Here is a 57,671-nt window from a genome sequence, read left to right on the forward strand (position 1 = left end):
ATGATGAATTTTTGACAATCATCTTTTTCTACATAATCCAATAGAGCGGAAGTAGATCCGATAAAGTGAGCCAGTTTCAATACAGCTTCTTCACTTTCAGGGTGTGCAATTAATTTTGCATCAGGATTGTCTGCCAATTGTTTTGCAATTCTTTCCATTGAGAAAGCTTCGTGTACTACACAGCTTCCATCCCAAAGAATCATATCGCGTCCTGTTTTTTTAGATAAATATCTTCCCAGGTTTTTGTCCGGAGCAAAAATAATAGGTCTGTCTTTTGGAAGAGCTTCGATGACCGTTTCAGCGTTTGAGCTGGTTACGATAATATCACTTTCAGCTTTGGTTTCAGCGTTACAGTTGATGTAAGTTGCAATTAAAGCGTCAGGGTGTTGTTCACGCATTTTTCTTAGTCCTTCTCCAGAACATCCGTCTGCTAAAGAGCATCCTGCCATAGTATCAGGTAAAACTACTTTTTTAGTTGGGTTCAGAATTTTAGCGGCTTCCGCCATAAAGTGTACTCCGCAGAATACAATCATATCAGCATTGGTTTCTTTGGCCTGTCTTGCTAATTGGAGAGAATCCCCAAGAAAGTCGGCAATATCCTGGATTTCACCAGGTTGGTAATAATGGGCAAGAATTACAGCATTTTTTTCTTCTTTAAGTTTAAGAATGGCTTTTACCAATTCTTCTCCTTGAGGAATTGCTATATCTTTTATATCCAGAAATCCTTTTACAGGAATTGCAGATTTAGCTTTTTCTAATGTTTCGGTACTCATATCAACCTCAATTTTTTCTTTTATAGAAGTTAGAGATTAGAAACTAAAGGTTAGTATAAAATGAGGATAATTTTCCTGACACTAAAAAAACTAACTTCTAATTTCTGACTTCTAGTTTCTTTCTATAAAACTTTTTATTAAACTTTCTATTTCTTTTTTTGCTACATCAAGATCAGTATTGATAACGATCTTGTCAAATTCGGTTGCATAAGACATTTCATCTTCGGCTTTTGCTACCCGGGTTTTGATGGTTTCTGCATCATCTGTATTTCTTGAAATCAATCTTCGTTCCAATTCTTCGATGGAAGGTGGTTCGATGAAAATAGACAGGGCTTTTCCCCCGAAATATTTTTTTAAGGAAATACCTCCTTTTACATCTACATCAAAAATAACAACTTTTCCCTGATTCCAGATTTTTTCTACTTCAGATTTTAAAGTACCGTAATATTTATCAGTATATACTTCTTCATATTCTACAAAAGCATCTTCGGAAATTTTTTGTCTGAATTCGTCTGGCGTTAAAAAATGATAATCCACTGCATGTACTTCACTTCCTCTCGGCTGTCTTGTAGTGCAAGAGATTGAAAATGCAAGTTCGGGAAATGTTTCCAAAGAATGTTTTACTAATGTAGTTTTTCCGCTCCCTGATGGTGCTGAAAATATAATTACTTTATCCATTTAGATTAGAGATTTTCAAATAAGGTTGTCTTCTAAGTATCATTCTGAATACAGACTAAAGGGCCGCAAACGAAGTCCTAAAATGGAGTAAAGAACCTCAAACGATGGATCATCAATGAGGTTCTTTCTTCGTTAGAATGATAATAGCCAAATTATTTGACTTTTGAGACTGTCTCATCTTTTGTCTATAGGTCTATTTCTATAATACGTTTAACGTTTGTTCTTTAATTTTTTCCAAATCATCCTTCATCATAACAACCAGTTTCTGGATTTCGGCATGATTGGCTTTGGAACCTAATGTATTGATTTCTCTTCCGATTTCCTGGGAAATAAAGCCCAGTTTTTTTCCGTTGAAAGATTCATTATCCATTACTTCCTTGTAATATTTCAAATGTTGGGAAAGTCTTACCTTTTCTTCTGAAATATCAAGCTTTTCCGTGAAATATGCCATTTCCTGATAGAAACGTGTTTCATCAACATTTTCGAATTCTTTCAGAGATTTTTGGTAGCGTTCTTTTACACTTACGATTCTTTCTTCTTCAAAAGGAATAACTTCACTAAGATATTGAGAAATATTCTGAATGTTCCTGTTGAGTTCTTCATGTAAAATACTGCCTTCAGTTGTTCTGAATTCTTCAAATCTGTCTACAGCAGCATGGACAATTTTTGCCAAAGCTTCCCATTCACCTTCTGTTAATTCATCAGGTCTTGAGGTAATTGCTTCAGGAAGTCTTACTGCCATTTTCAGGTATTCAAAATCGGGACCGTCTGATGCAATATTTTTCAATTCATTGATATATGAATCAATTAAATTTTTATTAATTTTTACATCATTGGACTCTTCAAGATTCTCTAGGTTAACGTAGCAATCTACTTTTCCACGGATAATTCTATCGTTAAGAATTTTTCTGATCTCAAATTCTTTTTCTTTATAACGTAAAGGAATTTTAATATTTAAATCAAAGCTCTTACTGTTCAATGACTTAATATCTATTGTTATTTTTTTTCCTTCAAAAACACCTTCGGCTCTACCGAAGCCGGTCATTGATAAAATCATAGTTTTTTATTGTTCTACAAAGATAAACATTTAAGTCTATAATGTGATACCATGAAATTTTAACATAGATTATCTGATTATTCAATGTTAAATTTATATTGAGCCATTAAGATTTTAATGAAGAAGATAAGAATATTAAGATGAGCTTCGCTTTTGGCATAATGCTTAAGAAAAATCTATTGGATTTTTTTCTTAATTAAACTTAACAACTTAAATATTCTTAATGGTTCAAAACAATCCGTCACTTTTTTGTGTTTAAAAATAAAAATTAAAATGGGCTCATTTTTGTAAATTAGCGCTGTGAAAAAGAAAAATTTGATTTCTGTAGTAGGACCCACCGGAATTGGTAAAACAAGATTGGCAATTGATCTGGCTCAACATTTCAATACGGAGATTGTTTCCTGCGATTCCAGGCAGTTTTTTAAAGAAATGAAAATAGGAACTGCCGCTCCTTCTGAAGAAGAACTCGCTGAAGCAACTCATCATTTTATAGGAAATCTTTCGGTAGAAGAATATTATTCTATCGGACAATACGAGGAAGATGCCTTGAAAAAACTCGATGAACTTTTTACAACTCATGATACCGTTATTCTTGTTGGTGGAAGTATGATGTATGAAAAAGCTGTGATTGAAGGACTTAACGATTTGCCGGAAGCCAATACTGAAAATCAGGAAAAACTTCAGCAGATCATGGAGCAGGAAGGAGTTGAAAAACTTCAGAATATTTTAAAGGAACTCGATCCTGAATATTTTGCAGTGGTGGATATTCACAATCATCGTCGACTTCTTAGAGCGATTGATGTCATCTGGCAGACTGATAAAAAATATTCAGAACAGATTGCTGTTTCTCAGGATTCCAGAGACTTTAATGTGATCAGAATCGGAATTGAAGCGCCAAGAGAAGAATTGTATGACAGAATCAACCGAAGAGTAGATATAATGATGGAAAAAGGGCTTTTGGATGAGGTGAAAAGTCTTGAAAAATTCAAAGGTTTGACGGCTTTGAATACTGTTGGTTATTCCGAATTATTTAAATACTTTGATGGGGAATGGGACCTGGATTTTGCTGTTTCTGAAATTAAAAAGAACAGTAGAAGGTATGCTAAGCGTCAGCTGACCTGGTATCGAAAAGCAAATGATATTCATTATTTGCAGTTGGGGTATTCTCAACAGGATTATGAAGATTTGATTCTTTGGATTACTGAACAGTTTGAGAAGTAAATTAAGCTTCCGGTTTGTCATTCTGAATGGAACAAAGTGGAATGAAGAATCCTAAAATAATCAAAGAGATTCTTCCTTCGTCAGAATGACAAGCAGAGTGATTTAACGTTCATTCTTAAAATTTATAGCATAAAAAATGCGGCCTTATAAAGAACCGCACTCAAACAATATAATTTAATTTACTACTTCCAACCGCCACCTAGTGCTCTGTATAAATCTACAATGCTACTTAATCTCTGTCTTTTAATGGAAGCTAAATTTAGCTCTGCTTGAAGAGAGTTTCCCTGTGCGGTAATCACTTCCAGATAATTGGCTGAACCTCCTCTGTAAAGAAGTTGTGCACTTTTAATTCCATCCTTTAATGTGGTGGCCTGTTCAGTGGCTTTTCGTTCCTGAATTTTTAAATTTTCATTAGATACCAAAGCGTCGGAAATCTCACCAACAGCATTCAATACCGATTGACGGAAAGCAAGAACATTTTTCTCTCTTTGAATTTTGGCTACTTCCAGGTCTGTCTTTAATTGTCTTTTCTGGAAAATAGGTTGGGTAAGCCCTCCTAAAACAGACCCAAACAAGGAAGCCGGAATCTGAAACCAGTTATCGAACTTGAATGAGTTTACCCCTCCGTTAGCTGTAATTTTTAAGGTAGGATACATATTAGCCTGCGCAATTCCTACCATAGCATTGGATTCCAATAACACCAATTCCTGCTGACGGACATCCGGTCTTCGGCTCACCATCGCAGCAGGCAGTCCTGCTGTAATATTCTGAGGTAATGAAGTATCGGACATTTCAATTGTTCTGTTTATTTTATTGGGCATTTCTCCCACAAGAATACTCAAAGCATTTTCCTGGATAGCAATATTTTGTTCCAATTGCGAGATCAGAAGTTCTGTTGCCTGTTTCTGAGCCGTAGATTGTTGAACTCCTAAAGAGGTTGTATCACCACTTTCCCACATCTTTTGTGTGATTAATAAAGTATTGGAACTTAATTCCAGATTAGATTTTGCAATCGCCAATTGTTTATCCAGCATCAAAAGGTTGTAATACCCTTGAGCGATGGCTGCCACAACCTGCGTTTGAACGGCTTTGGAACCTTCATAAGTTTGAAGATACTGCATTCTTGAAACCTCTTGCTGGTTTTTAATCTTTCCCCAAATATCAGCTTCCCAGGAAAGATTGAATGCTGCATTATAATCCTCAACATGGCTTTGTCCTAAAAATAAATTTAAGCTTTGCCCATTCATGCTGTTTTTGGATGGCTTTGAAATCTGTCCGCTTACTCCAAATCCTACATCAGGATATTGCATATATTTGGCCTGTTTCAGCTTTTCTTGTGAGGCTGCCACTTGCTTTAATGCAATTTGAAGATCATAATTATTTTTTATTCCTTTTTCAATTAATCCCTGTAAAGTTGGATCATTGAAAAACTGTTTCCACTCCAGGTTGGCTATACTGGCTGTATCGGCAGTGGCTGTATACTGAAACTTTTCCGGTAGCTGTAGCTCCGGCTCCGTGTATGCCAGTTTTGACACACACGAAACAGAGCCTAAGGCAAGCACAAAAGTTAGAATGATATTTTTTAGTCTTTTCATAGTTGCTGTTTAATAAACTTTAATGAAGTACAAAACCTTGAGGAATATTTTTATTTCCCACAGATGACACAGATTTGCACGGATGTTTATGGATAAGAAAATCAGAGATTTTCAAAAACTTAAGTGCACTTTTTAGGTATCATACTTTTACTTTAAGATCGCTTAAGTGTTATCGTAAAATCTTTTGTGACTTTTGTGGTTTCCATATTCCTCAACAGTTTTCAAATACTTTTATTTTAATGAGGTGCTGATAAAAGTTCTGCCTCCAGTTTTTGTCTTTGAAGTCTTTTCTTTTTTCTGCTTGGCATTTTTTCATGCAGATACTGGAAGATTACAAACATAACCGGAATGATGAAGATTCCGAATATTACTCCTGTAAGCATTCCACCTACCGTACTATACCCGATAGAGTGATTCCCTTTTGCAGAAGCTCCTTGTGTCCAAACCAACGGAAGCATTCCCACGATAAACGCGAAAGATGTCATCAGGATGGGCCTTAAACGTAATCTTGAAGCCTGAAGAGCTGATTCAATCAATGATTTTCCTGCGTTTCTTCTCTGTACCGCGAATTCTACGATCAGAATGGCATTTTTCGCAAGCAATCCGACAAGCATGATTAATCCTACCTGTACGTAAATGTTGTTATCAATTCCTGCCAGTCCGGTGAAGGCAAATACTCCAAATACTCCAGTCGGGATGGTAAGAATAATGGCAAACGGAAGAATATAACTTTCATATTGAGCAGCCAGCAGGAAGTATACAAAGAGAATACTTAAAAGGAAGATAAATACAGTTTGTCCACCTGTTTTAATCTCTTCACGGGTAATTCCTGTCCATTCATAGCCATAACCTCTTGGTAATGATTGTTGAGCTACTTCTTCTACTGCCTTGATAGCATCTCCAGTACTATAGCCCGGTTTTGGAGTCCCGTTAATGGTTACTGCATTGAAAAGGTTGTTTCTGGTTACGGTTTCAGGGCCAAAAGTTCTTTTTAAGGTCACCAATGTTTTTGCAGGAACCATTTCACCCATTTTATTTTTTACATAAATACCTTCCAGTGAGTTGGCATCTGTACGGTACGGAATATCTGCCTGGGCCATTACACGATAGTATTTTCCGAATCTGTTAAAATCCGATACGAAGCTACTTCCGAAATAAATTTGCATTGTCTGCATCAATTCTGTTACAGAAACACCCAGCTGATTGGCTTTGTCCGTATCTACATCAATGGTATATTGAGGATTTCCTGCCGCATAAGTGGTAAAGGCAAAAGCAATTTCAGGACGCTTCATCAATTCGCCAATGAATTTTTGAGTGGTTGTTCCCAATTGCTCAAAAGAACCGTTTGTCTTATCCTGTAACATAAATTCAAAACCGGAAACGTTACCGAAACCTTGTACGGTAGGGAAGTTGAAGAAGAACGCATTCGCATCTTTCACCTGGCTTACCTTTCCTGTTAGTGCTGCTGCAATCTGGTCCGGGTCATTCATTTCACCACGCTTATCATAATCTTTAAGTTTAATAAAACCTGCAGAATATGGAGATGCATTGGCGTTACTGATAAAGTTCATACCATCTGCTACCCAAAGGTGATTGGTGGCTTTTTCTGCATTGATGATTTTATCAATCTGTGCAGTTGCTCTGTGGGTTCTTTCCAGTGAGCTTCCCGGAGGAGTATTCACTGCATATAATACAAATCCCTGATCTTCCGTTGGAATAAATCCTGACGGCGCTTTTTTAATAAGAAAAATACTTGTTGCTGTAATAAGGATTAATCCTCCAATGGCAACCCATTTATTTTTGATTAAAAATTTAAGACTATAAATATATTTTCTGGTCATGCTGTTAAAGCTAGCATTGAAAGCATTGAAAAATCTTGCTCCAAAACCTGTTTTATGACCATGTTCCCCGTGCTCTCCCTGAGGATCATTCAAGAACATCGCACATAATGCAGGACTTAAGGTCAATGCATTGACTGCAGAAATAAGAATGGCAATCGCTAAGGTGAAGGCAAATTGTCTATAGAAAACCCCTGCGGGTCCCTGCATAAAACCTACCGGAATAAATACTGCACACATTACCAACGTAATCGAAATAATGGCTCCTGAAATTTCGCTCATAGAGCTCATTGTAGCATGTTCTACAGGCATTCCTGTTTGCTCCATTTTTGAATGGACAGCCTCTACCACCACGATGGCATCATCTACTACAATACCAATAGCCAATACCAATGCGAACAATGTCAACATGTTGATACTGAAACCAAATAGCTGGAGGAAGAAGAATGTACCGATAATCGCAACCGGAACTGCAATCGCCGGAATTAAAGTAGATCTGAAATCCTGAAGGAAAATATAGACTACAATAAATACAAGGATAAATGCAATGACAAGAGTTTCAACTACCTGATGAATAGACGCATCCAAAAAGTCTTTGGAATTATACATGATGATGGGCTTCACTCCTTTAGGCAGGGTTGTTTCCATTACCTTAACCTGCTTTTCAATCTCAGTAAGGATTTCATTAGCGTTGGAACCTGCTGTCTGTAAGATCGCAAATCCGGCAACAGGTTTTCCATCTACTCTGTTGGTCGCTGTATAAGTATATGAACCGAATTCTACTCTTGCAACATCCTTTAATCTTAGGAAAGAACCATCACTGTTGGCTTTGATAGCTATGTTCTCATAATCTTCATTCTTATTAAGCTTTCCTTTATACTTAAGGATATATTCGTAAGTTTCTTTACTGCCTTGCCCTAAACGACCGGGAGCTGCTTCAAGATTATGATCTTTGATGGCCCCTAAAACTTCTTGTGGGGAAAGGTTATTAGCAGCCAATCGATCCGGTTTCAGCCAGATTCTCATGGAATAATCCCTTGTTCCGAATACCTGTGCTTGTGCTACTCCCGGAATACGTTGTATTTGCGGAATAACATTGATTTTCAGGTAGTTTTGTAAGAAAAGTTCGTCGTATTGTTTGGCATCTTCACTGGTGAGTCCCATGAACATGATCATACTGTTCTGAACCTTTTGTGTAGAAATTCCGGCTTGTACCACTTCCTGAGGAAGCTGGCTCATTGCTTTGGATACACGGTTCTGTACATTTACCGCCGCATTGTCGGGATCTGCTCCCTGTTTGAAGAAAACACTCAGGGTCATGGTACCGTCGTTACTTGAGTTTGAAGTCATGTAGGTCATGTTTTCAACTCCGTTTACGGCTTCTTCAATCGGGGTAGCTACGGAACGAGCTACTACCTCAGCATTTGCTCCCGGATAAAAAGCCGTTACCTGAACACTGGGTGGGGCGATATCCGGAAAGAGGGCAATAGGCAAATTAAAGAGAGACAATGCTCCCAATAATAAGAGTATGATGGAGATGACCGTTGAAAGTACCGGTCTTTCTATAAATTGTTTTAACATAAGAAGTTTATTTTTTTAAGTGTTTAAACTTTTTCTTAAAACACTTAAGTTGATCTAGTTTTAAAGCTTGGAAAATAGTAGTACACTTTAGATGAAAATCATTGATTTTCAAAATACTTAGGTATTCTTAATCAACAGAATGATGATGATGACTTTAAAAACTTAAGTGTTATAAAGATGAAATTTAAACTGCTCTCTTAATCTTAAATTGTCATATTGAGATCTATTACAAAGGTTTTGCTCTTAATAAACTATCAGAAGAAATGGCTTTAGGTCGGATAGAAACTCCATCTTTCAGGTTTCCGATTCCTGTGTATACGATTTTTTCTCCTGTAGAAAGTCCTTCAGAAATAAAGTAATAGCTGTCTGTTTTTCCTGAAATTTTCACTGGTTTCGCACTTACTTTCTTATCTTTATCCATTACATAAACATAGGTTTTATCCTGAATTTCAAATGTTGATTCCTGTGGAATAACCAATGCGTTTGAGAGCAGTTGAGGCATACGTACTCTTCCTGTATTTCCGGTTCTTAACGTTCCGTGAGCATTTGGGAAAACGGCACGTACGCTGATGGCTCCGGTTGTTTTATCAAACTGACCGTCTACAATGCTTAATCTCCCTTTTTCAGGATAAGTGCTGTTATCGGCAATAACGAGTTCTACCATCGGCATATTTTTCAGTTTTTCTTCTAAACTAGCGCCCGGATATTTATTTTGAAAAGCAATAAAATCAAGTTCACTTAAAGAGAAATAAGCATAAATTTCACTGATGTCTGATAGTAGTGTCAATGGATTTGGATCCGTTCTGGAAATTAAGCTTCCTTTTTTGTAAGGAATTCTTCCGATATAGCCACTTACAGGAGCTGTAATGGTTGTAAATCCTACATTGATCTTTGCGCTTCCTACCGATGCTCTTGCTTGTGAAGCTGCTGCTACGGCTGCTTCATAATTGGCTTTTGCCGTTTTAAGTTGTACATCGGAAACTACTTTGGCAGCAACCAATGGTTGAAGTCTGTCTACTTCTACTTTAGCTTTCTGTATATTGGCATTGGCTACCTGAAGGTTCGCCTGGGCCATATTCATCTGTTCTCCATAGCTTCGGGAGTCTATTTTAAATAAAGGTTGGCCGGCTCTTACATAAGCTCCTTCCTCTACATATATTCTATCAAGATATCCGTCAACCTGAGATCTGATTTCTACATTATTTTTTCCTTCTAAAGCGGTTGGAAATTCTTGATATGTGGTAGCAGGAGAGGAGATAACGGTGTAAACCGGAAGTTCAGGAGCTGGGGGAGCGGCATTGGATCCTTCTGCAGCTTTAGTGCAGCTCTGTAAAAGAATTATACTAGAAATAAGTACAATAAACCTTGTTTTTCCTGGTATTTTCATTTTGGTTTAATTTTTTTAGTGAAGTGTTAGATTTAAGTAATGTTTCTTTTAATAAATGCTGTTTTTTTTCCTAACAGTGTTAATGATTTGTTCAAAAAAAATTACCGAATTTTTAATGTCCGATCAAATCGATTGTTTCCATAATTGAAAATTGTTTTTTAATGTTAAGTATATGAAGATGTGTGGTGTAAATTGTGTTAATTTTGCTAACGGTGTTAATTTTAAAAGAAAAAACAAGTACCTTTAGCAATTGAATGATGTATAATTTTACATAAATAATTTCAATTTTTAATTAGGTTTAAACGAATTATTTAAATTAATTCAGTGTTAAATTTCCTAACGATGTTAATTTTTAGTTCAAAAAAATTTTACAAAGACTTAATAAAAGATGAAACTGTTTCATCCAAAGCCGATTTGTTCATTGTAGAAGGGATATCTGCTGTACGCATCATCATGATTGAAATCATTCCGTGTACCGCTGAAAACAGAGCATGAGACATATGACAAGCGTTATCCGTATTGGATCCGTTTTTCTCGATAATCTCATAGGTACACTCATAGATCAATTCCTGGAATGATGAGAATTCTTTCTTCATCTGTCCTTTTCCGCAACATTGCATTCCCAAACCAAACATAAGCTGATAATATTCTTTGTTATTAAAAGCAAAGTTCCAATACGCATCCACGATCGCAACAAGTTGCTCTTCAGGAGTATCATGTTTTTTCTGAGCTTTTAATAATTCTATATGTAATTTGTGAAAGCCATCTAAAGAAATTTCAAACAAAATAGCTTCCTTGTTTTCAAAATAATCATAGACTACCGGTGCACTGTACTCAATAGCATCTGCTATTTTACGCATGGATAGTGAAGCCCAACCTTCCGTTTGTGCCAAAGCAAAAGCAGCCTGCAAAATATTTGCACGGATGGATTCTTTTTCTCTTTGACGACGTTCATGTAGGCCCATTATATATTTTTACTAACAGTGTTAGCAAAACTACAAACTTTTGAAGATATCTTCCAAACGTTATTTTAAATTTCATGAAAAAAGAAGGTTGGAAAATTTTGCCGGAAGCTGGAAGAATGAGTGTTGGAAGCGGTTGAAGCGTATCATTAAAAAATTATTGTAAAAATTAATAAGATAAATAGCCTGAGTCAATAAATAGAATATGAGAATACATATTTTTATGACGTCAATAAACTTCCAGCCTCCATTTTCCTTACTAAATAACCAAAGAAATTTCTATCTTTGTGATCTAAAGAAAAGGATATGAATACTCCCTCAAATATGTTGGCATTAGGTACGAAAGCTCCGTTTTTTGAGCTGCCGAACCCGTCAAAAACGAATGAACTGCAGTCTTTGGAAGAACTGAAAGGAGAAAAAGGAACATTGGTGATCTTTATGTGTAACCATTGTCCGTTTGTTCTTCATGTAATCGACAAGATCAATGAGTTATATGAAGATTATAATGATAAAGGAATTGAATTTATCGCGATTAATGCTAATGATATTGAAAAATATCCGGCAGATTCTCCTGAAAAAATGATTGAATTCCAAATCGAAAGAAGATTTGATTTCCCTTATTTATTTGATGAAAGTCAGGCCGTAGCAAAAGCTTATGATGCAGCTTGCACTCCAGATTTTTATTTCTTTGATGATAAATTGGATCTTATCTACAGAGGTCAGATGGATGATTCAAGACCGGGAAATAATAAAGATGTAACCGGAGAAGATTTAATTATTGCTTTTGAAAATCTTTTGGCTGGGGAAGCTCAAGAGGAAATTCAAAGACCAAGTATGGGATGTAATATTAAATGGAAATAATTGCTGGTTGTTTAGTTACTGGTTTTACTCATTATAATACAAGGCTGCTCTTTTGGAGTGGCTTTTTTGTTGACGCCAAAATCTCCATCGTTCGCTTAGTGATCCACACAGTTTGTCACTCCGTAGGAGTCTCAGCATAGCTTTTCTATTAAAAACTCACTTTAGTTTTAGTCTCATTCTCAACCTTCAAATCTACATTACCATTACTATGAACATAATCCTTAATAAACTCTGAAGGTGTTTTCCCGGTATATTTTTTAAACATTCTGTTAAAATAGGTTACGTTATTGAATCCACAGCTATAACTGCATTCTGAAATAGTTTTATCCTGAGCCATCAGTAGACAGGCTTTATTAATCCGGTAGCGATTAACAAACTCTGTAAAAGTAATCTGGGTTGCTTTTTTAAAAAAATTACAAAAAGCCGGTAAAGTCAGATTGGCAAGTTTAGCGACGTCTTCAATATCAATTTCCTTGTCATAATGATGCTCTACATAGGTGAAGATATTTTCAAGACGGGTTTTATTTTTTGAAATAATAGTGTAGGGCATGATTTCTTTATTTAAAAGCTCATAATCCTCACATTTTGAGAGTTCAAAAAGAATTTCAAGGAGTAATAAATATCTTTTATAACCTTCCGATTCAAGCATAAGCCTGAGTTTGGGAAGCATAGCTTTTTTTACTTTATGATGAAAATGAATCCCATATTTTGAGAGTTCCAATAAATTTTTGATGGATCTTGCTTCTACTTCCTGTTGGGGAAATTGAAGAATCTCTTCTTTGAATTGAAGCACAATCTCTTCGTGAGGATCAATGGAGTTCAACCCAAATCCCGAATGAGGTATATTAGAACCAATCAGTACCAGATCTCCATTGGTGTAATTACTTTTATGATATCCTACGTGACGCGTTCCACTTCCTGAAATGACGCAAACAAGTTCAATTTCGGGATGATAATGATATTCCCATTTGAATTCAGAAATAGGGGAGTTGTTATGAATCGTCCGAAATGAGCTCTTTTCATTAGGAATGACCCTTTCAAAAGTAACTTTCATTTAATTAATCAAATTTTATTGTTAAAAATAACAATTATATTAATATAGTTCAAATATTGATTTACTGTGTTAAATTACTGTTAAGGCAAATGCTTCTATCTTAGCCAACAAGAAATGATCTGAATGAAAAATTTCAATATAAAGGCAGTTTTATTTTTAAATTATTTTGTATTCGCAATTCTCTTGAATTCTGTGGGAACAGTGATCCTGCAGATGCAACAGAATTTTGGAATTTCAAAATCATCTGCCAGTGTTTTGGAAGGATTTAAAGATCTTCCGATTGCAATTTGCTCATTCATTCTGGCTTCATTTCTTCCAAAGATCGGAATCAAAAATTCGATGCTGATTGCCTTATTTTTGGTAAGCTGTATGTGTTTTGTGATGCCGTTTGCCAATGGTTTCTGGGTCTTTAAACTATTATTTGCTATTGTAGGCGTTTCTTTTGCTTTGATCAAAATATCCGTTTTTACCTCTATTGGATTGGTGACGGAAACAGACAAAGAACATTCAAGTTTTATGGGATTTCTGGAAGGTTTTTTCATGGTTGGAGTATTGGCTGGGAACGTTTTATTCAGCTTATATATAGATGATCATAATCCAAAATCAACAGAATGGCTGAATGTGTATTGGGTTCTGGGAGCTCTTTCAACATTGTCATTTTTATTTTTATTCTTTTCCAAACTGAACGAAAAAGAAGCGAAAAGTGAGAAAACAGATTTATGGGGTGATTTAAAAAACAGTGCAAGCTTATTCAGCTATAAAAAAGTATTGTGTTTTTTATTGTGTGCTTTTCTTTTTGTACTGGTGGAACAAAGTTTCCAGACATGGACACCTACTTTTTATAAAGAAATTTTAAAGGTTCCGACTTCGATGAGTATTCAGGCAGGAGCTGTTTTGGCGGGAGCTTTTGCCTTGGGAAGATTTCTATCCGGCTTTTTCTCTAAAAAATTCAGCTGGATTTATGTCGTTTCATTTTGTGTAGTCGGTTTTGCGATAAGTTTACTTTTGGTATTGCCATTGACGCATAATATTCATATCGATACGAATACAAGTTGGTTGAATGCTCCTCTTGTGGCGTATTTATTTCCTTTGATGGGCGGTTTGCTGGCTCCTATCTATCCGAGTATTAATTCAGTGATTCTGGCTTCCATTCCTAAATATTTACATAGTGCCATGTCCGGACTGATTGTCGTTTTTTCTGCGATTGGAGGAACGATAGGTTCAATTATTACAGGCTTTGTATTTCAGGAATTCAGTGGGCAACAGGCTTTTTATCTGTCATTGATTCCGCTTTCATTGTTGATTACTTCAGCAATCTTTATGAACAAATTAAAAATTAATCCTAAAAAATAAAAATGAGTAACCAACTTTATATCAAAGAAATTCAGGCTCTTTTTGATGAGGTGCAAAAGTCAAAAATATTTGAAGATCAAAAGATGATGACTGATGCAGTTCCTTTATTTTCAATTGCAGAAATCAATACAAAATATGCAGAAGAGAAGAATACTGAAGGTTTCAGCCTGAAAGATTTTGTGATGAATCATTTTGATTTTTTAGGAGCGAGAGTTTCCATTCAGAGAGATGAGAACCTTCCTATTAAAGAACATATTGAAAAACTTTGGGATGATTTGACCCGCACGGCTTATGAAGCAAAAGGAACTCTTTTAAAATTACCTAAACCTTATATTGTTCCGGGAGGGCGCTTCAATGAGTTTTTCTATTGGGACAGTTATTTTATCATGCTGGGGCTGCAGGCTTCCGGAAGAGTGGAGATGATGGAGAACATTGTAGAAAATTGTTCTTACCTGATTCAACATATAGGATTTGTTCCGAATGCAAGCAGAACTCATTTTTTGAGCCGTTCACAACCACCCTATTTTTCTTTGATGCTGGACCTTCTTTTTGAAACAACTCATGATGCTGGAATCTATGTAAAATACCAGGACACCTTGGAAAAAGAATATGCATTCTGGATGAACGGTGAAGAAGATTTGGAAAGAAATTCGTGTGTGAATAGAGTGGTCAAAACAAAAGACGGAGATATCTTAAACCGTTACTATGATACGGAAAATGAGCCACGTCCTGAAAGTTATTTAATCGATATTGAAGATTATAAAACTGCTACAGGAGAAGAATTTTACAGAAATATAAGAAGTGCCTGCGAATCGGGCTGGGATTTTTCCAGCAGATGGTTTGCAGACGGCGAACATATACAAACTATAGAAACACTGAATCTTGCAGAAGTAGATTTAAATTGCCTTTTGTGGCATTTGGAGAATACTTTAGCAAAATCTTCAGCAGATAAGAACTTCAGTGAAAAGAATCAATATTTTTCTGAAAGAGCAGCAAGGCGAAGACAGATGATCAATAAATACTTCTGGGATGAAAAGACAGGGACATACAAAGATTATCAAACGAAAAAAGACACAAAAACACCGTCTGAACATATTGCTGCTCTTTACCCTTTATTTTTAGGTCTGGCAGATCAGGAACAGGCAAAATCTGTAGCAAAGATTATTTCTGAAAAATTTCTGTACCGCGGAGGTCTTGTTACTACGACCAAAAAATCCGGACAACAGTGGGATTTGCCTAATGCCTGGGCTCCTTATCAATGGCTTGGTTTTAAATCCATGAAAAATTATGGTTTTAATGAGCTGGCAGAAACAATCAAAGAAAACTGGTGTTCTAATGTGGAAAGGGTTTATAAAAATACCGGAAAACTAATGGAAAAATATAATGCATTAGATACGGAAACAATTGCAGGTGGAGGAGAATATCCGAATCAGGATGGATTCGGCTGGACTAATGGAGTGTATTTACAATTACAACAAAACTGAAACTAACAATAAAAAATAGGGCTATGAAAAATAAATCAATCTTTTTAATCGCCGCTACAGCTACATTGTATTTCAATAATGCTTACGCTCAGGAAACTCCGCAGGACTCTGCAAAAGTTTCGTCTATCGATCAGATTGTGATTACAGGAAATTCGAATCCGAAGAAAAAAATAGAGTCCAGTACTGCGATTTCAACGTTTAGTGCTAAGGAAATTCAAAAGCAAAATCCCATCAGTGCTGCTGCATTGTTACAGAGGGTTCCCGGGTTTGCAGTGGAAACATCCGGAGGTGAAGTAGGGAATAACCTTTTCGCAAGAGGAATTCCTTCTGCCGGAGCTTATGAATTTGTACAGGTACAGGAAGATGGTCTTCCTGTTTTTGAAGACGGAGCTCTTCAGTTTGCCAATGCAGATAATTTTTTCCGTGTAGATAATTCCGTAAGCCGACTGGAAGCATTAAGGGGAGGTTCCGGATCCATTTATGCCAATAATTCTCCCGGGGGGCTTATCAATTTTATTACTAAGGAAGGCTCTAATGATTTTAAAGGAACTGCAAAACTTGAAACCGGTACGTATGGATTGATGCGAACAGATCTTAATCTTGGAGGAGCATTAGTAAAAGATAAATTATTTTTCAATGTAGGAGGCTTTTACAGAGCAGATGACGGAATCAGAAAAACAGGTTTTAAAGCCAATAATGGTGGACAAATCAGAATGAATCTGAAATATGTCTTTGATAAAGGCTATGTTAAAGTATATTACAAAAAATTAGATGACAGAAATACATTCTTCCTTCCTATTCCTTTAGTCCAAAATGGAAATAAATTGAAAGGATTTGATGGTTTTGATCCTAACTACGGAACTTACAGCTATAGAGCGATCAGTCAACTCAATATTCCACAGGCCGGAGGAGGTTTTTTTAGCAGAAATTTAGAAGATGGAATTCATCCGAAAGTTGATGTATTGGGGGCGGAGTTTAAATATGATCTGGGTGGAAATTTCAGTGTTTTAAATAAAACCCGATATACCAATATCAATATGAATTATACGGGGATTTTCCCTGCAGGAGGACCAAAAACGGCAGCTGATTTTGCTACAAAGGACATGAAAATGACCAATTATCAATATTCCTTGGTAAGTAATGGAGCTATAGTAGATCCCGCTTATGTTCAAAAATTAGGGTTTTGGGCGATTGATAAGCAGATGAATAACTTTGTGAACGATTTACAATTCAATTATAAATTTGATAAAGGAAATGTGACTGCCGGTTTTTATAAATCAAACTGGAAGTCCCAGCAATACTGGAACTGGAGTAATATTTTAACGACGGCCACAGACAGACCTCAATTATTAAATTTAGTAGACCCAACTTTGAGCCCGTCTGATGTGGGATATTCTAAAACATATAATGGGGTTACAGACATGACTTTCCTACAAAGAAATACACAAACTCAAGGAAGTTTAAACGATCTTTATGTAAATGTAGATTATAATGTAACTGATGCCTTGAGCCTTAATGGCGGAATCCGATATAGCCATGATTATTATAAAGGAAGTTTTGCCAATACAACTACCTCCAATTTGAATAATTCTGGTTTAACAACTGATGGTACACACAGTTTTGCTACGACTACGGCAGATGATAACATGAGTGTGCTCGGAAATAAATTTACGTACTGGAACTACGATATTGATAGGGTTTCTTTTACATTGGCTGCTAATTACAAGATTAATAGAGAGAATGCAGTTTATGCCCGCTTCTCCAATGGCTTCAGATCCCCGAATGAAGAAGCTTATTATAATTATTTCTCCAATCCAAACCCGGATAAACCTTTAAAATCTGTATCAACGAATCAATTGGAAGTTGGGTATAAATATTACTCCAGAACATTTGATGTAGCGGTAATTCCATTCTATTCTTCACTGAAAAATCTTTCCTTTACAGATGTTTTCTCAGATGGAAGATCTGAAAATATATTTGCCAATACAGAGAACTTTGGGGTAGAATTAGAAGGATATGCACGTTTGTTTAATAATTTAGTAGAAGTAGCTTTTAACGGAACTATTCAAAGTCCCAAATACAAAAATCTTGAGGCCGGAAGTTTATTGGAAGGTAATACGGTAAGAAGAATGCCGAAATTTTATTTTAATATTTCTCCCGCTGTCAATATCACAAAATCGTGGAGAGCTTATGTAAGTATGAATTATTATGGAAAGCGTTTCCAGGATGAATTGAATGTGCAGACATTACCTTCTTTTACAGAATTTGGAGCCGGAATGTCTTATCAATTAGGGAAAATACGTTTTGCTGTTGATGGAACCAATATCTTTAATACCATCGGGATTACGGAAGGCGATCCTAGAGCCGGTTCACCAACAGGAGATGGAATTATTATGGCAAGACCAATTATGGGAGCTGCTGCAAGAGCATCTATTACTTTGGATTTCTAAACTCTATTTCTTTATAACAACGAAACCGCCAGGATTTTCCTGACGGTTTTTATTTTTATTTTCATAATTTGAAATTTCACAGAGACTTATATATTTTACCTCCCCCAGATCCCGCAAATTTCGCAGATGATTGTGTTTAAAATAGAGTTCAGAAAAAATCTGCGTTATCAGCACAATCTGCGCGAGTATGGTTTTTCTATTATAAAATCTGTGAAATCCGAGTAATCTGTGGGCAATAAAATACCATGCGTACTTATTCGCATTTTATTTCAAAAACGGATTATAGTGCTTTTCAAAACCAATTGAAGTAGGATTTCCATGACCGGAGAATACCTGTGTATCTTCATCAAGAATGAAAAGCTTTGTTTTGATACCGTCAACGAGTTGTTCATAGTTCCCTTTATATAAATCTGTTCTTCCAATGCTACCTTCAAAAAGAACATCCCCTGAGATCATGAATTTTTGATTTTCGTTATGGTAAACGACACTTCCCGGAGAATGTCCCGGAACATGATAGATTTTGAATTTTTCGCCATCGAGCTCCAATTCATCACCTTCTTTTACATATTCAATGTCTACTTTTACGGGATCGATTTTCATTCCAAACCTTACACCACTAGCCTGAAGCATATCTAGTACTTCCTGGTCTTCCTGATGCATATTAACAGGCACTTTAAAGGTATCAAAAGCCCATTGGAGTCCAAACACATGATCTATATGAGCATGGGTAAGAAGAATTTTTTGAATGTGTAAACCATTTTCTTTGATAAAACTATCAATAGCCTGTGTTTCCTGTGGGTTCATGTTTCCTGGGTCAATTAACCACGCATTTTTGTTTTCATTATAAAGGATGTATGTATTTTCGCTCGCAAAATTGAATACGAAACCTTGGATCTGAAGCATAACTGAATATTTTATGAGTCAAAAATACGATATTATTAAGAAAATGCCGATTTTTCGCTATCTTCGTCATAATGAAAACTTTGCGAATACTACTGCTTTCTTTGGGAGGACTGGTTTATGGACAAAATATCCAGAGTATCCAGCTGTTTAACCCACAGACAAACGATGAAACTCCTGTGATTAAATTCGGTGAACAATTGGTTTTGAGCTTCGATGATCTTACCAATGCCAGTGAAATTTATCGCTATACCATTAAACATTACGATAGAAATTGGAATGATGATAATTTGTTTTATACGGAATTTGCCAATGGAAGTATGAATGGCCTTTTGGATAAGTTTCAATATTCTTTCAACACATTACAAGCATATACTCATTATAAACTGACTTTTCCCAATGATAAAATCCAACCGAAAGTTTCGGGAAATTTTGAATTGATTGTTTATAAAGATTCTGCAGATAAACCTCTTTTTAAAAGGAGATTTTATATGGTGGAAGATGGGGCTTCTTTAGCGCTTAATGTTTCCAGAACAGCAGATGCAAGAAATCCTGATGTGAATCAAAGGGTTGAAGTAAAGGCTGTATCGAAAGCAGGAGATTTGTCTACGAATGTCAATTCCATTAGTTTGAATGTGATGCAGAATAATAACCCCAATATGGTTATTTCTAATTTGAAACCAAGCACAACTTTAGGAAATCAATTACTTTTCCAACAAATGAATCTTGTTTTTCCCGGAAATAACGAATTTTATTATTTTGACAATAAAAATATGAATATCGCCGCAGATATGGTGAGCGGAGTAGAAGTGAAGGATGGAGTGAATCAGACGTATTTGCATCCTGTATGGGCATTTCCTCTAAATTATCAATACCAGCCTGATGTAAATGGAGCGTGGTATTATAGAAGAAACGACTTGGGAAGAGAAAGAGATGCCGAAAGAGAAGCGGACTACTCATGGGTATATTTTTATCTGGACTCAGATCCTGTAGATAATAAAGAAATTTATATTTTGGGAGGATTCAATGGTTTTATGCCCAACAAAGAAAATCAAATGCAGTACGATGCAGCCAGTAAACGATATATTGCAAAAATATTCTTAAAACAAGGTTTTTATAACTATATCCTGGCCACCAAAGAAGGAAATGGACCTTTGAACTTTGGTGAAATAAATGGAAATTTCTGGCAGGCAGAAAATCTATATCAGGCATTCTTATATTATGCTCCTTTTGGAAGAAATTATGATGGGTTGATGGGATATGGAGAATTTAGAACTCCTATAGGAAATAAACGATAGGGAATTTATTACATTAAAAATTATATTTAAGTTATAAAATTACTTTAAAGTATATAATTGCTAGAATGTGGCTATTTCTTTTGAGATAGTCACATTTTTTTATAAATATCGATGAATACTATGTTCGGTGAATATTGATGTGATTTTTAGGGATAAATATAATATGCTTAACATAATTAAAAAAATAAATCACAAAATATTGATTAAGATTAAAAATATTAATTAAAATGATTTTTAATGATAAAATTATATTTAAATAATTTTCTTTCTTTTAAAATTATAATTGTGTTTTGTTAATTGATTTATATTATCTATTGAATTTTATTCATGTATTTTGATTGTTTATTGTGAAAAGTTTATAAATTCGTTTCCACAACAAAACAAATATTATTATGAACACCAAATTTATTTTAGTAGCAAGCGTTGCAGCCTGCTCTTTTGTTTTTGGACAAAACACACCATCAAAACTAGTTCCCGGTAAAAACGGATTACACGCTGAATTTATGAGATTTGATAAAGACAAACCTGCTTTTGAAGGAAGCCCGGTTTTGTTTGATGAAAATTCTCAGAGACTTGCTCCCGGACAATCTCGTAAACTGGGACAAGAAAAAGATAAGCTGGGTTTTGAAACACACCGTTTCCAGCAATTAGTAGATGGTATTCCTGTAGAATATGGAATGATGGCCGTTCAGACTAAGAACGGAAAAATTGTAGGAGAATCAGGAAAATGGGTTTTAAAATTGCCTAATAAAGGGATGGAGAAAAAAGCCAACCTTTCTGAAGATATAGCATTGCAAAGTGCTTTATCATTTGTAGAAGCAGAATCATACAAATGGCAGAATAGAGAAGAAGAAGACTTTATTAAAAAAGAATCTAATGATGCTAATGCGAGCTTTAAGCCGAAAGGGGAATTAGTATATTATTCTGATCCTGCCGATGAAAAAATAAATGATTTAAAACTAGCTTATAAATTTGATATTTATGCTGAAAAACCATTAAGCAGACAATATGTATTTGTAGATGCTAAAAATGGGACAGTCTTAGGAGTAGATGCTATTATTCATGAAGTAAATGCTCCGGGTACTGCGGTAACAGGATATAGCGGAAATCGAAATATTGTAGCGGATTCGTATAACGGAAGCTATAGATTGAGAGAAACAGGAAGAAATGCAGGAACAGCTGTAGAAACGTATAACCTGCAAAAAGGAACTAATTATTCAGCTGCTGTAGATTTCACTGATACGGATAACGTATGGAATAATGTGAATACCAATAAAGATCAATACGCTACTGATGCCCATTGGGGAGCAGAAATGACAGTAGATTATTATTATACAAAATTTGGAAGAAAAAGTATTGATAACAATAATTTTGCTATTAAATCTTACGTACATTATTCAACAAATTATTTTAATGCTTTTTGGGATGGTTCCAGAATGACTTATGGGGATGGAAGTTCTACAACAAACGGTGGTAAGCCTTTAACTGCTATTGATGTTTGTGGACACGAAATTACCCATGGAATGACATCGAAAACAGCAAATCTGGCTTATCAAAGAGAATCAGGAGCATTAAATGAAGGATTCTCTGATATTTTTGGAAATACGATCGAACGTTGGGCTAGACCTACCCAGGCAAGCTGGACATTAGGAGAAGATTTTAATTATGTCATCAGAGATATGTCAAATCCTAATGCTTATAGCCAACCGGATACTTATTTGGGAAAATATTGGAAAGCTACCACTACAACAGGTTGTGCTTCTCCGAGCCAGGCTAATGATTATTGCGGAGTACATACCAACTCGGGAGTTCTTAACTTTTGGTACTACTTATTGGTAACCGGAGGTTCAGGAACGAATGATAATGGTTTTGCTTATAACGTATCCGGAATCGGATTAGATAAGGCAGGTGCGGTTGCTTATAGAACATTGACAACCTATCTGACTTCTTCATCTACCTATGCTAGCGCAAGAACATATTCTATTCAGGCAGCAACGGATTTATATGGATCCGGTAGTAACGAAGTTACTCAGGTTATCAATGCATGGAATGCTGTAGGTGTTGGGGGAGGAACATCAGCTGCAGGAAAAACAGCATTAGCAGCAGATACTCCACTTTATACAATAAGTCCAAATCCGGCAACAGACAAATTTACCATTTCATTTGAAGGAAAATCAGGAAAAGGAGTGGTTGAATTGGTAAGCTTAACAGGAAAACGTGAAGTTTCAGAAAGGATTACTATCACAGACGGAACTAATAAAGTAGATATTCAACTTCCGACTAATATGCTTCCGGGAGTGTATGTGGTGACGGTTAATGGTCAAAAAGCCGGAAACCTGATTAAAAAATAGACACAATCACTACATTATAAATATATTCATGAAAAATGCCACAAGATTTTCTTGTGGCATTTTATGTATTAATAATGATTATACTAAGTAGAAATCATTCAATTTCTCTTCACAAAGTATTTTAACCACTTCTATCCAACGGTCTTCATCATTTAAGCAAGGAATATAGTGGAAACTTTCACCACCACCATGCATAAACTGTTCTTTACCTTCTACAGAAATCTCTTCTAAAGTTTCAAGGCAGTCTGAAACAAAAGCAGGACAAACAATAGCTAAGTTTTTAACACCTTTTTTAGATATTGTTTCTAATGTTTCATCCGTATAAGGTTCAATCCATTTGTCTTTTCCTAATCTTGACTGAAAAGAAACTATAGTTTTTTCTTTAGGCAAATTCAGCTTTTCAATGACAAGTTGTGTTGTTTTATAACATTGGTGACGATAACAGAACTGGTGACTTGGGTTCTCATCTCTGGAACAGCAATCGTTAAGGTTACAGGTCTTGGTTGGATCCGTTTTGTAAATATGCCTTTCCGGAACACCATGATACGAAAATTGAAGAGCATCAAAATGTTCAGGAAGTTTTTCCCTGATACTTTCTGCCAGACAATTGATATAAATATCTCTATTGTAGAAGGGCTGTATATAGTTGATTTTTACTTTTGGAAATTTCTTTTTTCTTACCTCTTCTGCCTTTTCGATGACTGTTTCCGTCGTACTCATTGCATATTGAGGATATAAAGGAAAAAGAACGATCTCTGAAATACCCTGATCTACTAATTTTTGGATACCGGTTTCAATACTTGGTTCTGCATATCTCATTCCGATTTCTACCGGAACGTCAACCAGTTTTTGAAGTTTTTTCTGAATTTTTTCCGTAATGACAATTAACGGTGAACCTTCGTCCGTCCATACTGTTTTATAAGCTTCAGCAGATTTGGCGGGTCTTGTTTTTAAAATGATTCCCTGAACGAGAAGTGCACGAAAAATCCAACGATAATCAATTACCCTTTCGTCCATCAAAAATTCGTCAAGATATTCTTTTACATCATTTACAGCCGTAGACCTTGGTGACCCAAGATTCACTAGTAAAATTCCTTTTTTATCCAATATGTTTATTTTTAATTATGAAACAGACTTTTCAAAATCTGTTACCAATTCTAATACTTTAGCAAAGGTATTGTTTTCAATTGAGCCATCAGGCTCCACTTTACCCTTTATCCCTTTTATTAAAAGCTGATGTTTATCATTTATTACTGCTCCAAGTGTTGTTAAAAGCAATGCCAACTCTTTATGTCCCTTCTCTCCACTGGCAGAACCTGTAATGAATGCAACAGGTTTATCTGTAAAAACATTTGTAGAAACACACCATTCCAGTAAATTCTTTAATCTGCTTGGAATGCTGAAGATATATTCCGGTGTAGAGAATATGACTCCGTCCGAATGGGCAATGTCTTCTCTGATCTTCATTATTTCTTCAGGTGTATCCACATCAGTTAATGAAGTGTCAAAATGAGGAAGAGTAGAAAGATCATCGTACATCTGGAAATGAATGTTGGTTTTTTTTTCCAACACCTGTTCCATTAGCTTTTGATTGCTGGAATTCTTTGTAGCACTTCCAATGATAACCAAAATTTTGGGAGCAGTCATAAGATTCTACTATCCGTTTACGGCCTCTACTTTTTCTACCAAATCAGGAACAAATTGTTTTAAAATGTTCTCAATTCCGTTTTTTAAAGTAGCTGTAGAACTTGGGCATCCTGAGCAGGCACCCTGCAAGAGCATTTTAGCAGTCTTGTTGGCCTGGTCATATTCCATTAAAGAAATCTTCCCTCCGTCGTTTTCTACTGCAGGCGCAACATATTCATTTAAAATGTCAGAAATTTTTTGCTCATCTTCAGTATAATCTCTATTGATGATTTTTTCAACAGGATTTTCATGTTTTTGAGGTTCAATTTTTGATATTTCACCTCCATTTTGAAGGTATTCGGCGATAAGCGCACGAACGGTCATCATTACCTGGTGCCATTCCACAGAATTGTCTCTGGTAACGGCTACGAAATTATCAGAAATGAAAACTTCCGTAGCAAAATCAAACTCTTTAAAAATAGCTTCTGCTAAAGGAACTTCCTGGGCTGCTTCTTTAGATTTTACTTCTACGAAACCATCCATTAATAATTTGTTGGAAACAAATTTCATTACGTTAGGATTGGGAGTCATTTCCGCATAAATCTGATACATTTCTTTTTTCTTCTGAAGATAAATTCTGGGATTAGCCAATAACTCATCTTCAATAACATTTTTCAGGCTCTCTGCTACATGTTCCCATTCAATAGTATCCTGTTTGGCTACCGCTACAAAATTAGCAGTAATGAAAATTCTTTCCACAAACGGATAATTGAAAAGTTCCTGTGCTAGAGGAATTTCTGAAATATCTGAATTTCTGTCCAGCTCTAAAGAACCCGGGATGAGGTTGTAATCTGCAACAAATTTCATCACTTTCGGGTTTTCGGTTGGTTCTATAAGTACGGTACGCATTTTTTCGTTAAATTTGAGATACAAAAATACGCATTAGAACTTAGAAGCTGAAAATTGGGAGTTAGATTTTTGCTATCACTATAATTTAGAAGTTAGATACTGGATATTAGTGAATCATAATTTCCAATCATTCATTTTCAAAATTATCTTATTATAAAATTTTCAAATTAAGACTATGGCACTTGTAAAAGAACTTTTAGGAAAAATACCACAGATCGGAGAGAATACTTTTTTGGCTGAGACTGCCACTATTATTGGTGATGTTACAATGGGAAAAGATTGTAGTGTTTGGTATAATGCAGTAATCAGAGGTGATGTTCATTATATTAAAATGGGAAATAAAGTAAATGTTCAGGATAATGCAATGTTACATTGTACTTACCAAAAACATCCTTTGAATATTGGGAACAATGTGTCTATCGGACATAATGCTATTGTTCATGGGTGTACGATTCACGATAATGTATTGATTGGAATGGGCGCTATTGTGATGGACGATTGCCTGGTAGAAGAAAATTCTATTGTAGGAGCAGGTTCTGTTGTTACTCAGGGCACACATATTAAATCCGGAGAAGTTTGGGGCGGTGTACCTGCAAGAAAAATAAAAGATATCAATGCCCAATTATTAGAAGGGGAGGTGAATAGAATAGCAGATAACTATGTAAAATATTCATCATGGTATAAAGAAAATGTTAAAGACCACAAATTGTAGGCTTCATGCTCTCTTTGTAAATATATACATTACATAGGTATTTCAATATAAAAGCTCCGTCTTACGATGGAGCTTTATGATATCAAGTCTTTTGTATTTGATTTGATATAGAACCTTTGCTGTATCTTTAATTATTATCCGGAGTAATGAGCCTTACCTTCCCGTTGACACATTTAAGGGATGTTGGTGGCATGACCATTACACAATCAGACATAATATTATATTTTTCATTAAAAACTCTTACTTTATCCGTGTATTCATTGATTCTTGGCAAAATGGTTGCTTCTATTTTTTTAGGATAGGCAATGTATAACTGAGGTCCGCCACAAGATTTTATCCCCATTGGTGCAAATGTCCATTCACTGGCATTATTACATTTTTCTCCTGAAACTTCAGATTCAATAGAGGCTTTTAACTTATCGATTTGAGCTTGATCATATTTTTGACTATCTTCATCAATAGGACGATCTGCAATATCTATTGGAAGATTGTTATTAGCATTCTTTGTTGAATTACAGGAAACCAGACCTAATGTAGTACACAATACTATCACAGGGATAGACACGAAAAATTTTTTCACGGTAAACTTTTTTCTTTTTAAGATTTTTCAAAACTTGTGCCAAGGTAAGAAATTCGAATTCATTTCCGTATTTTTGACAACGATGAACAATCATTTTTTTGACTTAATAGAATATACCAATAGAAGCGTCTTTCTGACCGGAAAAGCCGGGACGGGAAAAACGACTTTTCTAAACGATTTTGTAAGACGGACAAAAAAGAAGCATATTGTCATAGCTCCTACCGGAATTGCAGCAATTAATGCAGGGGGAGTTACAATTCACTCCATGTTTGGATTACCGTTGAGAACCTTTCTTCCCACTACAGAAAGGATAGATACCAGTTTGGCTAATAATATTGCTGATCTGATGCCCCATTTCAAATACCGAAAAGATAAACTCAAGCTTTTAAGGGAAGTGGAAATTATCATTATTGATGAGGTTTCGATGCTGAGAGCCGATGTTTTGGATATGATGGATTTTTCTTTACGCTTCATAAGAAGAAATAATCAAAGGTTTGGAGGGGTACAAATGCTATTTATCGGAGACCTGTATCAGCTTCCACCGGTGGTGAGGGATGAGCATATTTTAAAAATGTATTACAACTCACCTTTCTTTTTCGATAGCCACGCCATTAAAGAAATACCGTTGGTCACCATTGAATTGACTAAAGTTTACAGGCAATCCGATCAAGACTTTCTGGAGATTCTTAATGCCATCCGTGACGGAGATGTGGCCAATATCAACTTTGAACATTTGAACGCAAGGTATGATCCCGAATTTGATATGGGAAAAGAATCCTATGTTTACTTGTGCTCTCACAACAAAATGGCAGATGAGATCAACCAGGAAAAGTTGGCAGAAATTAAAGTTGATCCCAAAACATACGAAGCAAAATTGGTAGGTGATTTTAAAGAGAATCAGTTTCCTAATGAACAATTTTTAGAATTAAAAATTGGTGCACAAATTATGTTTATCAGAAATGATATTTCCGGGGAAAAGAAATATTTTAATGGAAAGCTTGGTGAAATCATTGGGCTGGATGAAGATGAAATTCGTGTTGTTCTTGATGAAAGCGAACGGGAAATTATCGTAAAAAGAGAAACATGGGAGCAGAAAAAATACTTTTTGGATGCTGAGAAAAATATCAAAGAAGAAGTATTAGGAAGCTTTGAGCAATTTCCTATAAAACTGGCCTGGGCAGTTACTATCCATAAAAGTCAGGGATTGACATTTGATAAAGTAATTATTGATGCAGGGAAAAGTTTTACGGCAGGTCAGGTATATGTTGCCTTATCCCGTTGCAGAACATTGGAAGGAATTGTTTTAAAGTCTAAAATTACTCCTGAAGTTATTTTTAAAGATAATAGAATTTTAGATTTCCATACAGATACGGTAGCCAATGATCATGTAGAAGCTATTCTGAATCATGAAAAATATGATTACAGTATCCGAAAAGTACTTCGCACACTTGATTGTTTATGGTTTTTACAAGAAGTTGAGAATTGGAATAAACTTTCGGTAGCAACGAAAAATATTGACCATGTTAAAGCCAATCAGCTCTATTTGCAGCTGAAACATGAAAGTACTAATCTCGGAAAGATCTTTGAAAAATTAGAAAGAATAATTTTTCAAAAGGTTAATAATTTTATTGATCAAAAAGAAGAATGGTCTGAAATTGAGAGTAAAACAAAAGGAGCGGTTAATTTCTTCTTTACAGAAACCCGAAATAAAATTTTTGATCCTTTGAAAGATTTTTATGCTGAAATAAAAGGAGCAAAAGGATTAAAACAATACAACGAAGAATTAAAAAACTGGCTGGAAGATATTGAAGAATATTTAAATAGTTTGAAAGATATTTATCTTCTTGAAACGAAACTTCTCGATGAAAAGAATGATAAAGAGATCAGTTTGAAAATTGCTAAAGTACCCTCTCAGGTTTTGACATTCCAATTGTTTGAACAAGGAAAGACCATCGGGGAAATTGCGTTGGAAAGAGGTTTGGTAAAAGAAACCGTTATCGGACATCTTGCTAAGTTTGCAGAGCAAGGTTTATTGGATATTTCAAGAGTGATTACTTCTGATAAAATCAAGGCTTTTGAAACGGAGTTTTATAAAAATCCACATGAAACGTTAACCGAATGGAAAAATGCTTTACCAACTAATTTTGAATTTAATGAAATCAGAATTCTGATTAATCATTTCAACTTTAAAAAACAAAAGGGAGAAGATCATTAAAATCTTCTCCTTTTTTGATTATATTAAGTGTTGTGAAGTTGCAGTATTTTATTTTGGATACATCTTATTAATGGTTGCAATATCTGTATTGGTAAATCCGGTTCTGTTGTAAGTAAAATCACTTCCATCAGCCTTCTGAATCGTAGCTAATCCGTTTTTAGAATATGAAGTAGACCAATACATCATCAATGAATTGATATCAAAAGCTCCAATATCTTCCCCGGAACTATATTTAGAAAAATTCCCCTCCTGGCCACTTTGAATATTATCCCATAAAATATTGACATACTGATCTCTGTCTTGGCGGGTGTGCTCATGATAAAGACCTATACTGTGTCCCATTTCATGCATTACTGAAGGAATAGAAATATACTGGTCCAGAGAAACAACTTGTCTGCCACCTCGATATCCTATATTAGCCCATCCGTCTGCACCTGTTGAACTTCCAAAAATAAAGTCTACATAATTCCATTGTAACCAAGAAGTTTTAGGAACCCATTTAACATTGGTTTTGTCACTATATTCTTTAATAGCTGCGGTAATTTTATCTTTATTGATAGAACCCATATTGCTGGCAATTGTATAATAAACAATTCCTTGTGGCCATCTTGAATAACTAGCACCTCCTTTTTGTTGTTTTGTGTCGTTCCCTGCAAGTTGTTCATCAGTAAGAACAATATCACCCTGGAAAAAGTTCAATCCATCTTTTCTGATGTAGGTAATGTCTTGACCGTTTAAACGTCCTTTTTTAACGTTTTCATTAATAGTAGGTTTTGAAGTTGCTTCTGTAGTCATTTCTTCATTGTTTTTATCACAAGACGATAAAGCAAGAACTGCTAAAAGGGCGAAGGCTTTCGGATATAGTAATCCATTCGATTTTTTTTTCATAATATTTTTTTTTCAACTGTGTTTTTTTATTGACATCAAAATTCGACTATTTTACTTTGTTGTCTTTAACGAATGTAATATTTATTTCTATATTATATGAATTATAAATGTTAAAAATTTATTTTTTTTAAACGATCAATATTTTTTACTTTATTTTATAGCTTATTCTGTTTTAATATGTTGGCTAATAGTGGTTTTTATTGATAATTTAATATTAATGAAAACTATTATTGAGATCATTTTGTTTGATAATAAATAGTTATTGAGATGTAGATTTTTTTAAATAAAATTTTATTGAAACAGAATTCTATTTAAAAAAATACGTAATCTTAAATTGAGAATCATGATGCCGATGAAATTAAAGGAATTCCTATGAACTGATATGAGTTTTTCCGGTGCAATTTTATCCAAAAAAATAAAAGCATAATACAAAAATGGATAATAGTTCTTTTTTTTCAATAGTTTTTTCCTGAATTCATCTATCAATCCTATCAATTACAAAAAGTAACTAAAGCAATTAAGATGTTTTAAATTTGTTTGATTTTTAAATCCCAATTTAGAATTATGAAATTGATAAAGGAGATTTTATATCTTCTTTTAAAAAAATGAATATCTCAATATGAAAAATTTTGAAATTTCTGTTTTGGACCTTGCTCCGGTAAAGCAAGATAAAAGTATTCATGATACTTTTCAGGACAGCTTATCTTTAGCGAATCACACTGAAAATTTAAATTATAAAAGATTTTGGCTGGCCGAACATCATAACATGGAAAGTATTGCAAGTTCTGCTACTTCAGTTTTAATCGGTTTTATTGCTAACGGAACAAAAAAGATCAGAGTAGGTTCCGGAGGAATAATGCTTCCTAATCATAGTTCTTTGATCATTGCAGAACAATTTGGGACACTAGAGTCTCTTTTTCCCGGAAGAATTGACCTTGGTCTGGGAAGGGCTCCGGGAACTGATGGTTTGACAGCTCAGGCACTCGGAAGAAATCCAGCCATTATCAATGAGCAGTTTCCAAGACAAATTTTGGAGCTTCAACGATATTTTTCCAAAGAAAATGCAGATGCAATGGTGCGTGCTATCCCGGGAGAAGGACTAGACATTCCTCTTTATATCTTAGGTTCTAGTACAGACAGTGCCTGGTTAGCGGCTGAACTTGGTTTACCATATGCTTTTGCAGGACACTTTGCTCCTGAACAAATGGAAATGGCTTTTAAAATATACAGAGAGCACTTCGAGCCATCAAAATATTTCACCCAACCTTATATTATTGCCTGCGTAAACGGAATTGCTGCGGAAACATCTGAAGAAGCTCATAAGATTTCTACTACTTTGTTTCAGGCATTTATCAATATTGTAAGAAATGACAGGAAGCCTTTTGCCCCGCCGGTAGATGATATGGACGAAATCTGGTCGCCAATGGAAAAATCTATGGTTTTACAAAAATTGAGATATACTTTTATTGGTGATCAAGCTGAAATTCAGGAAAAACTTAAAGACTTTCAGGAAAGGTTTAGTGTGGATGAACTAATGATTAATTCCCATATTTATGATCATCAAAAAAGAGTAAGGTCTTATGAAATTTTCAGAGCGGCTGTGAACTCTTTATCCAAAGCCTAATAAACGATTCATATTAATTGGCAGATGCTTATTTTTATGAGTATCTTTGCACAAAATAAAAAGTAAAAATGTCTGATATTAAATTAAATACTATTCCAGAGGCTATTGAAGACCTTAAAAATGGTAAAATAATCATAGTAGTAGATGATGAAGACAGAGAGAATGAAGGAGATTTTCTTTGCGCGGCAGAACTGACGACACCGGAAATTATCAATTTTATGGCGCTTCACGGAAGAGGATTAATTTGTATGCCACTTCCTGAAAAAAGATGTGATGAGCTGGGACTTGAGGTTATGGTAAGCCGAAGCAGTGATCCTAAAGAAACAGCGTTTACAGTATCTGTTGACCTTTTAGGAAATGGAACTTCTACAGGTATTTCTGCCGGAGACAGAGCGAAAACAATTTTGGCTTTGATGGATGAGAAATCTAAACCGACAGATTTCATGAGACCAGGGCATATTTTCCCACTTCGTGCCAGAAAAGGAGGAGTGTTAAAAAGAGCTGGTCATACAGAAGCTGCTATCGATCTTACTCATTTAGCAGGTTTAAAAGAAGGAGGAGTAATCTGTGAAATTATGAATGAAGATGGTACAATGTCTCGTTTGCCTGAGCTTCACGCTTTTGCCCAAAAGCATGATATGAAAATCGTTTCTATTGAAGATTTAATTCACTATCAGCTTAAGAAAGGTAACTTAGTGGAAAGACTTGAAGAGAAAAAAGTAAAGACTCATTATGGTGAGTTTGATTTTTATGCTTTCAGAGAAACTTCCAATGATCAGATTCACTTTGCATTAACAAAAGGAGCATGGACGGTAGATGAACCGGTTTTGGTAAGAGTACAGTCTTCAGATTCTTATTTCGATGTATTGACAAGACTGAATAATGGTGAAAAACCTTTATTGGAGAAAGTAACCAATATGGTAAATGAAGCCGGAAAAGGAGCTATTATCTTCATCAATAATGTTTCAAACTCTGAAAATACATTGAGAAAGTTGCAACAGTTCTTAAATTACCAAGATGGTCAGGAGCAACATCCTACTTTAGCGTATAATTATAGAGATTATGGTATTGGAACGCAGATTTTGAAAAATTTGGGGATCAATAAATTTAAAGTAATTACTCAAAATCCTAATATCAAACCTCAGGTTGGAGGATATGATGTGGAGGTTACAGAAATGGTACAATTATAATATCCAATGTGAAGCAATTCACGATGAATAATACAAAAAGGTTTAGGATTTTTCTAAACCTTTTTTTATTTTTAAGCCATGACTGAGTCCTTAAAAAAACACATCAGAGAATACATAAACATTTCAGATGAAAAACTGAATAAATATTGTGATGCTTTTAAACTTCGGAAAATAAAGAAAAAAGACTTTCTTTTACAAGAAGGTAATATTTGTGAGTTCGAAGGATTTGTAGTTAATGGCTGTTTTAAAGTTTCCCATACCGATCAAAACGCTGCCGAACAGATATTATATTTTGGAATTGAAAATTGGTGGATTTCAGATATAGATAGTTTTATCAATCGTATTCCTTCTAAACTTAATATTCAGGCTCTTGAAGACAGTGAAATCCTTCTTATTTCAAAAGAAGATAAAGAAAAATTTTATACAGAAATACCTGAGGTTGAAAGATTGATGAGGCTCAAATTTCAAATGTCAATTATCGCTTTACAACGAAGAATTATCAACAACCTGAGTAAACCTTCAGATGAACGTTACGTTGAATTTCTGAAAGAATATCCAGAAATTGCTTCTCGTCTTACAAACATTCAGATTGCAGCTTATCTTGGAGTTACTCCGGAATTTATAAGCCGTATTCGTAGAAAGATTACGGAGAATAAGTGAGGTAATAATTACAAAAGTCACAAAAGAGTTTATAACTTTTGTGACTTTTGCGATTGAAATTTTCTTAAAGTGATATCTCGTCAAAATTTCTGAAGCCATTCAGAAAATCTTTCACAGTCATTCTTTTTTTACCTTCCAGTTGAAGCTCCTGTGGAAAATAAACTCCGTCTTCAGTATAAATTTTAAACTCGTTTTTCGAAATATCTAAGGTTCCGGCAGGTTTTTCATGGTTTGAAATCTCAAATTTCCCTCCGAATATTTTTAATCCTTTTTCTTCCTCCGCGATTTTTAATATGGTAAAGGCAGCAGGATAAGGTGACATTCCTAAGATAAATTGATGGATTGTTTTTGAAGGAGCTTCCCAATTAATTCGGGTATCTTCTTTAAAAATTTTATAAGCGTTTTTAGGATGTTCCACTTGAGGCTGGGGTTTCTCTTCAATGGCATTTTCAGCGAGGCCATCTAATGTTTTTACTACTAATTTTGAACCCATTACCATAAGTCTGTCATGAAGGCTTCCTGCGTTTTCGTCAGGTAAAATTTCCAGTTCTTCCTGAAGAAGGATATTTCCTTCGTCAATCTTTTCATTAATGAAGAAAGTTGTTGCTCCGGTTCTTTCTTCTCCGTTGATTACGGCATAGTTGATAGGAGCAGCTCCTCTGTAGTCCGGCAATAAAGATGCATGAAGATTGAATGTTCCCATTTTAGGCATTTCAAAAAGAATTTTAGGCATCATTCTGAATGCTACTACTACGAAAACATCGGCATCTAACTTCCTAAGCTCTTCTAAAAATTCCGGATTCCTTAATTTTTCCGGTTGAAAAACAGGAATATGATGTTCCGAAGCATATACTTTTACCGGTGATTGGTGGATCTTTTGTCCCCGTCCGCTAGCTTTGTCTGCAACTGTTACTACACCCACTACTTCATGATGAGATTGATGAATAGCCTCCAAAGAAGTTTTTGCAAACTCAGGAGTACCTAAAAAAACGACTTTCAATGATTTCATAATGCAAAGATAAGTTTTTGGCTCGAGAGTTCTTGTGTGTCGGAGTGTGAGAGTGTGAGGGTTTGAGAGTTTGAGGGTGGGAGAGTTTGAGGGTGGGAGAGTTGGAGAGTTGGAGAGTGAGAGAGTTAGTGTGTGGAGGTGTTTGAGGAAATAAGAATTGAAAAATACTTTAGATCCAAATTAAGTAATGATGACACATTGCCTCATCATCCATCATTCATCACTCATTATTCAAGGCATATGTCCTGAAGTTAACCATTCTTACTTTTCCGGAGTCGAGAAGAAAGATTAGATTTTCTAAAATATTTTCTTTTGAATGATAACTTAATTGTACGGAAAGTTCTTCAATTGTAGAAGGCTTTTTAGCTAATAAATTAATGATCTGTTGAGAAATATTTTTTCCAAAAATAGATTGTTTATTTTTTTCACAAACAGAACATTGGCCACAATTTTTCGAGTTTTTCTCTCCAAAATAAGCCAGGATAAGTTTCATTTTGCAGTAGTCATTATTTTCTGCATAAAATTTCATCTCCTCCCATTTTTGAATTTTGTTTCTTTGGATATGTTCAAAAAGTTTCCAGTAAGCATTATTAATGGCTCTTTCGTCACGAGGTTTTAAGAATTTAATGCTTGATAATGCACCATCAATATATTCCAGATATTTTTTTTGTTGAAGTTCCTTTAAACGCTCCTTAATCAATGGAATACTTACCTCCATTTTATTGCTTACCTGTTGTTCACTAAACATGACTTTGTGAGTGGTAATTCCGGATACGCTGCGCAGAAGAAGCTCTATAAAATGAGCGTCTTTTCGTGGTAACTGATCTATTTCATCGGGTTTTATTAAAAGTTCCAGAGAAGACAGGCTTTTATTATCATTGTAGTAAATGATTTCCTGATTGTGAAGGAAATTAAGAACATTATTGATTTTTGCCTTAGACAATTTTGTGAAGTTCTGTATTCCTAATGTATTTAATTGAAATGTTTTTTCAGGAAGTTCAAATTCAGCAACTTGAAAAATAGAATAGAGATAATTGATGATTTTTAAGAATTCAGCTTTATTAGGGATCTGATTTTTTAAGATCTGGTCGAAATTTAAAAGTTCTTGTTTATTCCAGAGCATAAAGGCAAAGCTGTCCTTTCCGTCTCTTCCTGATCTTCCGATTTCCTGATAATAGTTTTCCAAAGATGCAGCAGGAGAGTAGTGAAGAACAAAGCGAACATTATCTTTATCAATTCCCATCCCAAAAGCATTTGTGGAAATCAGAACATGATTATCACTGCTATTCCAAATGTTTTGTCTCGTATTTTTTTCTTTTGTCGTCAATCCGGCATGAAAGTAATCCACATTTTTCAGCTGATTTTTTTTCAAAAACTCGGCAAGTAGTTCTGCTTCTTTTCTGGTTCTTACGTATACAATCCCTGAGTCGTTGGTGTATTTTAGTATATCAAAAACACGTTGGAATTTATCTGAAACTTCTTCCGTAAAGATTTTAATATTGTCTCTTTTAAAACTTTTTTGAAATACTGAAGGTTTCCTAAGTTCTAGTTTTATTTTGATTTCTTCCAGAACCTTTGGAGTTGCTGTTGCCGTTAATGCTAAACAAGGAATTTCAGGATTATTTTTTCTGAAGTCTTTTATGTTTTGATAACTTGGGCGGAAATCCTGTCCCCATTCTGAAATACAGTGAGCTTCATCAACTGCAATAAAAGAGAGTTGAATATCTTGAATATTTTGAAGAAACTGTGTATTAGTGAGTCGTTCAGGAGATATATATAATAGTTTCGTAAGCCCTTCCTTGCAACGGCCATAAATAGCCTCTGCATCATACTCATCCAATTCTGAAGACAGGTATTCTGCTTCTATGCCACGAAACTTAAGTTGATTCACCTGATCTTTCATCAAAGCAAGCAAAGGAGAAATAACAAGGCAGGTTCCTTCTTTTAATAAAGCAGGAAGCTGATAACATAAAGATTTTCCTGCTCCTGTTGGGAGTAGAACTAATGTATCCTTTTCAGTTATAACTGAATTGATAATTTCTTCCTGAGAATCCCTGAAGACTGTATAGCCCCAGAAATACTTAAGAGTATCATACTTTAACTTTTGAAAATCTTGCGGAGAAATCATGCTGTAAAAATAAGGAAAGTATCAAAACAAAAAAAGTCACGCATTGCGTGACTTTCATATAATAAATTAATAAGTTTATTATTTAGCTTCGAAGTAAACTCTTCTGTTTGCTCTGTTTTTCCATTCAGGGCATTTAGTAGCTGGCTCACATTCAGGATATTTAAGGTCTCTTTTACCTTTTCCTACAGCGTTTAGCTTACCATTTTGAACACCGTTTTTGATTAGGTAGTTCTTCACATTATTAGCTCTTCTTTGTGATAATTTTAAGTTGTAAGCATCAGTACCTCTTGTATCAGTAGCTCCGATTACATTGTAAGAACCATTTGAAGAATTAATATAGTTTACAGCATTATTTAAGATTGGAGTATTTGATGGTAAAATTCTGTCAGAATTTAAATCAAACTCAATTCCTTCTAGCTTAGTTTCTGTTTCTATTACAGGTCCTGTTGTTGTAGGACAACCATTGTTCTCAACTGGTCCAGGAACTGTTACACACTTATCGTAAAGGTCAATAACACCATCTAAGTCTGTGTCAAGAGCAACTCCGGCACCGTCCACTCTTGCTCCTGCAGGAGTGTCAAGTTGTCTGTCCCAATCGTCGCATACACCATCGTTATCAGCATCTCCTTTTTTACATACTTCGATATCTTGGTTTTTATTTGCTAAAACATCAAGCTTGTAGTAGATTTCCTGAAGCGGATCATGCCACATTAAGTGAGATTCGTGTTTTCCTAATTTTAGAGATACCCCTAAAGTAGCGTTAAAGAAGTTATCAGAAACTTGTGAAGAACGTCTGTTGATAGCGCTATATGGATCACCTCCACCATCAAATGTATCATCACCGGTGATGACATACATTAATCTACCTTCAATATCTATTCTTCTGCTAACTTTATACTTTAACCCGGCACCAGCCTGAGCAAACATAGATCCAAGTTTGAAAGGTTTCACTTCAGTCATCAATCTCTGACCATTAATGTCTTTTTGATATGCTCTATAGGCAAGTGTTCCCACACCAGCATATCCGTGTAAAGCCCATCTGAAAGGAGAGTGGTTGTCAACTCTTCTCAAAAGGTTTGAGAAATTGATATCTCCTAAGATCGAGATCGCATCATACTGAGTTCTCCCACCTACTGCAGTTGCATCAGGTGCTGCATCTTTAGTATTGAACCATCCTTGTCTTGTTTCTCCTCTGTCATATTGTAATTTTAAACCAAAAGCATGAGTGATTGCTTTATCAATACTTACATAAGCAGAGTATCCAAAAAGGTTTTTACCATTACCATTTTTGATAGACGTTAAATCAGCTGATTGCATAAGAGGAACTCCGGCACCGGCTGAAATCGACCAGTCATTAAATCTCTTCGATTGATTGGTAAATGGGGAAACATTGGCAGACCCAGAAGAAAATGTATTTGGGTACTCTCCCTTTGAAACTGCCGTTGAGTCTTGTGCATAACTCGCAGTAGGAATCGCTAAAGTTAATGCAACAATTGCTAAACTTAATTTCATAGTGTTATTTTTTTAAGTTAAGTTATTTTAAATGATTTTTTTTGCTAAATATGATTTTTGTGTTGATTTTTTTTAAAAGGAGTTTATGGTGTTTAGATAATTCCAGAACGTATTCCCCCTAAAATGATATAAAGGTATGTAAAATATTTCGTAGTAGAAAAAAAAAAACCGAAAAGAACAATTCTTTTCGGTTTTTTATATTATTAAGAAATTATTTTTTCTTTTTCTTAGCCGCAGCTTTTTTAGCGGTAGCTTTTTTCGCAGGTTTTTTTACAGGAGCGTCTTCATAATCTTTCTTTGTGATAGAATTCCATTCAGAACCTTCTATAAATCTTACTGTTACTTTTCTGTCTGCTAATCTTTCAGCGTCTGAAGCTGAAGCAGGAATTTTAGCTTCTGCTGAACCTACACCTCTTGATTTTAGTACAGTTTCATTTACACCTCTACTTTCTAATGCACCTACTACGGCAGCTGCTCTTTCTTTAGATAATCTAAGGTTGTAAGCTGCATTTCCTTTAATATCAGTGTGTCCTGTTAGTAAATAATTACCTCCATTCTCTTTGATAATTGAAGCTGCTAAGTCTAATTTACTATTAGATTCAGGTCTGATAGTAGCTTTATTAAAGTTGAAGTAAATATCTTTTAATGTTTTTTCTACTTCTACTGCAGTTTGATTATTATCTTTTTTCACTGGACAACCATTGTTTTCAACTGGTCCAGGAACTGTTACACACTTATCGTAAAGATCAATAACACCATCTAAGTCTGTGTCAAGAGCAACTCCGGCACCGTCCACTCTTGCTCCTGCAGGAGTATCAAGTTGTCTGTCCCAATCGTCACATACACCATCGTTATCAGCATCTCCTTTTTTACATACTTCGATATCTTGCTTCTTATTAGCTAAAACATCAAGCTTGTAATAGATTTCCTGAAGCGGATCATGCCACATTAAGTGAGAGTCATGTTTTCCTAGTTTGAATGAAAGACCTAAAGTAGCGTTAAAGAAGTTATCAGAAACTTGTGAAGAACGTCTGTTGACAGCGCTATATGGATCACCTCCACCATCAAATGTATCATCACCGGTGATGACATACATTAATCTACCTTCAATATCAACTCTTCTGTTAACTTTGAACTTTAAACCGGCACCAGCCTGAGCAAACATAGATCCAAGTTTGAAAGGCTTCACTTCAGTCATTAGTCTCTGACCTGTAATATCTTTTTGATATGCTCTGTAAGCAATTGTTCCCACACCAGCATATCCGTGTAAAGCCCATCTGAAAGGAGAGTGGTTATCAACTCTTCTCAAAAGGTTTGAGAAATTGATATCTCCTAAGATCGAGATCGCATCGTACTGAGTTCTTCCAGCTACTGCAGTTGCATCAGGTGCTGCATCTTTAGTATTGAACCATCCTTGTCTTGTTTCTCCTCTGTCATATTGTAAATTGATCCCAAAAGCATGAGTGATCGCTTTATCAACACTTACATAAGCAGAATATCCAAAAAGGTTCTTACCATTACCATTCTTGATTGATGTTAAATCAGCTGATTGCATAAGAGGAACTCCGGCACCCACTGAAATAGACCAGTCGTTAAATCTTTTTGATTGATTATTGAATGGAGAAACATTAGCAGAGCCAGAAGTGAATGTATTTGGATATTGTCCACTCGATGCTGCTGTTGTGTCTTGTGCATAGCTGGCAGTAGGGATTGCCAATGCTAATGCTGCAATTGTTAAACTTAATTTCATCGTGTATTATTATATGATTTTCTTTTTTTGAAAATGATTTAAACTTTTTTTATTTTTTGATAGGGCATCCGTTGTTTTCAACTGGTCCGGGAACTGTTACACACTTATCGTATAAGTCGATAACACCATCAAGGTCCATATCTAAAGCGACACCAGCTCCGTCTACTCTTGCTCCTGCAGGAGTATCTAACTGTCTGTCCCAATCGTCGCAAACTCCGTCATTGTCTGCATCTCCTTTTTCGCAAACAACAAGATCAGTAGATGCATTTTCTAAAACGCTTGTTTTATAGTATGCTTCCTGAAGTGGATCATGCCATGCTAAATGAGATAGTTGTTTTCCTAGTTTGAAAGACGCACCTAAAGATACTGTCCAAGCGTTGTAAGATCTTTTGTTGTTAAGGATAGTGTATCTGTATCCTGATTCTACAGGATTTTTCGGATCATAACTTGAATTATTCCATCCACTTCCATCAAATGATTGCTCACCACTGATTAAATACATGGTTCTTGCTTCAATGTCAATAAGTGGCGAAACGTTATATTTCACACCTAACCCCAATTGATAAAATACAGAGCCTAAGTCAAGTTCTTTTTTAACAAATAATGGAACTCTTTTTGGAGCATCACTCCATCTGTTTCGATCATTGTCATGCAGGGAAGTTCTGTACGCTTGAAGCCCGAGTCCACCATAACCATGGAAAGCCCAACGGTATGGAGAATGATTATCTACTCTTCTTAATAAATTAGAAAAATTAATATCTCCTAATAAAGAAACTTGATCAAACTGTGTTGTAGCAGTTGCTACGCCCGCCAATTGTCCCGGTACACCAGGAAGCTGACCTGTTTGTTTTGTTTCTCCTCTCATGTACATAAGGCTTACACCAAAAGTATGTGTAATCTGCTTGTCAATACTTACGTAAGCATTATATCCCCAATTTACCTTGTCTTTATTAATAGACGTAAGAGCAGAGTGTACCATAAATGCAGGACCTCCTCCAACAGAAATAGACCAGTCTCTGAAGCGTCTGGCTTTGTTATCAAAAGGTTGTACATTTGCGGAACCCGAAGAAAAGGTATTTGGGTACTCAGTAGAAGAGTTTACTGTAGTGCTGCTATTGCTATTCTGAGCGAAAGCTGCAATTGGCAAGGTTGTAGCCAATAATAATAAACCTAATTTCATACAATATGTTTTATGTTTTAAATAAAATCTTTTAATAATATTCTGGAAAAATCCCTTTCAAAAAGATGTTTTTTATGAGGGATTTCTAATCTTTCTGATTTAAAATTTAATTCATTATACTTAATAATATCAATATCTATAATTCTGTCGCAATAGCCACCAGATACTTTTGAATCATTAACCCTTCCCATTTCAGCCTCAATTTTTTTTATACTATCAAGCAGCTGAATTGGTGAAAGATGCGTGAATATTATAGTTGCAATATTACAAAAAATATTGGAACTGACAAATTCTACGGGATCAGATATTAAAAATTCGCTTATTTGTGAAATTTCATTCCCCGCATCACGTATTTTACTGATTGCGAGTTCTAAATTTTTTTTTTGATCTCCAAGGTTACTTCCGAGTAACAAAATGACCTTATGTTGCGACATATTGGAAAATTGATTGAATTATGAGAAGTTTCTTTAAAAATGTTTTGGCAAATATAGTAGCAATAATCATACTTTGCGCTTTATTTTTCATCTTTTTCATTATGATGCTTGTGTTCAGCTCTATGGGGAATGATAAGTCGGTGGTGGTGAAAAAGAACTCTGTTCTTACGATTAATTTAAAAACACATATCATAGATAGTCCTACTGAAGAAGAAATGGGACTGTTTGGAATCAGTAACCAAAATAAAAGCATTCTTTTATATGATGTGCTGGAAGCTATCAATAAGGCTAAAACAGATGATAATATCAAAGGAATTAGTATTGAAACGGATGACGTAAATGCAGGTTTAACACAAATTGATGATCTTAGGAATGCTATAGCAGACTTTAAGAAAAGCGGAAAATTTGTTTATGCTTATGGAAATGGTGTTTCACAATCCGCATATTATTTAGGATCGGTAGCGGATCAATATTATCTTAACCCTGCAGGTGGTATAGAACTAAAGGGGCTTTCTACAGAGGTAACATTCTTTAAAGATTTTGCTGATAAATATGGAATCGGTATTGAAGTTATCCGTCATGGTAAATTTAAATCTGCGGTTGAACCTTTTTTAAGGAATGATATTTCACCGGAAAATAAGGAACAATTAAGTACTCTTTTGAATGATCTTTGGAAGAATACATCTAATAAAATGGCTGCATCAAGAAAGATTGATACGGCTCAATTTAAAATGATTGTGGATAGCTTATATGGTATGATCCCTGAACAAGGATTAAAATACAGACTTGCGGATAAACTTATTCAAAAGGGAGAATATGAAGATTTGATCAAATCGAAATTAAGTTTGAAAGAAAAAGAAAAATTGAATAAGATTTCATTAAACAATTATATAAGTTCCTATGCTGATGAAGATAAGTCAGGAGAAAAAGTAGCCATACTGTATGCTTCCGGATCTATTAATGGTGGAGATGGGTATAATGATATCAACTCTGAAAAATATGTAAAATATATTAAACAACTTCAGGATGATGACAAGGTAAAAGCAGTTGTCTTTAGGATCAATTCTCCGGGAGGAAGCGCTAATGCTTCAGATGAGATTTTGTTTGAACTACAACAATTGAAAAAGAAGAAGCCTTTGGTTGTTTCTTTTGGAGACTATGCTGCTTCAGGTGGATATTATATTGCTATGGCGGCCGATAAAATTTATTCAGAGCCTAATACTCTTACCGGTTCTATCGGAGTTTTTGGCGTGATGCCTTATTATAAAGATATTGCGAATAAAAATGGAATCCGCTCAGATATTGTTGCTACGAATGCCAACTCGATGTATTATTCAGGTTTAAATGGAGTAACACCTTATGGCGTTAATATGATGACCAGAAGTGTAGAAGGTACTTATAAGAGATTTGTACATTTTGTGACACAAAACAGAAAACAGACTTTTGAGCAAATTGATAATGTAGGTGGAGGTAGAGTATGGAGTGGAGCTCGTGCTAAACAAATAGGCTTGGTTGATGAGTTGGGAACACTAAATGATGCGGTTAAATTTGCAGCACAAAAAGCAGGTTTGAAATCTTATAATGTCGCTTCATATCCTAAGAGAATGTCGCCTTTCGAACAAATTTTCAAAGACTTGAACGAAGAGGATGTTTCAGCAAGAATTATTAAAAATAAAATAGGAAAATCCAACTATGAAATTTTACAACAGATTACAGATAAGAAATTACAGTCTGAAGTAAAAATGGAAATGCCTTACCAAATTAAAATAAACTAACTAAATTATATTGTACACAAAAATCCCGGGTCTGAATTTCAGATCCGGGATTTTATTTTTTATTAGCGCTAACTTTTCTTCGTGGCCATTCCGTAAATCCAAAGGATAATCAAAGCCCCTCCGATGGCGAGAATCCAGCTTTTTGGATTCCAGAATGAAGTGACATCTCCCCAGTGTAGAACGTAAACTCCTATAGCTCCTCCTACAAATGCTCCTAAAATTCCAAGGATAATGGTAATCAACCATCCTCCTCCCTGTGTGCCGGGCATGATCATTTTAGCGATTGCACCTGCAATAAGACCGAATAAGATCCATGTTAAAATTCCCATAGTTGCAAATTTTTTAATTGTTAATATTTAAAATTGATTTGTTTACTAATATAAGGGAAAACATGATATAAATCATCTTTTCTTGAAGAATGAGTCTACAAATTCCGTACCATTAAAAAGTTGTAAATCTTGCATTTTTTCGCCTACACCAATATATTTTACAGGAATTTGGAATTGGTCGGAAATCCCGATAACAACACCTCCTTTGGCTGTTCCGTCTAATTTTGTTACAGCTAGTGCGTTTACTTCCGTAGCTGCTGTAAACTGTTTTGCCTGCTCAAATGCGTTTTGCCCGGTAGAACCATCCAATACTAATAAAATCTCGTGTGGAGCATCAGGAATCACCTTTTGCATTACTCTCTTGATTTTAGAAAGTTCGTTCATCAGGTTTATTTTATTGTGTAACCTTCCGGCAGTATCAATGATGACAACATCTGCATTTTGTGCTACTGCACTCTGTACCGTATCAAATGCTACGGAAGCAGGATCGGATCCCATTCCTTGCTTTACAATAGGAACATCCACTCTTTCGCTCCAGATGGTAAGCTGATCAACAGCGGCTGCTCTAAAAGTATCAGCTGCTCCCAGTACCACTTTTTTTCCTTCTGATTTGAATTGGTGGGCTAATTTACCAATGGTGGTTGTTTTTCCTACACCATTTACTCCTACAACCATGATGACATACGGTTTTTTAGAAGTATCGATATTTCCTGTTCCAGCGTGAGGATTTTCAAGCAATAGCCCGGAAATTTCTTCACGAAGAATTTTATCCAGTTCGTTTACCCCCACATATTTGTCTCTGGCAACACGCTCTTCAATTCTTTCTATGATTTTGATAGTGGTAGAGGCTCCTACATCAGATGCAATTAATACTTCTTCCAGATCATCCAGTACTTCATCATCTACTTTGCTTTTACCGACTACGGCTTTCGTCATTTTTTCAAAGAAACCCTGACTGGATTTTTCCAATCCTTTGTCTAATGTTTCTTTTTCTTCCTTTTTGAAAATATTTTTAAACCAACTCATAGTTTTAGTTTATTCTTATTTATTTTTAATAACAGCTGTGGCTTCTATTTCTATAAGCACATCATTTCTGAAAAGTTTGCTTACTTCTACGAGACTGCTCACAGGCGGGTTTTGAAGGTTAATATATAAATCCCTGACCTTTCTAAAATCCGGGGTTTGAGAAATATCTGTTATAAAGATTCCCAGTTTTATAATGTCATTTCCTGTGCCTCCGTATTCTTTCAGAATATTCTCAATATTTTTGAAAATCTGGAGTGATTGTTCTTCTACATTATTGCCAACCAGATTTCCTTCAGCATCTAAAGGTACCTGTCCGGATAAAAGAATCATTTTGTAATTTCCGCAGTCAATACTTACTGATTGTGATAATCCTTTAATGCTGAAAACTTTTGGTGAACTTTTATATTCTATTGGATTCATTGTTTTCTGACTGAATGAAAATAGAAAAAATACTGTGCAAACCAGAGCAAGAATCTTTTTCATATTTTACTGATTAATAATCTGGTGAGCAAAGATAACAAAAAAACTACTCAAAAAATGAGTAGTTTTTTATATTGTAAATAAAGTGTTGATTATTTTTTTAAATAACCATCAACTTCATCAGCATTCATTACTTTTTCTTCGAAAACGTAAGCTCCTGATTTAGAAGACTTAATCATTTTCACAACTTTAGTCATTTTCTTAGACTGACCGCTTTGTAGGGTTGCTACTACTTTCTTTGCCATTGTAAATTATATTTATAAATTACTTGATTTCTTTGTGAACAGTATATTTCTTAAGAACAGGATTATACTTTTTAAGTTCTAATCTCTCAGTTGTGTTCTTTTTATTTTTTGTAGAAATGTATCTAGACATTCCTGGCATACCGCTTTCTTTGTGCTCTGTACATTCAAGGATTACTTGAACTCTGTTTCCTTTTTTTGCCATGATTCAATTACTTTTTAATCAATCCGTTTCTTACAGCTCTTTCTAGAGCTTCTTCGATTCCAATCTTGTTAATCACTCTCAATCCATGAGCTGATACTTTCAGTGTTACGTGCTTATCTTGCTCTGGAAGGTAAAACTTCTTCTCTAATAAGTTAATTTCAAAACGACGCTTCGTTTTGTTATTAGCGTGAGAAACGTTGTTACCAACCATTGCACGCTTTCCTGTTATTTGGCAAATTCTTGACATATCTCGATGTTCTTATTTGTATAATATTTGAGAGTGCAAAATAACGAAGAATTTTTTAGATAGACAAATCTTTTGGAAAATATTTGCAAATAACTGGCTGATTAATAATATTGATTTTTAAAATAGCAGAATCCTTGGGATATAGCGATAGATGGGGCCTGATATATTTCATACAGGCTCTCCGCGAAGGTTTTGAATTAATCTTCTATCTTTGTTTTTAATTAATCTAAATAAAAATAATATGAAAAGAATCTACATTTTATTATCTATGATCCCTTTAGGGCTAACGGCACAAAGTTTCACTGAAGTACAGACAGGGATCAATAATTTTTATTATTCCTCTGCTGACATTGCTGATATAGATAATAATGGAACCTTGGATATTGTATTCAACGGAGCTATAGATTCTGATGGTGACGGATACGTGGATGGAACTTTTAATGAGGTTTATAAAAATGACGGAACAACGTTTACGGGGTATGCTGATTTGGGCTGGGATGCAACGCACTTGGGAGATATAAAGTTTATAGATTATAATAATGACGGGCTTATGGATATTATTTCTACCGGGCTTAGTTATATGGATATTGTTAATTATAAACATTATCGTTTTAGAAATACAGGAACAGGTTTTATAAAAGAAGATGTACTTCAGGGAAAAGTTTATGGTTCGATGGAGGTTTTTGATTTTAATCATGACGGAAAACCGGATTATGCAATCAATGGAACTCAATTTGGTCATGGAGGAGGTTTTAGAAATACATTGGATTTGTATCAAAATACAGGTTCGGGGTTTGATATGACAGAGAACTGGGTAGATGGAACTCAAAATGGAAGTTTTAAAGTAGTAGATCTGAATAATGATAATCTGCTGGATCTTGTTGTTATAGGTTCAGACGTACAAGGAGCTCCTACATCCAAAGTATATATAAATAAAGCCGGTGTACTTACTCATATGCAGAATCTTGAAGCCATGACAAGTGGGAAAATAGATTTTGCAGATTTTAATGGTGATGGATTTCAGGATATTGTTATGATTGGGAAGGATGAAAATGATGAAGGGTATCTCGCTGTTTTAATGAATGACGGAACGGGGATGTTGACGACTCATGTATTGGATGGGCATAATGTATCGGATGCATCTGTAAGTGTAGGTGATTTGAATAATGACGGATATTATGATTTTATCATTTCCGGAAATAAAGATTATAACGCTTTTGTAAAAACATACGTATATGATAATACAGAACAGAAGTTTGTGGAAGGGGTTCCTGTTGGTTTGTATAACTTAGGAGGCCCGGGAATGGTTCAATTGTTTGATTTTAACAACGATCATCACCTTGATGTCATTTTGAGTGGATTTGATTGGTGGAACTCTGCAATGCCATCTTTAACAAAAGTTTTTAAAAATTCTTCTACGGAAGTGAATATGAAGCCAACACCTCCTACAGACTTAAATGTGACCAGAAACGGAAATCGTTTTCAGTTTGCATGGAGTGGCGCTTCTGATGATAAGACACCGGTAAGTGCACTACGATATGAAATCAAAGTAGGTACAACACAAGGAGCTGCGGACATTGCCAAGTATATCGTAACCACACCGTCATGGTATTTGGATCTTGATCCATCCATTCAAAACGTGTTCTGGAGCGTAAGGTCTATTGATGCTTCAAAAGTATATTCAGAACCTTCCACACAAGGTACATTAGGGGTGAAGAATGTTAATCTTGATAGTCAATTTGCTATTTATCCTAATCCGGTTTCTGATAAGGTGTATATTAAAGGGGGAAAAGTTTCAGAAGCAGAAGTGTATGCCATGGATGGAAAGAAGCTGAATATCATTTTAAATAGAGATCAATCTATTGATGTCTCTCATTTGCCTAAAGGAATATATGTATTAAAACTGAAGATAAAAAACGAAATAACCACTAAGAAGCTTACGATTAAGTAATTGAATCATTCTATCTTCTATCAATCAGAAAAGCCAGACGTCCAGCTGGCTTTTCTTTTTTTTTATTTCCCACAGAAGACGCGGATTTGCGCAGATATTTGTGATGATTGGTCATCCGTGTTTAAGAAAAAAATCTGCCTTTATTTGAAGACAAAGTAAAGGCAGATTATATTTTTAAGAATAATGAGATCGCGGTGACTGATGTTCAGGCATTATGCTTTCTTCATTTTTGCCTGAGCCTTTTTTATAAGGTAATAAAATAATAAAAACCCTAATGCGAAAATAGAAAATCTTGAAAGTAGATCTCCGGCTCTGGTATAGAATGTCATCGTATCATAAAGGTTTATTTTGGCAAATAAGGCAGTCTGGTCGCCATAAAAAGTATCGGCTTCAATTTCTCCTTTTGCATTGATGTGGGCGGAAATACCACTGTTGGCAGCTCTTGCAATTTCCCTTCTGGTTTCGATAGCTCTTAATTTTGCATAGGATAGAAGCTGTTTGTGTCCTTCTGTAACGCCCCACCAGGAATCGTTGGTCATGATACCTAAAAAATTAGCTCCTTTTTTTACGTAGTCTGTAACGAACTCACCGTAAATACTTTCATAACAAATAATCGGAGCCATCTTCCCTTTGTTGTATGGATTGGAGAAGGCTATTCTTTCTTTATCTGTACCCAAAGAAGCAACTGTTCCTCCCAGGTTAAGCATTGCATCTCCTAAAATAGGTTTCAATACATTCATATAGGGGAAAATTTCAACACCAGGAACCAGCTTTCCTTTATGATATACCTGTATTTTTTGATTGGGTGCAAGTTGAATGGCTGTATTGTAGCTGGCAACCCAAACTCCCTGATTAATTTGGTAAGCTTCCTTTGGCATTGCCGATGGATTGAAGTAAAGGTGATGTGATGAAATTCCTGTGGCGAAAACGGCACCCGGATGTTTTGATAAAAATCCTTTGACATTGTTGAGTAATAAGCTCTTATCAAAAGCTGTTTCAGAAATGGAACCTCTTCCCGGAAGAGCTGTTTCCGGAGCGATATAGTAATCAATCTTTCCGGTTGAATTTTTTTCGGCGAGGGTTAAAAGATCACTTACAATGGTAAGGCTGTCTTTGGAATATTTTTCTGCATAAGGATCCAGATCAGGTTGTAACATTAATGTATTAACTTGTCCGATTGGTTTTTCATCAAAATTGTTGTATTTGATGATTGAAATAATCATAGGAAGGATAATTAAACCTGCGACAATTACAGTATTTTTAATTAAATCCTTTCTCTTTCTGCCAGCTTCCCAAGTTCTTATGGTATAAAATAATAGTACATTAATCAATAAAATCCAGAAGCTTCCACCGGTTGCTCCTAAGGTATCGTACCATTGAATTAATTTCGGATAGTCTGAAAATACGTTTCCTAAATTCAACCATGGCCAGGTAAGCTCCCAACCCAAATGGAATTTTTCAAAACTCATCCAGATGGCAATAAAGAATGCTAATCCCCAATAGGTTCCTTGTGCATTTTTGTACCAATGATAACATTGAAAAACCAAAGAATATAAAAGAGAGTTGACCAGGACCGGAAATAAAACAGCCATAATGGAATGGCTTCCATCCGGATTTTTTGAGCCATATAACCATCCTGTGGTCACAATATTCCAGATGACGAAACAAAGATAGGAGAGTCCGAAGATCACCCAGCCTTTTCTTTTAAAGTCTGAAAATTTTGAAATTCCATGTTCCATCATTAAGAGAGGAACTAAGGCGAAAAATATAAAAAACGGAACTCCATAAGTTGGCCATGAAACCGACAGCAGCATTGCTGAAATAAGTGTAAGTAAAACGTATTTCATTAAATTATTTTAACATACAAATTTAATGTTTTTGAAATGAATATATTAGCAACTGATGTTAAAGAAAGTTTATAAAATTATAATTATCCCTTATACTTTATTTCTCTTATATCTCATGTTTTTGGGAATGGGCAGATTTCAGTATGAGGATCATCTGATCAGGGTGGAGCCAGTGTTTTCAACACTTGAATTTATTCAGAATACAATCAGTTGGAAAACTATTATTATGATTGTCCTGGGAAATGTTATTATGTTTATCCCTTTTGGTTTTTTGGGGTTGGTTTTTCCGAAATTGGGGAAATTAAAACCTTTAATCTTTGCTTTTATTTCAGCAATTGTTATTGTGGAAGCTCTTCAATATTTTACGAGATTGGGAATATTTGAGCTAGACGATATTATTCTGAATACTTTTGGGGTGTATTTAGGTTGGTTGTTTAGCAGATGGATCGAAAAAAGATTTAGTTGTTTAGTTCTTTAGCTCGTTTTTCGGCATTAAGGATTCCGTTTTGTAAAATTTCTTTCAAACTGTTCTCTTCAAATGTTTTTAAGGCTGCTTCAGTGGTTCCGCCTTTAGAAGCAACATCTTTTATCAGATCTTCAAGACTTTTTTCAGAGTTGTTGATCAGATGATAGGCGCCCAGCATTGTTTGTTTTACAAAAAGTTTGGATAGGTTTTCTTCAATCCCCATATCAACCCCGGCTTTAATCATCGCGTCAATAATATAATAGAAATAAGCGGGTCCACTTCCCGAAAGGGCAGTGACTCCGTCCAGTAGTTCTTCATTTTCTAAGTAAACAGATCTTCCGGTACTGTTCAGTAATCTTTCAATATTAATTAATTGACTGAAAGAAATGCCCTCAGCAGCAGTGTATCCGGTGATTCCCATTCCGAGAAGGGTAGGGGAATTGGGCATGGCTCTTACCACAAGAGGGTGGTGTAGCGATTTTTGAATTTTTTCAATATTGATTCCGGCCATGATGGATAAAATCATCTGGTTTTCCTTTAATGTAAACTGAATATTCTTAGCTACAGTCTGGAAATCCTGTGGCTTTACAGCAATGATAATCAGATCTGCATCAAGTTCTTTTACATCATCAAATGTGGAAATTTTTGATTTAGGAAATTCCTCTGCAATCTTTGTTACTTTAGATTGGCTTCTAATGATCAGATGTAAATTTTCAGGTTTGATCAGCTCATATTTCAGAAATGATTTTGAAAAAGAAAGTCCCATGTTGCCGGCACCCAGAATCGCTATTTTCATATTGTGCTTTTATTTTTTAGCTAAAATAAGAATTTATAGGAATAAAAGATATTAATCTGTGATGGATTTATTGCTGTAGAACGAGTATTTGTGAGCTTTGTTCGAAGATTTTTGTCAATGTAGAGATTTTCAAAAAATGTTTTATAATATAAATTGCCACGAATAAAAGAATGAAATAATTCGTGTATTAGTGGCAATTCAAAATAATGTTTCTCGCAGATCAAGGGGGATTACGCAGATTTTTCCATAATATCTGCGTTATCTGCAAAATCTGCCTGAGAGAATTTATGCATTAAAATCCTATGCCGGGCAATATCGGGCATGAAAAAGGCTGTATTCAAAATTGAATCAGCCTGTATTTTTAAAGAATATTCACTTCCCGTTCCAGTTCTATTCCAAATTTTTCTTTCACAGAATTGATGATCTCAGTGGAAAAGTCAAAAATTTCTTTTCCTGTTGCATTTCCTGTTGCGTTAATAATTACCAGGGACTGCAGTTTGTGAGAGGCAACGTTTCCGATTTGTTTTCCTTTCCACCCGCATTGTTCAATCAGCCATCCTGCAGGAACTTTTACCACGTCTCCGTTAGGGTAACCTTGTATGTTTTCGAATTGCTGTTTTAAATTTTCAAATTGAGTTAAAGGAATGGTTGGGTTTTTGAAGAAGCTACCGGCATTTCCTATTTTTTGAGGATCCGGTAATTTGCTTTGCCTGATGTTGATCACCGCTTTGGAAACGTCCTGAATGCTTGGGTTTTCAATTCCCAAATTTTCCAATTCGGACTTGATGGCTCCATATTCGGTTTTGATATGATGATTTTTTTGAGTCAATTTAAAACTAACATCCAGGATCACATATCTGCCTTTTCCTTCTTGTTTGAAAATAGAATCTCTATAGCCAAATTTACATTGTTCAAGATTGAATATTTTGAGTTCAAGATTTTCTAAATCCAATACCTGGCAGTGTACAAAAGTATCTTTAATCTCGGTCCCGTATGCTCCGATATTCTGCATTGGGGATGTTCCTACGTTTCCGGGAATTAAAGAAAGGTTTTCAAGCCCTCCATAATTTTTTTGGAGGCAATACATTACAAATTGATGCCAGTTTTCTCCTGCCTTTGCTGTTACAAGCACTTCATTCTCATTGATTTCTTTTTCAGAAATTCCTTTTAAGTTAAGTTTAACGGCAAGACCATTAAAATCTTTTGTAAGCAAAATATTACTTCCGCCTCCCAAAAAAAGAAGTGGAAGGGAATGTTTTTTTGAAAAATTAAGGGCTTCTTTTAATTCTTCAATACCATTAACTTCGATAAAATATTGAGCTTTGGCATCAACGCCAAATGTATTGTAAGGTTTTAAGGAAAAATTTTCTTGCATGTTTTATTTGTATTCTTTTGGAAGAATTTTGTCTAATTGTTCTTTAAACTGTTGAAGTTGTTTGTAGTGTGCGGGATCCGCAAAGGAATTAACATAGATATGGGACTTACCGGGAGTGCGTATCTGAAAAGTTTCATCAATTCCGTCTACCGATTGCTGGCTTGGCGAACTTTTTATGTCCTCAAGATCATTCACGTTGATTGAAGAGATGAGCTGCTTCCATGTATCAATGCTAATGGGAGAAGTCCATTCCTGATGAGTTTGATTGGCGGTTGCTCCTTTTTCTGCAACAACAGCGTCTTTTGTGACTTTTACAATGGTGTATTCCCCCAAAGTACCCCCAATATGAGATATACTGATAAAGGTTATTTCGCTTGAATTATTATGATCAGTAGCCGGTGTTATTTCTTTTTTGTCACAAGAAAACAATGCCGACAGCAAAAGGATCGAAAACAATATTTTCAGATGTATATTTTTTGTTGTCGGCATTATATATTATTATTTATAGGCTAAATTCTTCTCTGTACTTTTTTAAAGCTTCTTTCAGAATTTCAGCACTTCTTTTTAAATCTTCTTCTTTCAAAACGTAAGCAATTCTTACCTGCTTTTTACCTAATTCAGGATCGCTGTAGAATCCACCGGCAGGGGCTACCATGATGGTTTCGTTATTAAGAGAGTATTTTTCAAGTAACCATTGTGCGAATTTTTCAGTATCATCTACAGGAAGTTCCGCTACACAATAGAATGCACCTTTTGGTTTAGGACAGATAACTCCAGGAATGGCGTTTAAAAGATCGACTAAAACGTTTCTTCTGTGCGTATATTCTTCTCTTACTGCTCTGATATAAGCTCCGTCATTCTGGTGTGCTGCAGTGGCTGCAATTTGACCTAAAAGAACCGGACTTAATCTTGCCTGTGCAAAAAGCATTGCCGCATTACGGATTTTGTTTGAACGGGTAACCATACATCCGATTCTTACTCCACACATAGAGTAACGCTTGGATTCTGAATCGATAATGATGCAGTTGTCAGCAATTTCAGGGAAATCAAGCATTGATACTTGTTGCTTTCCATCGTATACATATTCTCTGTATACTTCGTCAGAAATGATTACGATGTCATATTTTAAAGCAATTTCTGCTAATTTTTTAAGCTCTTCACGAGTATATAGGTATCCTGTTGGATTTCCCGGGTTGCAGATAATGATTGCTCTGGTTTTTTCCGTGATCTTTTTTTCAAATTCTTCAACAGGAGGAAGTGCAAAGCCTGTGTCAATGGTAGATGGTACAGCAACTACATTCACGTCGAATGTGCTGGTGAAACCATTATAGTTGGCATAATATGGCTCGGGAATGATCACTTCATCACCTTCATCACATAAAGTAGAAATGGCGAAGTTAAGTGCTTCAGAACCTCCATTGGTAACAATGAAGTTATCCGGTGTCAAATCTGAAAAGCCTAATGAATGGTAGTAATCCGTAAGGGCTTTTCTGTATTCTATATTACCTTCAGAAAGTGCATATTCTAATACTTTTAAATCGATGTTTTTTAAAGCATTTAAAGCGGTTTCCGGAGTTTCAATATCAGGCTGTCCGATATTAAGATGATATACTTTTATTCCTTTCTGTTTTGCTTGTAATGCAAAGGGAACCAGTTTTCTTACCGGCGATGGCGGCATATGCAGTGCTCTGTTTGAAATATTCGGCATTGTTCAAAAAATTTGTATGACAAAAATAAGATTTAATTTCTCAATAATAAAATTAAGAGGTAAGAAGAAGCTTGTTTTACTTGCTGTATTGTATTTTTTAAAGATAAAGGATGTAATATATTGGATATTAATAATGTCTTATTTTTAAATAAATGTTAATAATTTATTAATATTGTTCTTTTTGTATTAATATTTTCCTTAATTTTCAAAACAAATATGAATAATATGATAATAAATTTATTTTTCAGAGCTTTGCCTGCCATAGCTCTTCTCTCAACGTCTGTCATGATGGCCCAGAATTATCAAACGATGCCGATCGCTTCAGGTTATACGGCTGATGTAATTGCAAACGGAATAGGTTCCTCATCAGTTTCTACAAATAATGATGTAGATGGTGTTTCTTATGCTTTTGTTGCTAAAGATTTTCAGCTGATATCTACGAGTGCTCCTATTACATATGGTATTCCTGTTGATGGGATAATTAATTCTGTGGTGACAGCAACTCCCGGTTTGAGCTATCAATTAGGAAATTTGGGTGCAAATAATTCTTTGAGGTTAGCAACAACAAATAATCCTGGGACTTTAACCTTTGCCACACCAAAAGCAGCGACTAAGTTGTATATGCTTGCGACGAGTGGAAGTGGTACTTCCACAGTAAATGTAGTGGTAAACTTTACAGATACTACTTCACAAACATTTTCAGGAATCAGTCTGCAAGACTGGTATGGAGGTTCCAACTATGCAATTCAAGGGGTTGGAAGAATAAAAAAACCGAATGGAACTCCAGCTTCCGGAGACGATGTTCCATCATCTGAAAGCGGAATCAATCCAAGATTATATCAAAATGAATTGGTAATAGATGTTGCTAACCAGGCAAAGCAAATACAAAGCGTAACAGTAACTAAAACGGGTGGCGTTGGGATACCGAATATTTTTGCTTTTTCAGCAGATGCCTATTCGGATTGTGCACCTCCTGTATTGCAGGCAGTTTCTGGTATTACAGCTAACTCGGCATTAGTTTCATGGACAGCTCCTGCGAGCGCGGTAAGTTATGATGTGTATCACAGTACTTCCAGCACAACACCTGCGAGTACTATGACTCCCACTTATTCAGGGATATCGGGTACAAGTACTACGATAGGAAGTCTTAACTCAAATACAACTTATTATTATTGGGTAAGAACTAATTGTAGCTCGGCAACCAGCCAAAGTGTTTGGTCCTTTGCAGGGACATTTACAACGGCTTGTTCTACTTTTACGGTTCCTTACACGGAAAACTTTGATACTACAAGTGTAGGTTCATCAACGAATACAAATGCTCCAAGTTGTTGGGCATATCTGGAAAGTGCATCATTTGCCGGATATGGATATGTAAGTTCCTCAAATAGTTTTTCAGCACCTAATGCTTATTATCTGACTAATTCAACAGCTACAACGGGAAGCCAGATGTTGGTTTCACCTCCAACACAAAACCTTTCTGATGGTACTAAACGTGTAAGATTTTATGCGAGAGGAGCATCAAATGGATTTACGTTATTGGTGGGTACTTTATCAAATCCTGCAGATCCGGCTTCCTTTACACCAATTGGTTCACCTATTACTTTAACAACTACCCATACTCAATATACGGTTAATATTCCTGCCGGGGCAGATTTGCAATTAGCATTTAAACATGGCCTGGGAGGTACAAGTCGTGCCATTTATATTGATAATATTACGGTTCAGGCCATTCCTTCTTGCTTTGAACCAACTGCGGTTACAACATCGAATGCGACGATGAATTCGGCAACTATTGATTGGACGGCTCCTGCTTCAGCTCCTGGAAATGGATACGAAGTATATTATAGTACAAACAGTACAGCCCCTACTTCCAGTACTGTTCTGAATGCTACGAATTCTGTAACTTCTGCTACAACTTCTGCCCCGTTGGGTTCACTAGCTGCTGATTCAAATTATTATGTATGGGTAAGATCTGTATGCAGTCCTACGGATAAAAGTCTTTGGAGTGAGCTTGTAGCTACATTCAGAACAGGGTATTGTCTGCCTTCATCTACAAATCAGCTTTCATGGATTTCTGCTTTTAGTTCAACAGGAGCTCTTACAGATATGGCTTATACATCCGCTTCAGGAGGAACAGGAGGATACCAAAATTTAACTACCACTAATAAAATAACAAATATTGCAGGAACCAGTACTCCGATATCTTTAACAGCCGGAGGCCCAACATGTGGATTTGGAGTTTGGGTAGACTGGAATAATAATTTAACTTTTGAAGCTTCAGAAAGAATGTTTGTTACTTCCGGTTATACAACAACGGCCACAGGATCTATTACTGCACCTGTAGGAACACCTGTAGGGAATTATAGAATGAGAGTTTTGGCAGACTATAATACTTCAGCACCTTCCAATGCTTGTTCAGCAATGGCGAGGGGGGAGGTTATTGATGTTATATTTGAGGTGGCGTCATCTTTGGCAACATCAGAAACCAATCTGAAGAAAAAAGAGGTTAACGTATATCCTAATCCATTTAAAGATGTTTTGAATATTGCAGATACAAAAGACATGAAATCTGTTATCATTACAGATGTAGCAGGAAGAGTCTTGAAAACAATCGATAACCCGACCGCAGAGCTTCATTTAGGTGAATTGAATTCAGGATTATATTTAGTGACCGTACATTTCAAAGACGGAACCCAAACTACTGCAAAAGCAATAAAAAAATAATTGTATTGATAAATAATTTCAAAAGGTAGCTATATTTTGTGTAGCTGCCTTTTTTATTAAAAGATGGAATATTTATGAATTTATATGTTATCAAATAAAATATTTAGTAAATTATTATACATTTGCGCCTTAAAACTATAAAACCTATGAATAAATTAAAACTACTTTTTTTAATTCCAATACTCTATTCTCCATTTTCGCATGCTCAGCGAATTGATAAAGAAATCATTAATTTCCAACTTTTAAAAGAACCAATTTTTGCTACGGATCTTGCGAATAGAAATTATACCATCACAGTAAAATCTCCCTATAATATTACAAAAGAGGATGTTTTAAAACAATCAAAAGAAGATCATCAAAAACTGGTAGATAACTATCAGGGAAGTGTGGAGGCTGCCAAGCAGGAACACGCCGAGAAATTAAAAGATTATGATGCAGAAGTGAAAAGGCTTCAGGAAAAGTATAAATTGGAGTCTGCAGAATACAGTAAATTATCTGCGGTTGAAAAAATTGCAGCAACAACGGGCCCACCGGTATTGAGAATTCCTCCAAGACCTGTTCTTAATATTCCTTCCACTCCGGTTTACAAACAGCCCGATTTGAAGGATGCTTTGATTGTTGACAACAAAATTCTGGCTTCACAAATGAGTATTACAGGGTTTTCAAAAGGGGGAAATTACCTCGATATTGTTATTGAAATGGAAAGAACAAATTTTCAGGATAATCAGGGGAAAACTTTTGCAAACCAGCCTACAAGAATTATCGGGAAGCAAAATGGAGCCATAAAATTGGATAAAACCTATTTCTCTGACTTTACGGAAGTAGCCAATGTTCCGACTAATGAGATTAATCTGAATGCTCAGGAAAAGATATTTTTACAGAGAACGATGGATCGAACAAAGAATGTTATTAATGAAAACTTTGGTTATCAAACGATAAATTCCACCGTGACTTTGGCGAGCGTAAAGAATAAAGGAGAGTATGATGATTTAGAAAAAGCTTATATTTACGTGACTACCAATTTGAAAAAGCTTCAGGCAAAATCTGATTACGCACCTAATAAGGTGGCTATGGAAAACATGCAGAAAGGAATTGATACTTGGAAGAATGCTTTAACAAAAGTAAATTATCAGGATAAGAAAGCCCTTTATAATGCGAAAATTGGTGAATATCTTTATTTCAATTTGATAAGATTAAATATTGCTTTAAGGAATTATCAGGAAGCAGAAAAATATTTAAA

Annotated in this window: 48 protein-coding genes (1 of these 48 running past the window's edge); 17 read left to right on the forward strand and 31 right to left on the reverse strand. The window is 35.3% G+C overall.

The window, feature by feature from the left end:
* From nadA to CW752_RS09345, 3 genes are all read right to left on the reverse strand, one after another.
* A partial coding sequence (gene nadA, locus CW752_RS09335; protein ID WP_101239450.1) for a quinolinate synthase NadA occupies window positions 1-773 on the reverse strand: 773 nt, incomplete at its 3' end.
* Between the two features lie 111 nt (window positions 774-884).
* Window positions 885-1,451 carry a guanylate kinase gene (gene gmk, locus CW752_RS09340; RefSeq protein ID WP_101239451.1) on the reverse strand — a complete coding sequence of 189 codons (567 nt, stop codon included), beginning with the start codon at window positions 1,449-1,451 and terminating at the stop codon, window positions 885-887.
* 199 nt (window positions 1,452-1,650) lie between these two features.
* A complete protein-coding gene (locus CW752_RS09345; protein WP_101239452.1) occupies window positions 1,651-2,508 on the reverse strand; it encodes a YicC family protein in 858 nt (285 codons plus the stop codon).
* 300 nt (window positions 2,509-2,808) lie between these two features.
* On the opposite strand from CW752_RS09345, the gene miaA reads away from it, so the two are divergent.
* The gene (gene miaA / locus CW752_RS09350; protein WP_101239453.1) at window positions 2,809-3,729 is read left to right on the forward strand and encodes a tRNA (adenosine(37)-N6)-dimethylallyltransferase MiaA; all 921 of its coding nucleotides are present in this window, start codon (window positions 2,809-2,811) and stop codon (window positions 3,727-3,729) included.
* 182 nt (window positions 3,730-3,911) lie between these two features.
* On the opposite strand, the gene CW752_RS09355 is transcribed toward miaA, so the two are convergent.
* The 4 genes from CW752_RS09355 to CW752_RS09370 all read right to left on the reverse strand — a co-directional run bounded on the left by CW752_RS09355 (window position 3,912) and on the right by CW752_RS09370 (window position 11,095).
* Complete coding sequence (locus tag CW752_RS09355) at window positions 3,912-5,324, reverse strand: efflux transporter outer membrane subunit (protein ID WP_101239454.1); 1,413 nt, start codon at window positions 5,322-5,324, stop codon at window positions 3,912-3,914.
* 236 nt (window positions 5,325-5,560) lie between these two features.
* Window positions 5,561-8,743: an efflux RND transporter permease subunit gene (locus tag CW752_RS09360; protein ID WP_101239455.1), complete on the reverse strand. Its 3,183-nt coding sequence runs from the start codon at window positions 8,741-8,743 to the stop codon at window positions 5,561-5,563.
* Between the two features lie 226 nt (window positions 8,744-8,969).
* Window positions 8,970-10,130, reverse strand: coding sequence for an efflux RND transporter periplasmic adaptor subunit (locus CW752_RS09365; RefSeq protein ID WP_101239456.1), 1,161 nt, complete (start codon window positions 10,128-10,130; stop codon window positions 8,970-8,972).
* A 368-nt stretch (window positions 10,131-10,498) separates the two neighbouring features.
* Window positions 10,499-11,095, reverse strand: a complete 597-nt coding sequence (locus CW752_RS09370; RefSeq protein WP_101239457.1) for a TetR/AcrR family transcriptional regulator — start codon at window positions 11,093-11,095, stop codon at window positions 10,499-10,501.
* Between the two features lie 303 nt (window positions 11,096-11,398).
* On the opposite strand from CW752_RS09370, the gene CW752_RS09375 reads away from it, so the two are divergent.
* Window positions 11,399-11,953 (forward strand): thioredoxin family protein, encoded by a 555-nt coding sequence (locus tag CW752_RS09375; protein WP_101239458.1) that lies wholly within the window; start codon window positions 11,399-11,401, stop codon window positions 11,951-11,953.
* Between the two features lie 148 nt (window positions 11,954-12,101).
* Here CW752_RS09375 and CW752_RS09380 read toward each other — a convergent pair whose 3' ends face one another.
* Window positions 12,102-13,007, reverse strand: coding sequence for an AraC family transcriptional regulator (locus tag CW752_RS09380; protein ID WP_101239459.1), 906 nt, complete (start codon window positions 13,005-13,007; stop codon window positions 12,102-12,104).
* A 123-nt stretch (window positions 13,008-13,130) separates the two neighbouring features.
* Between CW752_RS09380 and CW752_RS09385 the strand changes: the two genes are divergently transcribed.
* The 3 genes from CW752_RS09385 to CW752_RS09395 are packed head-to-tail and all read left to right on the forward strand — an operon-like array spanning window position 13,131 to window position 18,294.
* On the forward strand, window positions 13,131-14,360 hold the full coding sequence (locus tag CW752_RS09385) for an MFS transporter (protein ID WP_101239460.1): 1,230 nt from the start codon (window positions 13,131-13,133) through the stop codon (window positions 14,358-14,360).
* A 2-nt stretch (window positions 14,361-14,362) separates the two neighbouring features.
* On the forward strand, window positions 14,363-15,844 hold the full coding sequence (locus tag CW752_RS09390; RefSeq protein WP_101239461.1) for a trehalase family glycosidase: 1,482 nt from the start codon (window positions 14,363-14,365) through the stop codon (window positions 15,842-15,844).
* Window positions 15,845-15,867: 23 nt separating this feature from the next.
* Window positions 15,868-18,294 carry a TonB-dependent receptor gene (locus CW752_RS09395; RefSeq protein WP_101239462.1) on the forward strand — a complete coding sequence of 809 codons (2,427 nt, stop codon included), beginning with the start codon at window positions 15,868-15,870 and terminating at the stop codon, window positions 18,292-18,294.
* Window positions 18,295-18,558: 264 nt separating this feature from the next.
* On the opposite strand, the gene CW752_RS09400 is transcribed toward CW752_RS09395, so the two are convergent.
* Window positions 18,559-19,197, reverse strand: coding sequence for an MBL fold metallo-hydrolase (locus CW752_RS09400; protein WP_101239463.1), 639 nt, complete (start codon window positions 19,195-19,197; stop codon window positions 18,559-18,561).
* A 71-nt stretch (window positions 19,198-19,268) separates the two neighbouring features.
* On the opposite strand from CW752_RS09400, the gene CW752_RS09405 reads away from it, so the two are divergent.
* Window positions 19,269-20,492, forward strand: a complete 1,224-nt coding sequence (locus CW752_RS09405) for a DUF5103 domain-containing protein (RefSeq protein ID WP_101239464.1) — start codon at window positions 19,269-19,271, stop codon at window positions 20,490-20,492.
* A 392-nt stretch (window positions 20,493-20,884) separates the two neighbouring features.
* Window positions 20,885-22,843 (forward strand): M4 family metallopeptidase, encoded by a 1,959-nt coding sequence (locus CW752_RS09410; protein ID WP_101239465.1) that lies wholly within the window; start codon window positions 20,885-20,887, stop codon window positions 22,841-22,843.
* Between the two features lie 78 nt (window positions 22,844-22,921).
* Here the strand turns inward: CW752_RS09410 and hemH are convergent, their stop codons facing one another.
* From hemH to CW752_RS09425, 3 genes are read right to left on the reverse strand one after another with little or no spacing between them, the layout of a single operon-like run.
* Window positions 22,922-23,950 (reverse strand): ferrochelatase, encoded by a 1,029-nt coding sequence (gene hemH / locus CW752_RS09415; RefSeq protein WP_101239466.1) that lies wholly within the window; start codon window positions 23,948-23,950, stop codon window positions 22,922-22,924.
* Window positions 23,951-23,965: 15 nt separating this feature from the next.
* Complete coding sequence (locus tag CW752_RS09420; protein WP_101239467.1) at window positions 23,966-24,490, reverse strand: NADPH-dependent FMN reductase; 525 nt, start codon at window positions 24,488-24,490, stop codon at window positions 23,966-23,968.
* Between the two features lie 9 nt (window positions 24,491-24,499).
* Window positions 24,500-25,378, reverse strand: a complete 879-nt coding sequence (locus tag CW752_RS09425) for a NifU family protein (RefSeq protein WP_101239468.1) — start codon at window positions 25,376-25,378, stop codon at window positions 24,500-24,502.
* A gap of 175 nt (window positions 25,379-25,553) precedes the next feature.
* Here CW752_RS09425 and CW752_RS09430 point away from each other — a divergent pair, with 175 nt between their 5' ends.
* Window positions 25,554-26,090 carry a gamma carbonic anhydrase family protein gene (locus tag CW752_RS09430; RefSeq protein ID WP_101239469.1) on the forward strand — a complete coding sequence of 179 codons (537 nt, stop codon included), beginning with the start codon at window positions 25,554-25,556 and terminating at the stop codon, window positions 26,088-26,090.
* A 127-nt stretch (window positions 26,091-26,217) separates the two neighbouring features.
* Here CW752_RS09430 and CW752_RS09435 read toward each other — a convergent pair whose 3' ends face one another.
* Window positions 26,218-26,670, reverse strand: coding sequence for a hypothetical protein (locus CW752_RS09435; RefSeq protein ID WP_101239470.1), 453 nt, complete (start codon window positions 26,668-26,670; stop codon window positions 26,218-26,220).
* Window positions 26,671-26,752: 82 nt separating this feature from the next.
* Between CW752_RS09435 and CW752_RS09440 the strand changes: the two genes are divergently transcribed.
* Window positions 26,753-28,885, forward strand: coding sequence for a helix-turn-helix domain-containing protein (locus tag CW752_RS09440; protein ID WP_101239471.1), 2,133 nt, complete (start codon window positions 26,753-26,755; stop codon window positions 28,883-28,885).
* Window positions 28,886-28,933: 48 nt separating this feature from the next.
* Here the strand turns inward: CW752_RS09440 and CW752_RS09445 are convergent, their stop codons facing one another.
* Window positions 28,934-29,773, reverse strand: coding sequence for a M12 family metallopeptidase (locus CW752_RS09445; RefSeq protein ID WP_101239472.1), 840 nt, complete (start codon window positions 29,771-29,773; stop codon window positions 28,934-28,936).
* A gap of 619 nt (window positions 29,774-30,392) precedes the next feature.
* Between CW752_RS09445 and CW752_RS09450 the strand changes: the two genes are divergently transcribed.
* The 3 genes from CW752_RS09450 (at window position 30,393) to CW752_RS09460 (ending at window position 33,247) form a co-directional block, all read left to right on the forward strand.
* Window positions 30,393-31,397, forward strand: coding sequence for an LLM class flavin-dependent oxidoreductase (locus tag CW752_RS09450; RefSeq protein ID WP_101239473.1), 1,005 nt, complete (start codon window positions 30,393-30,395; stop codon window positions 31,395-31,397).
* Window positions 31,398-31,465: 68 nt separating this feature from the next.
* The gene (gene ribB / locus CW752_RS09455) at window positions 31,466-32,587 is read left to right on the forward strand and encodes a 3,4-dihydroxy-2-butanone-4-phosphate synthase (RefSeq protein WP_101239474.1); all 1,122 of its coding nucleotides are present in this window, start codon (window positions 31,466-31,468) and stop codon (window positions 32,585-32,587) included.
* A 78-nt stretch (window positions 32,588-32,665) separates the two neighbouring features.
* Complete coding sequence (locus tag CW752_RS09460; protein ID WP_101239475.1) at window positions 32,666-33,247, forward strand: Crp/Fnr family transcriptional regulator; 582 nt, start codon at window positions 32,666-32,668, stop codon at window positions 33,245-33,247.
* A 64-nt stretch (window positions 33,248-33,311) separates the two neighbouring features.
* Here CW752_RS09460 and fmt read toward each other — a convergent pair whose 3' ends face one another.
* The 6 genes from fmt to folK all read right to left on the reverse strand — a co-directional run bounded on the left by fmt (window position 33,312) and on the right by folK (window position 41,260).
* Window positions 33,312-34,256: a methionyl-tRNA formyltransferase gene (gene fmt / locus CW752_RS09465; protein WP_101239476.1), complete on the reverse strand. Its 945-nt coding sequence runs from the start codon at window positions 34,254-34,256 to the stop codon at window positions 33,312-33,314.
* A gap of 220 nt (window positions 34,257-34,476) precedes the next feature.
* A complete protein-coding gene (locus CW752_RS09470; protein ID WP_101239477.1) occupies window positions 34,477-36,384 on the reverse strand; it encodes an ATP-dependent DNA helicase RecQ in 1,908 nt (635 codons plus the stop codon).
* 78 nt (window positions 36,385-36,462) lie between these two features.
* Window positions 36,463-37,896, reverse strand: coding sequence for an OmpA family protein (locus CW752_RS09475; protein ID WP_101239478.1), 1,434 nt, complete (start codon window positions 37,894-37,896; stop codon window positions 36,463-36,465).
* A 211-nt stretch (window positions 37,897-38,107) separates the two neighbouring features.
* Window positions 38,108-39,646: an OmpA family protein gene (locus CW752_RS09480; protein WP_101239479.1), complete on the reverse strand. Its 1,539-nt coding sequence runs from the start codon at window positions 39,644-39,646 to the stop codon at window positions 38,108-38,110.
* 49 nt (window positions 39,647-39,695) lie between these two features.
* Entirely contained in the window at window positions 39,696-40,826 is a 1,131-nt protein-coding gene (locus CW752_RS09485) for a flagellar motor protein MotB (RefSeq protein WP_101239480.1), read from the reverse strand.
* A 17-nt stretch (window positions 40,827-40,843) separates the two neighbouring features.
* Complete coding sequence (folK, locus tag CW752_RS09490) at window positions 40,844-41,260, reverse strand: 2-amino-4-hydroxy-6-hydroxymethyldihydropteridine diphosphokinase (protein ID WP_101239481.1); 417 nt, start codon at window positions 41,258-41,260, stop codon at window positions 40,844-40,846.
* 20 nt (window positions 41,261-41,280) lie between these two features.
* On the opposite strand from folK, the gene sppA reads away from it, so the two are divergent.
* On the forward strand, window positions 41,281-43,035 hold the full coding sequence (gene sppA / locus CW752_RS09495) for a signal peptide peptidase SppA (RefSeq protein ID WP_101239482.1): 1,755 nt from the start codon (window positions 41,281-41,283) through the stop codon (window positions 43,033-43,035).
* Between the two features lie 68 nt (window positions 43,036-43,103).
* Here sppA and CW752_RS09500 read toward each other — a convergent pair whose 3' ends face one another.
* From CW752_RS09500 to rpmB, 6 genes are all read right to left on the reverse strand, one after another.
* Complete coding sequence (locus tag CW752_RS09500) at window positions 43,104-43,364, reverse strand: GlsB/YeaQ/YmgE family stress response membrane protein (protein WP_101239483.1); 261 nt, start codon at window positions 43,362-43,364, stop codon at window positions 43,104-43,106.
* Between the two features lie 72 nt (window positions 43,365-43,436).
* Window positions 43,437-44,390, reverse strand: coding sequence for a signal recognition particle-docking protein FtsY (gene ftsY / locus CW752_RS09505; protein ID WP_002976753.1), 954 nt, complete (start codon window positions 44,388-44,390; stop codon window positions 43,437-43,439).
* A 15-nt stretch (window positions 44,391-44,405) separates the two neighbouring features.
* Window positions 44,406-44,873, reverse strand: a complete 468-nt coding sequence (locus tag CW752_RS09510) for a RidA family protein (RefSeq protein WP_101239484.1) — start codon at window positions 44,871-44,873, stop codon at window positions 44,406-44,408.
* A gap of 89 nt (window positions 44,874-44,962) precedes the next feature.
* Window positions 44,963-45,115 carry a DUF4295 domain-containing protein gene (locus tag CW752_RS09515; RefSeq protein ID WP_073175385.1) on the reverse strand — a complete coding sequence of 51 codons (153 nt, stop codon included), beginning with the start codon at window positions 45,113-45,115 and terminating at the stop codon, window positions 44,963-44,965.
* A 19-nt stretch (window positions 45,116-45,134) separates the two neighbouring features.
* Window positions 45,135-45,317 carry a 50S ribosomal protein L33 gene (gene rpmG / locus CW752_RS09520; protein WP_053327078.1) on the reverse strand — a complete coding sequence of 61 codons (183 nt, stop codon included), beginning with the start codon at window positions 45,315-45,317 and terminating at the stop codon, window positions 45,135-45,137.
* Window positions 45,318-45,324: 7 nt separating this feature from the next.
* Window positions 45,325-45,564: a 50S ribosomal protein L28 gene (gene rpmB, locus CW752_RS09525; RefSeq protein ID WP_007841810.1), complete on the reverse strand. Its 240-nt coding sequence runs from the start codon at window positions 45,562-45,564 to the stop codon at window positions 45,325-45,327.
* Between the two features lie 241 nt (window positions 45,565-45,805).
* Here rpmB and CW752_RS09530 point away from each other — a divergent pair, with 241 nt between their 5' ends.
* Window positions 45,806-47,515, forward strand: coding sequence for a T9SS type A sorting domain-containing protein (locus CW752_RS09530; RefSeq protein WP_228401699.1), 1,710 nt, complete (start codon window positions 45,806-45,808; stop codon window positions 47,513-47,515).
* A gap of 212 nt (window positions 47,516-47,727) precedes the next feature.
* On the opposite strand, the gene lnt is transcribed toward CW752_RS09530, so the two are convergent.
* Complete coding sequence (lnt, locus tag CW752_RS09535) at window positions 47,728-49,362, reverse strand: apolipoprotein N-acyltransferase (protein ID WP_101239485.1); 1,635 nt, start codon at window positions 49,360-49,362, stop codon at window positions 47,728-47,730.
* Between the two features lie 55 nt (window positions 49,363-49,417).
* Here lnt and CW752_RS09540 point away from each other — a divergent pair, with 55 nt between their 5' ends.
* Window positions 49,418-49,840, forward strand: coding sequence for a VanZ family protein (locus CW752_RS09540; RefSeq protein ID WP_101239486.1), 423 nt, complete (start codon window positions 49,418-49,420; stop codon window positions 49,838-49,840).
* Here the strand turns inward: CW752_RS09540 and proC are convergent.
* From proC to CW752_RS09560, 4 genes are all read right to left on the reverse strand, one after another.
* Window positions 49,821-50,624, reverse strand: a complete 804-nt coding sequence (proC, locus tag CW752_RS09545) for a pyrroline-5-carboxylate reductase (protein ID WP_101239487.1) — start codon at window positions 50,622-50,624, stop codon at window positions 49,821-49,823. The two genes, CW752_RS09540 and proC, sit on opposite strands and share 20 nt — an antisense overlap.
* Before the next feature lie 361 nt (window positions 50,625-50,985).
* The gene (gene murB, locus CW752_RS09550) at window positions 50,986-51,999 is read right to left on the reverse strand and encodes a UDP-N-acetylmuramate dehydrogenase (RefSeq protein WP_101239488.1); all 1,014 of its coding nucleotides are present in this window, start codon (window positions 51,997-51,999) and stop codon (window positions 50,986-50,988) included.
* 3 nt (window positions 52,000-52,002) lie between these two features.
* Window positions 52,003-52,488 carry a hypothetical protein gene (locus tag CW752_RS09555; protein WP_101239489.1) on the reverse strand — a complete coding sequence of 162 codons (486 nt, stop codon included), beginning with the start codon at window positions 52,486-52,488 and terminating at the stop codon, window positions 52,003-52,005.
* Window positions 52,489-52,501: 13 nt separating this feature from the next.
* Window positions 52,502-53,707, reverse strand: coding sequence for a pyridoxal phosphate-dependent aminotransferase (locus CW752_RS09560; protein ID WP_101239490.1), 1,206 nt, complete (start codon window positions 53,705-53,707; stop codon window positions 52,502-52,504).
* Between the two features lie 225 nt (window positions 53,708-53,932).
* Here CW752_RS09560 and CW752_RS09565 point away from each other — a divergent pair, with 225 nt between their 5' ends.
* Complete coding sequence (locus tag CW752_RS09565) at window positions 53,933-56,431, forward strand: GEVED domain-containing protein (RefSeq protein ID WP_185117605.1); 2,499 nt, start codon at window positions 53,933-53,935, stop codon at window positions 56,429-56,431.
* 146 nt (window positions 56,432-56,577) lie between these two features.
* Window positions 56,578-57,671 carry the 5' portion of a hypothetical protein gene (locus CW752_RS09570; protein ID WP_101239492.1) on the forward strand. 97 nt of this gene lie beyond the right edge of the window, so only the first 1,094 of its 1,191 coding nucleotides appear in the window; it begins with the start codon at window positions 56,578-56,580; its stop codon lies off the right edge, out of view.

The sequence above is a fragment of the Chryseobacterium sp. PMSZPI genome, assembly GCF_002835665.1.
Taxonomy (GTDB): domain Bacteria; phylum Bacteroidota; class Bacteroidia; order Flavobacteriales; family Weeksellaceae; genus Chryseobacterium.

Coding starts and splice junctions, on each gene's coding strand:
- CW752_RS09370 (WP_101239457.1), bottom strand. CDS start 11,095: ATGGGCCTACATGAACGTCGTCAAAGAGAAAAAGAATCCATCCGTGCA.
- CW752_RS09475 (WP_101239478.1), bottom strand. CDS start 37,896: ATGAAATTAAGTTTAGCAATTGTTGCATTAACTTTAGCGATTCCTACT.
- CW752_RS09510 (WP_101239484.1), bottom strand. CDS start 44,873: ATGAAAAAGATTCTTGCTCTGGTTTGCACAGTATTTTTTCTATTTTCA.
- CW752_RS09555 (WP_101239489.1), bottom strand. CDS start 52,488: ATGCCGACAACAAAAAATATACATCTGAAAATATTGTTTTCGATCCTT.
- CW752_RS09355 (WP_101239454.1), bottom strand. CDS start 5,324: ATGAAAAGACTAAAAAATATCATTCTAACTTTTGTGCTTGCCTTAGGC.
- CW752_RS09470 (WP_101239477.1), bottom strand. CDS start 36,384: ATGATTTCTCCGCAAGATTTTCAAAAGTTAAAGTATGATACTCTTAAG.
- murB (WP_101239488.1), bottom strand. CDS start 51,999: ATGCAAGAAAATTTTTCCTTAAAACCTTACAATACATTTGGCGTTGAT.
- CW752_RS09460 (WP_101239475.1), top strand. CDS start 32,666: ATGACTGAGTCCTTAAAAAAACACATCAGAGAATACATAAACATTTCA.
- CW752_RS09540 (WP_101239486.1), top strand. CDS start 49,418: ATGTTAAAGAAAGTTTATAAAATTATAATTATCCCTTATACTTTATTT.
- CW752_RS09480 (WP_101239479.1), bottom strand. CDS start 39,646: ATGAAATTAAGTTTAACAATTGCAGCATTAGCATTGGCAATCCCTACT.
- ftsY (WP_002976753.1), bottom strand. CDS start 44,390: ATGAGTTGGTTTAAAAATATTTTCAAAAAGGAAGAAAAAGAAACATTA.
- CW752_RS09395 (WP_101239462.1), top strand. CDS start 15,868: ATGAAAAATAAATCAATCTTTTTAATCGCCGCTACAGCTACATTGTAT.
- CW752_RS09560 (WP_101239490.1), bottom strand. CDS start 53,707: ATGCCGAATATTTCAAACAGAGCACTGCATATGCCGCCATCGCCGGTA.
- CW752_RS09365 (WP_101239456.1), bottom strand. CDS start 10,130: ATGAAAATACCAGGAAAAACAAGGTTTATTGTACTTATTTCTAGTATA.
- rpmB (WP_007841810.1), bottom strand. CDS start 45,564: ATGTCAAGAATTTGCCAAATAACAGGAAAGCGTGCAATGGTTGGTAAC.
- CW752_RS09360 (WP_101239455.1), bottom strand. CDS start 8,743: ATGTTAAAACAATTTATAGAAAGACCGGTACTTTCAACGGTCATCTCC.
- CW752_RS09450 (WP_101239473.1), top strand. CDS start 30,393: ATGAAAAATTTTGAAATTTCTGTTTTGGACCTTGCTCCGGTAAAGCAA.
- CW752_RS09565 (WP_185117605.1), top strand. CDS start 53,933: ATGATAATAAATTTATTTTTCAGAGCTTTGCCTGCCATAGCTCTTCTC.
- ribB (WP_101239474.1), top strand. CDS start 31,466: ATGTCTGATATTAAATTAAATACTATTCCAGAGGCTATTGAAGACCTT.
- gmk (WP_101239451.1), bottom strand. CDS start 1,451: ATGGATAAAGTAATTATATTTTCAGCACCATCAGGGAGCGGAAAAACT.
- lnt (WP_101239485.1), bottom strand. CDS start 49,362: ATGAAATACGTTTTACTTACACTTATTTCAGCAATGCTGCTGTCGGTT.
- CW752_RS09500 (WP_101239483.1), bottom strand. CDS start 43,364: ATGGGAATTTTAACATGGATCTTATTCGGTCTTATTGCAGGTGCAATC.
- folK (WP_101239481.1), bottom strand. CDS start 41,260: ATGTCGCAACATAAGGTCATTTTGTTACTCGGAAGTAACCTTGGAGAT.
- CW752_RS09385 (WP_101239460.1), top strand. CDS start 13,131: ATGAAAAATTTCAATATAAAGGCAGTTTTATTTTTAAATTATTTTGTA.
- CW752_RS09420 (WP_101239467.1), bottom strand. CDS start 24,490: ATGACTGCTCCCAAAATTTTGGTTATCATTGGAAGTGCTACAAAGAAT.
- CW752_RS09440 (WP_101239471.1), top strand. CDS start 26,753: ATGAACAATCATTTTTTTGACTTAATAGAATATACCAATAGAAGCGTC.
- sppA (WP_101239482.1), top strand. CDS start 41,281: ATGAGAAGTTTCTTTAAAAATGTTTTGGCAAATATAGTAGCAATAATC.
- rpmG (WP_053327078.1), bottom strand. CDS start 45,317: ATGGCAAAAAAAGGAAACAGAGTTCAAGTAATCCTTGAATGTACAGAG.
- CW752_RS09410 (WP_101239465.1), top strand. CDS start 20,885: ATGAACACCAAATTTATTTTAGTAGCAAGCGTTGCAGCCTGCTCTTTT.
- CW752_RS09445 (WP_101239472.1), bottom strand. CDS start 29,773: ATGAAAAAAAAATCGAATGGATTACTATATCCGAAAGCCTTCGCCCTT.
- CW752_RS09530 (WP_228401699.1), top strand. CDS start 45,806: ATGAAAAGAATCTACATTTTATTATCTATGATCCCTTTAGGGCTAACG.
- CW752_RS09390 (WP_101239461.1), top strand. CDS start 14,363: ATGAGTAACCAACTTTATATCAAAGAAATTCAGGCTCTTTTTGATGAG.
- CW752_RS09375 (WP_101239458.1), top strand. CDS start 11,399: ATGAATACTCCCTCAAATATGTTGGCATTAGGTACGAAAGCTCCGTTT.
- proC (WP_101239487.1), bottom strand. CDS start 50,624: ATGAAAATAGCGATTCTGGGTGCCGGCAACATGGGACTTTCTTTTTCA.
- CW752_RS09515 (WP_073175385.1), bottom strand. CDS start 45,115: ATGGCAAAGAAAGTAGTAGCAACCCTACAAAGCGGTCAGTCTAAGAAA.
- CW752_RS09485 (WP_101239480.1), bottom strand. CDS start 40,826: ATGAAATTAGGTTTATTATTATTGGCTACAACCTTGCCAATTGCAGCT.
- CW752_RS09405 (WP_101239464.1), top strand. CDS start 19,269: ATGAAAACTTTGCGAATACTACTGCTTTCTTTGGGAGGACTGGTTTAT.
- CW752_RS09425 (WP_101239468.1), bottom strand. CDS start 25,378: ATGCGTACCGTACTTATAGAACCAACCGAAAACCCGAAAGTGATGAAA.
- fmt (WP_101239476.1), bottom strand. CDS start 34,256: ATGAAATCATTGAAAGTCGTTTTTTTAGGTACTCCTGAGTTTGCAAAA.
- CW752_RS09345 (WP_101239452.1), bottom strand. CDS start 2,508: ATGATTTTATCAATGACCGGCTTCGGTAGAGCCGAAGGTGTTTTTGAA.
- CW752_RS09380 (WP_101239459.1), bottom strand. CDS start 13,007: ATGAAAGTTACTTTTGAAAGGGTCATTCCTAATGAAAAGAGCTCATTT.
- CW752_RS09400 (WP_101239463.1), bottom strand. CDS start 19,197: ATGCTTCAGATCCAAGGTTTCGTATTCAATTTTGCGAGCGAAAATACA.
- CW752_RS09430 (WP_101239469.1), top strand. CDS start 25,554: ATGGCACTTGTAAAAGAACTTTTAGGAAAAATACCACAGATCGGAGAG.